The 57,164-nt window shown below is 61.5% G+C and carries 52 protein-coding genes and 1 pseudogene (2 of these 53 only partly in view); 25 read left to right on the plus strand and 28 right to left on the minus strand.

Annotated features, from left to right (window positions below; genetic code table 11):
- The 3 genes from KBB96_RS07700 to KBB96_RS07710 all read left to right on the plus strand — a co-directional run.
- Nucleotides 1-3,241, plus strand: partial view of an FN3 associated domain-containing protein gene (locus KBB96_RS07700; RefSeq protein ID WP_211634060.1) — the 3' portion only. 1,082 nt of this gene lie to the left of the window's left edge; 3,241 of the gene's 4,323 nt are visible here — the last part of the coding sequence; the start codon falls outside the window, past its left edge; it ends in the stop codon at nt 3,239-3,241.
- A 48-nt stretch (nt 3,242-3,289) separates the two neighbouring features.
- Entirely contained in the window at nt 3,290-4,291 is a 1,002-nt protein-coding gene (locus tag KBB96_RS07705; protein WP_211634062.1) for an Lnb N-terminal periplasmic domain-containing protein, read from the plus strand.
- Between the two features lie 135 nt (nt 4,292-4,426).
- Nucleotides 4,427-4,924, plus strand: a complete 498-nt coding sequence (locus tag KBB96_RS07710; protein WP_211634064.1) for a transposase — start codon at nt 4,427-4,429, stop codon at nt 4,922-4,924.
- Nucleotides 4,925-4,972: 48 nt separating this feature from the next.
- Here the strand turns inward: KBB96_RS07710 and KBB96_RS07715 are convergent, their stop codons facing one another.
- Nucleotides 4,973-5,677, minus strand: coding sequence for an MBL fold metallo-hydrolase (locus KBB96_RS07715; RefSeq protein ID WP_211634065.1), 705 nt, complete (start codon nt 5,675-5,677; stop codon nt 4,973-4,975).
- Nucleotides 5,678-6,233: 556 nt separating this feature from the next.
- Between KBB96_RS07715 and KBB96_RS07720 the strand changes: the two are divergent.
- Nucleotides 6,234-6,518, plus strand: a pseudogene (locus KBB96_RS07720) (transposase); the annotation flags it as partial.
- A gap of 61 nt (nt 6,519-6,579) precedes the next feature.
- Here KBB96_RS07720 and KBB96_RS07725 read toward each other — a convergent pair.
- The 4 genes from KBB96_RS07725 to KBB96_RS07740 form a co-directional block, all read right to left on the minus strand.
- Complete coding sequence (locus KBB96_RS07725; protein WP_211634067.1) at nt 6,580-8,298, minus strand: DUF885 family protein; 1,719 nt, start codon at nt 8,296-8,298, stop codon at nt 6,580-6,582.
- Nucleotides 8,299-8,358: 60 nt separating this feature from the next.
- The gene (locus tag KBB96_RS20970) at nt 8,359-10,968 is read right to left on the minus strand and encodes a c-type cytochrome (protein ID WP_226373671.1); all 2,610 of its coding nucleotides are present in this window, start codon (nt 10,966-10,968) and stop codon (nt 8,359-8,361) included.
- A 104-nt stretch (nt 10,969-11,072) separates the two neighbouring features.
- The gene (locus KBB96_RS07735) at nt 11,073-12,869 is read right to left on the minus strand and encodes a sulfurtransferase (protein WP_211634068.1); all 1,797 of its coding nucleotides are present in this window, start codon (nt 12,867-12,869) and stop codon (nt 11,073-11,075) included.
- Nucleotides 12,870-12,914: 45 nt separating this feature from the next.
- Nucleotides 12,915-13,340: a DUF5069 domain-containing protein gene (locus KBB96_RS07740; protein ID WP_211634069.1), complete on the minus strand. Its 426-nt coding sequence runs from the start codon at nt 13,338-13,340 to the stop codon at nt 12,915-12,917.
- Between the two features lie 140 nt (nt 13,341-13,480).
- Between KBB96_RS07740 and KBB96_RS07745 the strand changes: the two genes are divergently transcribed.
- The 8 genes from KBB96_RS07745 (at nt 13,481) to KBB96_RS07780 (ending at nt 26,314) form a co-directional block, all read left to right on the plus strand.
- Nucleotides 13,481-16,372, plus strand: coding sequence for a PQQ-dependent sugar dehydrogenase (locus KBB96_RS07745; RefSeq protein ID WP_211634071.1), 2,892 nt, complete (start codon nt 13,481-13,483; stop codon nt 16,370-16,372).
- Between the two features lie 54 nt (nt 16,373-16,426).
- Nucleotides 16,427-19,348 carry a PQQ-dependent sugar dehydrogenase gene (locus tag KBB96_RS07750; protein ID WP_211634073.1) on the plus strand — a complete coding sequence of 974 codons (2,922 nt, stop codon included), beginning with the start codon at nt 16,427-16,429 and terminating at the stop codon, nt 19,346-19,348.
- 408 nt (nt 19,349-19,756) lie between these two features.
- Nucleotides 19,757-20,599 (plus strand): hypothetical protein, encoded by an 843-nt coding sequence (locus KBB96_RS07755; protein ID WP_211634074.1) that lies wholly within the window; start codon nt 19,757-19,759, stop codon nt 20,597-20,599.
- The gene (locus KBB96_RS07760; RefSeq protein ID WP_211634075.1) at nt 20,596-22,173 is read left to right on the plus strand and encodes a sensor histidine kinase; all 1,578 of its coding nucleotides are present in this window, start codon (nt 20,596-20,598) and stop codon (nt 22,171-22,173) included. Before KBB96_RS07755 ends, KBB96_RS07760 begins: the two co-directional genes overlap by 4 nt.
- Entirely contained in the window at nt 22,170-22,856 is a 687-nt protein-coding gene (locus KBB96_RS07765; RefSeq protein ID WP_211634076.1) for a response regulator transcription factor, read from the plus strand. Before KBB96_RS07760 ends, KBB96_RS07765 begins: the two co-directional genes overlap by 4 nt.
- 59 nt (nt 22,857-22,915) lie before the next feature.
- Entirely contained in the window at nt 22,916-23,869 is a 954-nt protein-coding gene (locus KBB96_RS07770; protein ID WP_211634077.1) for a D-2-hydroxyacid dehydrogenase, read from the plus strand.
- A 113-nt stretch (nt 23,870-23,982) separates the two neighbouring features.
- Nucleotides 23,983-25,146: an aldose epimerase family protein gene (locus KBB96_RS07775; protein WP_226373672.1), complete on the plus strand. Its 1,164-nt coding sequence runs from the start codon at nt 23,983-23,985 to the stop codon at nt 25,144-25,146.
- Between the two features lie 40 nt (nt 25,147-25,186).
- Nucleotides 25,187-26,314 carry a glycoside hydrolase 5 family protein gene (locus tag KBB96_RS07780; RefSeq protein WP_211634078.1) on the plus strand — a complete coding sequence of 376 codons (1,128 nt, stop codon included), beginning with the start codon at nt 25,187-25,189 and terminating at the stop codon, nt 26,312-26,314.
- Between the two features lie 118 nt (nt 26,315-26,432).
- Here the strand turns inward: KBB96_RS07780 and KBB96_RS07785 are convergent, their stop codons facing one another.
- The 6 genes from KBB96_RS07785 to KBB96_RS07810 form a co-directional block, all read right to left on the minus strand.
- Complete coding sequence (locus tag KBB96_RS07785; RefSeq protein WP_211634079.1) at nt 26,433-27,413, minus strand: hypothetical protein; 981 nt, start codon at nt 27,411-27,413, stop codon at nt 26,433-26,435.
- Nucleotides 27,410-27,940, minus strand: a complete 531-nt coding sequence (locus KBB96_RS07790) for an RNA polymerase sigma factor (protein ID WP_211634080.1) — start codon at nt 27,938-27,940, stop codon at nt 27,410-27,412. Before KBB96_RS07790 ends, KBB96_RS07785 begins: the two co-directional genes overlap by 4 nt.
- Nucleotides 27,937-28,461 carry a hypothetical protein gene (locus KBB96_RS07795; RefSeq protein WP_211634081.1) on the minus strand — a complete coding sequence of 175 codons (525 nt, stop codon included), beginning with the start codon at nt 28,459-28,461 and terminating at the stop codon, nt 27,937-27,939. Before KBB96_RS07795 ends, KBB96_RS07790 begins: the two co-directional genes overlap by 4 nt.
- Before the next feature lie 69 nt (nt 28,462-28,530).
- Complete coding sequence (locus KBB96_RS07800; protein ID WP_211634082.1) at nt 28,531-29,205, minus strand: hypothetical protein; 675 nt, start codon at nt 29,203-29,205, stop codon at nt 28,531-28,533.
- A 153-nt stretch (nt 29,206-29,358) separates the two neighbouring features.
- Entirely contained in the window at nt 29,359-31,827 is a 2,469-nt protein-coding gene (locus KBB96_RS07805; protein WP_211634083.1) for a DNA translocase FtsK, read from the minus strand.
- Nucleotides 31,828-31,935: 108 nt separating this feature from the next.
- The gene (locus KBB96_RS07810) at nt 31,936-32,313 is read right to left on the minus strand and encodes a hypothetical protein (RefSeq protein ID WP_211634085.1); all 378 of its coding nucleotides are present in this window, start codon (nt 32,311-32,313) and stop codon (nt 31,936-31,938) included.
- 96 nt (nt 32,314-32,409) lie between these two features.
- On the opposite strand from KBB96_RS07810, the gene KBB96_RS07815 reads away from it, so the two are divergent.
- The gene (locus KBB96_RS07815) at nt 32,410-33,348 is read left to right on the plus strand and encodes a type I phosphomannose isomerase catalytic subunit (protein WP_211634087.1); all 939 of its coding nucleotides are present in this window, start codon (nt 32,410-32,412) and stop codon (nt 33,346-33,348) included.
- Between the two features lie 95 nt (nt 33,349-33,443).
- Here the strand turns inward: KBB96_RS07815 and KBB96_RS07820 are convergent, their stop codons facing one another.
- From KBB96_RS07820 to KBB96_RS07830, 3 genes are all read right to left on the minus strand, one after another.
- Nucleotides 33,444-34,904, minus strand: a complete 1,461-nt coding sequence (locus tag KBB96_RS07820; protein ID WP_211634089.1) for a M81 family metallopeptidase — start codon at nt 34,902-34,904, stop codon at nt 33,444-33,446.
- 18 nt (nt 34,905-34,922) lie between these two features.
- Complete coding sequence (locus tag KBB96_RS07825) at nt 34,923-35,657, minus strand: copper homeostasis protein CutC (RefSeq protein ID WP_211634091.1); 735 nt, start codon at nt 35,655-35,657, stop codon at nt 34,923-34,925.
- Between the two features lie 284 nt (nt 35,658-35,941).
- Nucleotides 35,942-36,751 carry an MBL fold metallo-hydrolase gene (locus KBB96_RS07830; protein ID WP_211634093.1) on the minus strand — a complete coding sequence of 270 codons (810 nt, stop codon included), beginning with the start codon at nt 36,749-36,751 and terminating at the stop codon, nt 35,942-35,944.
- 100 nt (nt 36,752-36,851) lie between these two features.
- Between KBB96_RS07830 and KBB96_RS07835 the strand changes: the two genes are divergently transcribed.
- On the plus strand, nt 36,852-39,338 hold the full coding sequence (locus tag KBB96_RS07835; protein ID WP_211634095.1) for an AsmA-like C-terminal region-containing protein: 2,487 nt from the start codon (nt 36,852-36,854) through the stop codon (nt 39,336-39,338).
- 128 nt (nt 39,339-39,466) lie between these two features.
- On the opposite strand, the gene KBB96_RS07840 is transcribed toward KBB96_RS07835, so the two are convergent.
- From KBB96_RS07840 to KBB96_RS07860, 5 genes are all read right to left on the minus strand, one after another.
- Nucleotides 39,467-40,177: a hypothetical protein gene (locus KBB96_RS07840; protein WP_211634098.1), complete on the minus strand. Its 711-nt coding sequence runs from the start codon at nt 40,175-40,177 to the stop codon at nt 39,467-39,469.
- A gap of 183 nt (nt 40,178-40,360) precedes the next feature.
- Nucleotides 40,361-40,918, minus strand: coding sequence for a HEAT repeat domain-containing protein (locus KBB96_RS07845; protein ID WP_211634100.1), 558 nt, complete (start codon nt 40,916-40,918; stop codon nt 40,361-40,363).
- Between the two features lie 3 nt (nt 40,919-40,921).
- Nucleotides 40,922-42,004 (minus strand): hypothetical protein, encoded by a 1,083-nt coding sequence (locus KBB96_RS07850; RefSeq protein WP_211634102.1) that lies wholly within the window; start codon nt 42,002-42,004, stop codon nt 40,922-40,924.
- A complete protein-coding gene (locus KBB96_RS07855) occupies nt 41,994-43,055 on the minus strand; it encodes a thrombospondin type 3 repeat-containing protein (protein ID WP_211634104.1) in 1,062 nt (353 codons plus the stop codon). Before KBB96_RS07855 ends, KBB96_RS07850 begins: the two co-directional genes overlap by 11 nt.
- Nucleotides 43,052-43,843 carry a hypothetical protein gene (locus tag KBB96_RS07860; RefSeq protein ID WP_211634106.1) on the minus strand — a complete coding sequence of 264 codons (792 nt, stop codon included), beginning with the start codon at nt 43,841-43,843 and terminating at the stop codon, nt 43,052-43,054. Before KBB96_RS07860 ends, KBB96_RS07855 begins: the two co-directional genes overlap by 4 nt.
- Before the next feature lie 65 nt (nt 43,844-43,908).
- Here KBB96_RS07860 and KBB96_RS07865 point away from each other — a divergent pair, with 65 nt between their 5' ends.
- The 7 genes from KBB96_RS07865 (at nt 43,909) to KBB96_RS07895 (ending at nt 49,826) form a co-directional block, all read left to right on the plus strand.
- A complete protein-coding gene (locus KBB96_RS07865; protein ID WP_211634107.1) occupies nt 43,909-44,253 on the plus strand; it encodes a helix-turn-helix domain-containing protein in 345 nt (114 codons plus the stop codon).
- Nucleotides 44,254-44,474: 221 nt separating this feature from the next.
- Nucleotides 44,475-44,915, plus strand: a complete 441-nt coding sequence (locus tag KBB96_RS07870) for an ElaB/YgaM/YqjD family protein (RefSeq protein WP_211634109.1) — start codon at nt 44,475-44,477, stop codon at nt 44,913-44,915.
- Entirely contained in the window at nt 44,912-45,304 is a 393-nt protein-coding gene (locus KBB96_RS07875) for a phage holin family protein (protein WP_211634111.1), read from the plus strand. The genes KBB96_RS07870 and KBB96_RS07875 overlap by 4 nt, the downstream gene beginning before the upstream one ends.
- On the plus strand, nt 45,286-45,663 hold the full coding sequence (locus KBB96_RS07880) for a hypothetical protein (protein WP_211634113.1): 378 nt from the start codon (nt 45,286-45,288) through the stop codon (nt 45,661-45,663). The genes KBB96_RS07875 and KBB96_RS07880 overlap by 19 nt, the downstream gene beginning before the upstream one ends.
- Before the next feature lie 200 nt (nt 45,664-45,863).
- Nucleotides 45,864-46,946, plus strand: coding sequence for a type IV pilus twitching motility protein PilT (locus KBB96_RS07885; protein ID WP_211634115.1), 1,083 nt, complete (start codon nt 45,864-45,866; stop codon nt 46,944-46,946).
- A 48-nt stretch (nt 46,947-46,994) separates the two neighbouring features.
- Nucleotides 46,995-48,104, plus strand: a complete 1,110-nt coding sequence (locus KBB96_RS07890; protein WP_211634116.1) for a type IV pilus twitching motility protein PilT — start codon at nt 46,995-46,997, stop codon at nt 48,102-48,104.
- A gap of 354 nt (nt 48,105-48,458) precedes the next feature.
- The gene (locus KBB96_RS07895; RefSeq protein ID WP_211634117.1) at nt 48,459-49,826 is read left to right on the plus strand and encodes a hypothetical protein; all 1,368 of its coding nucleotides are present in this window, start codon (nt 48,459-48,461) and stop codon (nt 49,824-49,826) included.
- On the opposite strand, the gene KBB96_RS07900 is transcribed toward KBB96_RS07895, so the two are convergent.
- From KBB96_RS07900 to KBB96_RS07920, 5 genes are read right to left on the minus strand one after another with little or no spacing between them, the layout of a single operon-like run.
- Nucleotides 49,810-50,268, minus strand: a complete 459-nt coding sequence (locus KBB96_RS07900) for a rhodanese-like domain-containing protein (RefSeq protein WP_211634118.1) — start codon at nt 50,266-50,268, stop codon at nt 49,810-49,812. The two genes, KBB96_RS07895 and KBB96_RS07900, sit on opposite strands and share 17 nt — an antisense overlap.
- Nucleotides 50,265-50,963, minus strand: a complete 699-nt coding sequence (locus tag KBB96_RS07905) for a DUF1573 domain-containing protein (RefSeq protein WP_211634119.1) — start codon at nt 50,961-50,963, stop codon at nt 50,265-50,267. The genes KBB96_RS07900 and KBB96_RS07905 overlap by 4 nt, the downstream gene beginning before the upstream one ends.
- A 7-nt stretch (nt 50,964-50,970) precedes the next feature.
- Nucleotides 50,971-51,471: a hypothetical protein gene (locus KBB96_RS07910; RefSeq protein ID WP_211634120.1), complete on the minus strand. Its 501-nt coding sequence runs from the start codon at nt 51,469-51,471 to the stop codon at nt 50,971-50,973.
- A complete protein-coding gene (locus KBB96_RS07915; protein WP_211634121.1) occupies nt 51,468-52,055 on the minus strand; it encodes an anti-sigma factor family protein in 588 nt (195 codons plus the stop codon). Before KBB96_RS07915 ends, KBB96_RS07910 begins: the two co-directional genes overlap by 4 nt.
- Nucleotides 52,036-52,695 carry an RNA polymerase sigma factor gene (locus KBB96_RS07920; RefSeq protein ID WP_211634122.1) on the minus strand — a complete coding sequence of 220 codons (660 nt, stop codon included), beginning with the start codon at nt 52,693-52,695 and terminating at the stop codon, nt 52,036-52,038. Before KBB96_RS07920 ends, KBB96_RS07915 begins: the two co-directional genes overlap by 20 nt.
- 91 nt (nt 52,696-52,786) lie before the next feature.
- On the opposite strand from KBB96_RS07920, the gene KBB96_RS07925 reads away from it, so the two are divergent.
- The 4 genes from KBB96_RS07925 (at nt 52,787) to KBB96_RS07940 (ending at nt 55,289) form a co-directional block, all read left to right on the plus strand.
- Nucleotides 52,787-53,623, plus strand: coding sequence for a hypothetical protein (locus KBB96_RS07925; RefSeq protein ID WP_211634123.1), 837 nt, complete (start codon nt 52,787-52,789; stop codon nt 53,621-53,623).
- A 75-nt stretch (nt 53,624-53,698) separates the two neighbouring features.
- Complete coding sequence (locus KBB96_RS07930) at nt 53,699-54,055, plus strand: hypothetical protein (protein ID WP_211634125.1); 357 nt, start codon at nt 53,699-53,701, stop codon at nt 54,053-54,055.
- A 75-nt stretch (nt 54,056-54,130) separates the two neighbouring features.
- Nucleotides 54,131-54,808 (plus strand): hypothetical protein, encoded by a 678-nt coding sequence (locus tag KBB96_RS07935; RefSeq protein ID WP_211634127.1) that lies wholly within the window; start codon nt 54,131-54,133, stop codon nt 54,806-54,808.
- Between the two features lie 10 nt (nt 54,809-54,818).
- Complete coding sequence (locus tag KBB96_RS07940; protein ID WP_211634129.1) at nt 54,819-55,289, plus strand: hypothetical protein; 471 nt, start codon at nt 54,819-54,821, stop codon at nt 55,287-55,289.
- Between the two features lie 78 nt (nt 55,290-55,367).
- Here KBB96_RS07940 and KBB96_RS07945 read toward each other — a convergent pair whose 3' ends face one another.
- The 4 genes in view from KBB96_RS07945 to KBB96_RS07960 are tightly spaced (at most 15 nt apart) and all read right to left on the minus strand, a layout consistent with a single transcriptional unit that may run on beyond the window.
- On the minus strand, nt 55,368-56,492 hold the full coding sequence (locus tag KBB96_RS07945; RefSeq protein WP_211634131.1) for a class II aldolase/adducin family protein: 1,125 nt from the start codon (nt 56,490-56,492) through the stop codon (nt 55,368-55,370).
- Nucleotides 56,493-56,497: 5 nt separating this feature from the next.
- Nucleotides 56,498-56,797 (minus strand): EutN/CcmL family microcompartment protein, encoded by a 300-nt coding sequence (locus tag KBB96_RS07950; RefSeq protein ID WP_211634133.1) that lies wholly within the window; start codon nt 56,795-56,797, stop codon nt 56,498-56,500.
- Between the two features lie 15 nt (nt 56,798-56,812).
- A complete protein-coding gene (locus KBB96_RS07955; RefSeq protein WP_211634135.1) occupies nt 56,813-57,067 on the minus strand; it encodes a EutN/CcmL family microcompartment protein in 255 nt (84 codons plus the stop codon).
- An 8-nt stretch (nt 57,068-57,075) separates the two neighbouring features.
- On the minus strand, nt 57,076-57,164 hold the 3' portion of the coding sequence (locus KBB96_RS07960; protein WP_211634137.1) for an aldehyde dehydrogenase family protein. It continues 1,393 nt past the right edge of the window; only the last 89 of its 1,482 coding nucleotides appear in the window; its start codon lies off the right edge, out of view; it ends in the stop codon at nt 57,076-57,078.

A 57,164-nucleotide genomic window follows, 5' to 3' on the forward strand; every position in this document is an offset into this window, starting at 1 on the left:
TCCGAATCCCTATGCCATCGATCTGAACGGCTACCAGTTGAAGGACAGCAACAGTACCTGGATCTTCCCCGCGGGATCGATCATCGAGGCCACCGGCTACCGGCTGGTGTTCCCGTCCTCGAAGAATCGCAACAATCCCGCCGGAAACCTACACACGAATTTCGGCCTGAGTGCGAATGGCGAGATCCTCACGCTGCTCACGCCCGGTGGCGCCACCGCCACCGCGTTCACACCCGGTTTCCCGGCCCAGCGTGCGAACGTCTCCATGGGTCTGGAGTCCGGCGTGCAGGTCTTCTATGCGAACCCCACGCCGCTCGCGCCGAACGACGCGCCTTCCTCCGGTCTGGTCGCGGACATCGCCTTCAGCAGCGCCCGCGGGTTCTACACCGCCTCGTTTCCTCTGACGCTGACCTGCGCCACACCTGGTGCAACGATCCGCTACACCACGGACTCGACCACACCGACGCTCGCCAATGGCACCACCTACAGCGGCCCGATCACCATCTCCGCCACCACCACCCTGCGCGCCGCCGCCTTCCTCACCGGCTGGCTGCCCACTCCGGCGGTGACACAGACCTACCTGTTCCTTGATGACGTGCTGGCAAACCAGGTCTATGCCACCGGCACCGCGCCCTCGGGTTGGCCGACCACGACGGTCAATGGCCAGACCTTCCGCTACGGCTGGAACACGGTACTAAAGGCACAGTACACGAATCAACAGCTTCTCGACGGCCTCAAGCAGATCCCCAGTATCTCCATCGTCACCGACCAGGCGAACCTGACCAATGCCAGCACCGGCATCTATGTAAACGCGGACCTGAAGGGCGATGACTGGGAACGACAGGCCACGGCGGAATATCTGCCCGCCGATGGCTCCACGAAGTTCTACGTCAATGCGGGCCTGCGCATCCGCGGTGGAGCGAGCCGTGGAGACAGCTACGTGAAGCATTCGCTGCGCCTGCATTTCCGCGGCGAATACGGCGACTCCAGCCTGGTGTTCCCGTTGCACGGAACCACGGGCACCGACGAATTCGAGACGCTCGATCTGCGCACCGAACAGAACTACCACTGGTCGCTCGGCAGTGAATCCGGCCGCACCGAGAACACCGCCGTCCGCGAGGTATTCTGCCGCGATCTGCAAACCGCCCTCGGCCAGCCGACCACACGCTCACGCTACCTCCATCTCTACCTGAACGGCCAATACTGGGGCATCTACCAGACCGAGGAACGGGCTCAGGAAGACTACGGCGCAAGCTACTTCGGCGGTGACAAGGATGACTACGATGTCATCCAGACCTCGAACCACCCCAACTTCACCTACGAGCTGAGCAGCGGCACCATCACCGCCTGGCAGACGCTCTGGAACATGGCCCGCGCCCATCAGGCGAATCCCACGGCGGCGAACTACTTCGCCATCCTCGGCCGCAATCCCGATGGCACCCGCAATCCGGCGCTGCCCGTCTATCTGGATGCGGACAACCTCATCTCCTACATGCTGCTGCACTACTACACCGGCGATGGCGACGGGCCGTTGTCGAATTTCCTCGGCATGAACCGGGCGAACAACTGGCGCGGCATGCGCAACCGCAACACCGCCGATGGTTTCCGCTTCTTCGTCCACGATGCCGAGCACACCCTCAACGCGCCTTCATGGGTGGCGAACCGTGCGAACACCAGCGCGCCCAATGGCAGCAACCGCGGAAACTTCACCTATAGCAATCCCGAGTGGATCCACGAGGACCTGAGCGCGAACCCGGAATACCGCATCCGCATGGCAGACCTCGCGCAAAAGTTCCTTTTCAACGGCGGTCCGATGACCCAGGCCACGGCGCAGGCCTTGTTCGATGCGCGCGCGGCGCAGATCAACCAAGCCATCATCCCCGACGCGGCGCGCTGGGGCACCAATGCCACCAACCACACCTTGGCCCAGTGGCAGAACCGGCTGGCCGCGATCCGCACCAGCTTCTTCGCCAGCCGCGAAACCACGCTCATCAGCCAGCTCCGCACGCGTGGTTTCTTCCCGTCCGTGAATGCGCCGACCTTTGCCCAGCGCGGTGGCCAGGTGGCTCCGAACTACCAGCTCGTGCTCAGCCAAGGCGTACAGACCGGCGCGATCTACTACACCACCGATGGCAGTGATCCGCGTGCGATTGGCGGCGCGATCGCGGGCACGCTCTATGCGTCCCCGGGCATCACGCTCAACGGGCTGGTGACGGTGCGGGCTCGTTTCCTCAGCGACACCGGCGTGTGGTCGGCGCTCGATGAAGCGACCTTCAGCGCGCTGGCTGTCGCCGCACCAGGCAATCTCGTCGTGACGAAGATCCACTATCGCCCGACCGCCGCGAATGCAGCGGAAACCACCGCAGGCTACACCGGTTCCTCCGACTTCGAATACGTCGAGCTGATGAACATTTCCGCCGCATCCATCGATGTGCGCGGCGTACAGGTGCAGAACGGCATCACCTTCAACTTCGCCAGTTCAACCATCTCCACCCTGCAAGCGGGAGCACGGATGCTGGTGGTGGGCAATACCACTGCCTTCCCCTTCCGCTACGGCAGCGGCCTGCCGGTGGCCGGACAATACGGCGGATCACTGAGCAATTCCGGTGAAACCGTGCGCGTGGCCAATGCGGCGGACGACACCATCGCCTCGATCAACTACGGCATCGCATCGCCCTGGCCTGCCGCCGCAAACGGCACCGGTGCCGCGATGGTACTGAAAAATCCATTCGCCAATCCCAACCAGGGACTCGGCGTGAACTGGCGTGCCAGCTACAACCCCGGCGGCAATCCGGGACTGCCCGACCTGCAAAGCTACACCGCCTGGAGGACCGCGACCTTCGCTCCCGCCGATCTGTCCGATCCAGCGAAGGAAACCATCGTGTGGGGTGACCACGCCGATCCGGATGGCGACGGACTTTCCAATCTGGCCGAGTTCGCCACCGGTGGCAGCCCGCTCGGCGGGAACTCCCGGTACGCCCCGGCGCAGAGCGTGTGGACCGATCCCAACACCTCGCAGCGCTACCTGACCCTCACCTGCCGCCTCAATGGCGACAGCACCGGAATCGCGGTGGCCGCCGTCGCCGGTTCGGATCTTACCGCTTGGCCGGTGAGCGTATCGCCCATTGGCAGCCCTGTTCTGCAACCGGACGGCGGCTATCTCCAGACCTGGCGCGATCCGCTGCCCTACGGCACCGCCGCAGGTGGCAAACGCTTCATGCGGTTGGTGTTCTCGCGCTGAGGCCGGCGGATTCTTCTTTTGCGGAAGGCGGATTCGTGGGCTATCTGCATGCCGCGCTCACCCGTGCCCGCTCTCCGCACCATCCTCCGGGGCCTGTTGCAAGGTCTGGTCTGGCTCGCCCTGGCCATCGGCGTGGCATGGACCTTCGGCGCGCTGTGGTTCGATTCCATATGGCGTGGTTTCGCCGTGCTGTTCCTGCTGGCGGCGGTGGCGGCGTTGTTCCGCTTCCGGCCGCTGTGGAAACCGCAAGCCGGCGTCGCAGGAACAATCGTACTGGTTATCGGCTGGTGGCTGACGGTTCCGCCGAAGCAGGACCGCGATTGGAAACCCGAGGTCGCGCGGCTGGCCTCGGCACGCATCGATGCCGATGAGGTCGTGATCCAGAACGTGCGGAACTTCGACTACCGCACGGAAACCGATTTCACGCCGCGCTATGAAACGCGGACCTACCATCTCAGCCAGCTCCGCGGCATCGACCTGTTCGTGAACTACTGGGGTTCCAAGTGGATGGCGCATCCCATCGTCTCGTTCGATTTCGGCGGTGAAGGCCGGGTTTGTTTCAGCATTGAGACACGGCCCGAGAAGGGCGAGGGCTTCTCGGCGCTGGGCGGGCTCTACAGGCAGTTCGAGTTGATCTGCGTGGTTGCTGACGAACGCGATGTGATCCGCGTCCGCACGAACTACCGCCACGGTGAGGACGTATATCTTTATCACTTCAACGCCACGCCCGAACAGGCGCGGAAGAGCTTTGGCGAGTATCTGGCCACGCTCAACCATCTCGCCACCCATCCACGATGGTACAATGCCGTCACGGACAACTGCACCTCCGCCATCCGTCACCAGCGTGTGGCCAGCGAACGCTCGCCGTGGGATTGGCGGATGCTGGTGAACGGCTTTGGTGATGAGATGCTCTATGAACGCGGCGCGCTGGATCGTTCAATTCCTTTCCCCGAGTTGAAAAGCCGCGGGCACATCAACGACCGCGCCAAAGCCGCCGATCAGAGCCCGGATTTCTCCAAGCTCATCCGCGAGGGCGTGCCTGGGTGTTAATGCCAAATCAATCGCCGCACCCGATCTACAAGGACCAAAGGCCCGTCCCATACCAGCCTAGGTCGCCAGGCCTAGAAGCTATCTCAAAAGGGGCTGGTACAGGTTTTGAAGGTGTGGCAGGTTCGGCTCATGGATATGAACGAGCCGCAATGGACTGTCCTTGAGCCTCTTCTGCCAGACGACAATACCGGTCCGATCGGACGCCCGCGCGTGGGCCGACGCGCGATCCTCAATGGCATCCTGTGGATCCTACGCACCGGAGCCCAATGGGCGGATCTTCCTACCCGTTATGGTTCCTACCAGACGGTTCACCGGCAGTTCCAAGAATGGGAGCAGCAAGGTGTCATGCGAACCCTGCTGCGTGCTCTGGCCGATGATCCGCGTGACCGCGGCAAACTTGATGTCAGTGAATGCTTCGTCGATGCGACCTTCGCCTCGGCGAAAAAGGGGCGATGGAATTGGCAAAACCCGCAAGGGCAAAGGGGATCAAGATCATGGCAATGGTCGACCGCCATGGTCTTCCTGTCGCCGTTTGCACGGAAAGCGAGCCGCTGGGAACGCAAAGCCCGGAACTACCAGGCTTTGGTCGCACTCGCCTGTGTCATCATTTTGCTCAATGCCCTTTTGAGATAGCTTCTAAGGTTGGATGCAGGGCTTTATTCGGCTCCTTTTCTTTTTGATTCATTCAACAGAAATTGCTGCTTCGGACGGAAACTCAGTGAAGTCATGATATCCGAATATCTCTATCTCCGGAGCATGCTTTTGAGCCAAGCGGCGAAGCTCAGATAGACTCGCGCGGCGAAGATCGTCATCATCGGCTCGCTGGGTTGCAAGTGTCGACACCGGATGGTTGTCGGTCGATAGCTCTACCCGTAAGTAGTAGGCATCTCCGGCATGTAGCAACCACCGGTCTCCGTCCTGAATAGCCACACCACAATGTCCAAGAGTATGACCAAACAGAGGGATTAAATGGATGCTAATTCCGTTGAATAGGTCTAATGAGCGGGCTTCCAGCCCAAACCACCGCTCGGATGACGTTGGGTGCGTGATCCATCGTGGTCGGTGCGCAAACTGGGCCGATGAGTATCGCCGGTGATCGATTCCTAACTGAAAATGCTCTTCTTCCGAGATATGCACATTTGCATTTGGGAAATCGGCTAACCCTCCGACATGATCGTGGTCACCATGAGTAAGGATGATGTCGGTCACGTCAGCGGCTCGGAACCCAAGGCGTTCAATCTGTCGGATGGCTGTCAGCGGCTCATGGAATTGAAAGCCGGCAGCATTTATGGCGGACGAACCAATCCGCTCTACCGGGTGAGCAATGTCCTCTAATCCGATACCTGTATCCACGAGCACGAGTCCGCTATCGTGTTCAAGCAGCACACAATGGCAAGATGCTTGCGGACTCGGAGGTGCGTGAAGAACGCCGCAGTTCAAGTGTTGGATTTGCATACGAAGTGTGTCCTTTTTGTCGATCCGTGGCGACAGATTCCTGACGGCTCATTGTCGGTGATTTTGACACTCAACCAAGAACAGACTTCTGTCGTTTTCTTCACAAGAGTCCTCCGCGTTGGACTAATTCTACTTGGTTAGATCGCGAGATTGCCGGTTGGCTCGCTTCTTTCTCCGCGCGATATCTTCCTGACGCTTGCGGTGGCGCTGGCCCATCTGGAGGAGTTGGTCGCGGATCTGCTAGCAAATAGAAGTCCAGCAGCTCTGTCAGATCCCGGAGACTCAAAGGCGGGACGCTCTCCGATGTCCGGATCCGCTCGCGTGTGCTCCAGCTTCAACGGCTCCCGGGCAGGAGCCGGGGTTGCCATTCGGCAATCGCCGCGCACACGGCAGCGAGCTTGTTGTCGTCATGGCTGATCCGCAGTTCCAGCAGACAGCCTAGAAGCTATCTCAAAAGATCTTCGACTTCATGTTCATCGAGGTGATGCCGGAGCGCCTCATTGGCGACCGGGCCTACGACAGCGACAAGCTCGATGAGGAACTGCGGCAGCGTGGAGTGGAAATGATCGCACCAAACCGCTGCAACTGCTGGCAATCCCAGGATCGCCGCCCATTGCGTCGCTACAGACGACGTTGGAAGATCGAGCGGTTCTTCGGGTGGCTGCACAACTACCGCAGGCTGGTGAGCCGCTGGGAACGCAAAGCCCGGAACTACCAGGCTTTGGTTGAACTCGCCTGTGCCATCATGCTGCTCAATGCCCTTTTGAGATAGCTTCTAGGCTGGTATGGAGCGCGCCGTTGGCGCTTCAGATCATATTGCCTCGCACGCGCCCTCAGCTCTCCGCAAACCTCCACGCTGGCTTCCACGCCTTCGGCAGCTTCTCGCCCTCGAGTGCGGCGCGGATCATTTCAATCGGTACCGCTCCCTCGTGGAGGATGCGGTCATGGAAATCCCGTGGCGTCATCTTCCCGCCCGTCACCAGTTCCTTGTAGAGCGCGCGCAATTGCAAACCACCGGTCATGTAGGCGGCCTGATAGAGCGGACCGTAATCATCCCCGATGTAACGCCGCACCTCCGCCGTCGCTCCGGCACGTTCATGTCCCACCCGATCGACGAGGAAATCCACCATCTCATCCGGCGTCATTTCACCGAGGTGGAACTTGAGGCTCACGATCACCCGCGCGCAACGGTGCATGCGCCAGAATAACGCCCCCACCTTCTCCTGCGGTGTGGCCACGTAGCCGAGATCCCACAGCAACATCTCCCAATGCAACGCCCAACCTTCCACCAGGAACGGCGTGGAAAACATCTGCCGCTCCGTCGCATAACGCCGTGCCATGAATCCCTGCAGATGGTGCCCCGGGATCAGCTCATGCGGCGTGACGATGTGAAGGAAGGACGCGTTGTTTCCCCGCATCGCCATCAACTTGTCCTCGTGCGACATCGACTCATGCGCATAAGCCACGGCAATGTTCGGACGCGAATACGCCGCATACGGCAGGCTCTTCTGCGTGTCCGTGCCTAGCATCGAAACTCCCCAGCATTCCTCCGCCAGCGGCGGGATCGTCACGAGCTGCTTGTCCTTGAGAAAGCGGATCGACTTCTCCGCCTCCTGCTGTGCGAGCGCCGCCTGACCACCGGGTGGGACGTGCGCCGTCTTGATCTTTTCCAGAGCCTCCTTGCCATCCTTGCAATCCATCGCGGCGGCGGCCTTTTTCATCTCTGCCTCGCACCACGCGAATTCCTTCTCAGCCACCGCGAGCAGCTCCGCCGGCGAATACGCCACCATCTCTCCCGCCAGCATGTCCGAGAGAGCGTCCGGCCCCACCGGGTCACCGATCAACGGATCGTCCGGCTCACCCTTGAGCCCGGCGATCTCCTTGCGGAAGAACCCCGCCGTGCTCTCCAACTCCTTTGACAAGGCCCCCTTCGGCTGCCGCGCCCACCAGCCGAACTCCGGCTGGAAGCCGTCATAAAACTGGAACCACCGGTCGAGCCTGCCGCGCAACGCATCGAGGGTTGCCGCAATCCTGACTGCGAGCACCGGTGTCGGCTTGAGGTTGCCGGAATTGAAATGCCCTTGGTCGAGCTTCTTGCGCAGTTCCTTCAACTGCTCCGCCGCCTCGGCCAGCATGCCGGAGGCTTTCTCCGGATCAAGCCCGACACGCGCGGAACGATCGGATACCAGTTCCTGCACCGGCCCGAGGAACCCAAGCATCGGCTCCATCTCCTTGAGACGGGTGCGTTGCAATTCGGACTGCTGCTGCTCTGAAATCAGGCGGCGGTGCAGCAACTGCCAGTCGATGCGATCCGATGCCGAAAGCGAATCGTAGCCGAGGCCATCAAGCCGCTTCAGCCAATCCGCCGCCAGTCCCTGCTGGCGCTCCAGCGACCTCGCCGACACCAGGCCGCCGAGCACGGCGGAAAGGTCCGCATCATCCGCACGGTAGCCGGTGATGAGCGGCTCCAGCGTCTGCGCCTGCACGGCACCGCCGAGGGTAACAACCGCCCAAATCCCAAGGGCCTTCGGAAACACGGATCGAATCATCATGGAACACACAACCCGGAATCCTACGGCCCAACAAGAAGCAATCTTCCCGCAATCGGGAGATCACTTCAGGGACTTGATGTAGAGGATCAGGCTGTCGATCTCGCCATCGCTGAGGACTCCCGCGTAGCTGCCCATGCCGAGCTCGTAGCCCTTCACGATCTTCTTGGCGGGATCGAGGATCGATTCGCGGAGGTAGGCGTCATCGGCGGTCGCGCTGGTGCCATCCTTGAAGGTGCGCTTGGAACCGGGCAGCCCCTTCCACGTCGGGCCGCTGTGGCCGACCGTCGCGCCATCCACCGAGTGGCAGGCGATGCAGCCGTAGCGGGTGGCGAGCTCCTTGCCCGCATCCGCACTGGCAGGACCTGATGCGGCCCTTTCATGCACCGCGGCGACGGTGGCATCCAGCTTCGGTGGCGCGAATCCCAGCGCATTCCAATCCGCGGCGTGCGGGGCGCTCACGGTGAGATAAACGGTGCCGGACACAGGCCTCGCTCCCTTGAGTCCGAAACCCGTGACCAGCTCCATCTGCATCGTCGGCTTCAGTCCGGGGATGTGGATGAAGACGCCCTTGCCATCCTTGGAGAGGAACACACCGCCGGTCGCCACCGGATCCGAGCCGGTCTTGCCATCACGGTTCAGGCGCGGCGATCCGTAGCTGGCACTGCGCTTGTACTGCCACTCCTTCGCCTGCACGTTGGCCGGGGTGACGGTGGCTGGATCGACTTCGCCGGAGTAACGCAGCACCACGCCGTCCTTCACCAGCTTCGCATCCACGGCGGTGGCCAGTGGTACATTGGTGCGGCGCAAGCGGCCGATGCCTTCCGTGTCCTGCACCTTGGAATCGTAAATGCGGAAACCCGCCATCCACAGGCTGCCATCGCCCGGATGCACGCGCATGTGAAGCAGCGGCAGGCCTGTCTCGATCTGAAGCGGCATCACCGCGCCCTCCTTCACCGGCCATCCCTCGGCGGGTCTCACCAGGAACAAACGACCGGTGCCGTAGGAAAGGTCCATCACCGCGCCTTCCCATTCGGTGAAGGACGATTTCCGGATCCACAGCGGCGAGGACGATGACGTGTCATCCTCATGCGGAATCCATGCGACCGGCGGCGTGAGGCCGTCGTCCTTCTTGTCACCATATCCATAGTAGGAGCCGGGCATGACCGGAAAGATGCCGGAGGCGGGAATGTAGTTGCCCTGCTGGTCGGACATCGCGATGCGGCCCGTGGCCGGATCGACATCGAAGAAGGGCTCGCGCGCGTGCTTGCCGAGGATCTCCAGTTTTTTGCCGTCGACGGAGATCTTCGTCACCGCGCCGCTGTGGGGCACGGTGGAAGCCTCGTTGTTGATCGACTTCTCGCTGGTGACAATGCCGCCGATGGCAAAGAAAGTTTCCCCGGCCGCGTTCACCTTCATGTCGAGCGGATAGCCGCGCGCGCTGGAGGTCTGCACCATCAGGCTGCAGAAGTTCTCATAGGAATCGATTTCGCCGTCGCCATTGTCATCGCGCAGCCGGATCACGCCGTTGCGGGTGAAGACCTGGAGCACGCCGTTCACCTGGGCGATCGACATCGGCTCGCACAGGCCTGCGGCGATGCGACGCCATTTGCAGGACTTGCCGGAGATGTCGACCATCCACACATCGCCCTCGAAGGTGACCACTGCCGCACGATCGTTGCCGAGAAACGCGATGTCCGCCGGACGCACCCGGCGTTCCCAGGGATTCTTGGAGGGCAGCGCCACACGGTCGATCGCCCAACCGGGGCCGCTCTGGTCAGCATTGCCGATGATGGTTTCCGTGGTGCGGTTCCACTTCGCGGCCTTCACCACCGGCGTCGCAGGAGTCGGCTTCACCGCCCCACCCGCGGTGGTGTAGCAAAGGCTCACACGGCGCTCGTTCTTGGAGGCCTCCAAACGTGCGACCAACAGGTTGCCGGATTGCTCCAGCTTGAGGCCGGGATGATTGGAGAGAATGGTGAGATTGTCGGAGCCGCCCTTGGCCTCCTGCGTGCCTTTGAGCGTGTAGGCGCCACCGGCCACGAGGAAGTAACGGACCTCACCCGGAACCACCACCAGATGGCGGAACAAACGCGCGCCACCGCTGCTACGGTCTGCCTCATACCATTCCTGGACCTTCACGCCGTGGTCGTCGCTGCTTAGAACGCCGGAGTCCTCCGCCACGCGGTAGCCGGAGAAGGTGCGACCGCTTTCCTGCAATCCACCGCGCCCGAGATCCGGCGGATAGGTAGGACGCGGATCGGTGGTGAGCAGGGAAGCCTCGCCACCGATCCCCGGCAAGGCCGGAGCAAGTACGACGCCTGTCGCAGCAGGCAACGGATACTTCACGCCGCCTTTCTTGGTCGGCTCATACCAGGAGGCCTGCGCCATCGTTTCGAGCGTCAGCGGGTCCTTGCCGTCTTCCGAAGCGAACCAATATGCCGGACGCAGCAACTCCGGATCGTAGATCACCCACTCCCCTTTTCCCGCTTTCAAGAGCAGGCTGCGGGCTAGCACCTGTCCATCCGCCAGCTTCACCGGCGAGCCATAGACCGGCATCGACGGATCGAAAAACGGCGCCTGCTTGGCGGAAGCTCCGGCCAGCAGGAGCGTCCCGAGAGAGATGGTTCGGAGCGTGAATTTCAGGATGCAGAAAGGTGCGATGGCTTGCATTTGTTGCAGGCAATTATTAATAGCGGATTTGTGGAAAAATGACAGTCCAAACCAGTGCGATCTTGGGGGGATTTCTTCGTATGCAGTTCCTCCTTCGGAAGGAACTACGAACGAGGATGAGCCCACGCGGGGGCCTCGGCGGTGAACTCCATCCGGCGGCCGTCGTAAGGATGGTCGAAAGCCAGCTTCCACGCGTGCAGGCACAGAGGCGGATCTGCAACATCGAGCGTTTGCTTGTCGCCGTGGCTGCCGTCCGCGAGATACGCCGGATCGCCCTGCACCGGATGGCCGAGCTGCCACAGATGCACTCGGATCTGGTTGGTGCGTCCCGTGAACGGACGCGCCTCCAGCAACGCCGTCCCATCGGCATCGCGGGAAAGTACTATGAATCCCGTACGTGCCTCATGCCCATCCTCCTCATCCACGGTCCGCGCGCCAAGGCGCGATGACTCCCGGCTGATCGGTGCTTCGCAGGTGAACGCGTCCCACTCCGGATGCCCCTGCACCCGGACGAGATAGACCTTCTCCACCGCGCCCTTCTTGAAACCTTCCTGCATCTTTCCCGCATGACGGCGGGTACGACCAAATACCACCACCCCGGTCGTGTTCGCATCCAGGCGATGCACCGCGCGCGGGCGCTCCGGTTCCCACGCGGCATTCACCAGCCATTGCAACGTATGACGATGGTAGCGGCCGCTCGGATGCATCGGCAGCGGGGCGGGCTTGTGGACGACCACGATCGACTCATCCTCGTGCAGCACGCGGATAGTCGTGGCAACGTCCGGCTCCACCGTGCCGGGCAGCAGGCGCAGGTAGCTTTCGCCGGAGCGAACGCGGATGTCCGGTGACACCGGCTCGCCCTCGCGGGTGAGCAGTTTCCCTTGTTCGAAAAGACCTTCCCAGAATGACCGTTCGACATGCGCGAAGAGATGGCACAGCGCATCGAGCAGGGTCATGCCATCGCACTCGGTGGAGATCCGCACCGGGCAATGGTTGTCATATGGCACGCTGCCGGGCAGCGGCGAGCAGACCTGATCGAGCGCGATCTGGCGCAGCTTGATCTGCTCCATCTGGCGATCCTCATCCGGCTTGTAGCAATGCGGACAGGAAACCCCGGCGACATAACGCGGGTCTTCCTGCTCGGAAATTTCCAGCGGCGTCTGGCAGGCGAAGCACACATCGGAAGGCGTTTCACGTAGCGCCGGATCGACGCCCACGCGCTGGTCGAACACGAAGCATTCGCCATCGTAATGATCGCCGCCGACTTCCTCGAAGTACTTCAGGATGCCGCCCTCGAGCTGATAGACGTTCTTGAAGCCCTCGCGTTCCATGAACGGCGCGGCCTTCTCGCAGCGGATGCCGCCGGTGCAAAACGTGACCACCGGCGCGTCCTTCATCTCCGGCGGCAGCTTCGCGACTGCGGCGGGGAAGTCGCGGAAGTGATCGATGCCCGCGGGGATCGCCCCCTTGAAGGTGCCGAGCTTCACCTCGTAGTCGTTGCGGGTGTCGTAAAGCAGCACCGGCTTCCCTTCATCGAGCCACTGCTTCAACGTCCGGGCATCGAGTCGCGGTGAGGTGTATTTCGCGGGTTCAATTCCCTCCACACCGAAGGCAATGATCTCCTTCTTCAAGCGCACCAGCATCCGCGAGAACGGCTGGTGATCGCTATGGCTTACCTTCGGTTCCAGTGCCTCCAGGCCGGAAATGGACCGCAGTTCCACCAGCAACTCGCCAATCTCCCCCTCCCCACCCGCGACGAACAGGTTGATGCCCTCGGGTGCGAGCAGGATCGTCCCCTTCAGATGGCGGGTCTTGCAAAACGCCAGCAGGCGCTCCCGGAGCGGTTTCAGTTCCGAGAGCGAGGCGAATAGATAAGCGGCGATATTGGTGACGATGGCCACGGCGGCGGAAACGTGCGGACCCGCACCCCGCCTGCCAAGCGCGAATCACGCCTTGCGCCCCTCGTCCACGTCGTAGAAATCGTAGAAGGTCACGATGTCCTCGCGCTCGCCGAGCCCAGATGCCGCCTTCATCTCCTGGAGCTTTTCGCTGCCGCCATCGGTGTCCTGCCAGCCGCGCTTGCGGGCGAAGCCGTTCCACACGATCACGTCGATCTCGGCCAGACGGCGGCCGTTTTCCTGGCACCATTCCAGAGTCTCCTCATCGCTGGCACCGGACAGGACCTTTTCCCGCACGGCGGCATAATCCACCTTCAGGTAGCCGCAAATCCGACCATCGAATCCGGCACCGAGAAAGGGATGATAGTCCTCCGGCAGCTTCCCGGCGTGATGCAGGCGGATCTTGTCACACATCCGGGCGAAATACACGAGTCCGCCGGTCAAATCGAAGGCGCTGCGCGGGGTCTTGGGCATGGGTCCACGGCTAACGGCGGGACCCGGCCGATGCAAACGGGATCTTTGCAACAAACGAACGATTGACCCGCCTTGTAGCCGGAAATTTGACCAAACGCACGATTGCGCGGCGTGCGGAGCTGAACCATCCTTCGGGATTCATGAAAGTCACCGTCGCCGCCCTTTTGCTCTTGGCCGCGCAGCCCGTCCACGCGCTGGCCGTGGCGGATGCCGTGACGATGTGGACCAGCCGCAAGGCCCGGATCTCCGTGCTGGCGAACGATTCCGGCTACAAGACCCCGCCGGTGGTGGCGATCACCAAGGCCCCGACCAAGGGCACCGCGACGGTCGATTCCTCCGGAAAGGTGCTCTACACCAGCACCAATTCCACCGCGACCAGCGACAGCTTCGAGTATTCGATGAGGCGCACGAACAACCTGCTGTCAAAGGCGACGGTGAACGTGAGCTTCACCAGTGCCACGCGGGCCGCAGGATCGTTCAACGTTCCCTCCTCGCCTCCGCCGCTGTCGGTTGCCGTCACTCCGGCGTTCGGTTCGCTGGCCTTTTCCGAGCCGGTGTGCCTGGCCTCGCCACCCGGGGAAACCAAGCGCCTCTTCGTCTGTCAGAAAGGCGGCCTGCTGCGGTTGATCCCGGATGTGACCTCCGCCTCGCCGGTGGCGAATACCTTCCTCAACCTGCCCGCGCTGCTGACCTCGCGCGGCGAAAGCATCGCCACCGGCAGCGAGATGGGTTTGCTGGGGCTCGCGTTCCATCCGAACTACGCCACGAATCGTACTTTCTTCCTGTTCTACTCCGTGAACAAGGGCGGCTTGCAATACGAGCGCGTGTCACGCTTCACCACCCAGGCGGGCAATCCGGATGCCGCGGACACCGCTTCGGAAGCGATCCTCATCGAGCAACGCGACGAAGCCTCCAATCACAACGGCGGCTGCATCCAGTTCGGCCCGGACGGGTATCTCTACATCTCCGTCGGCGATGAGGGGAACCAGAACGACTCGTTCCAGAACGGCCAGAAGATCGACAAGGACTTCTTCTCCGCCGTGATGCGCATCGATGTGGACAAGAAGCCCGGCAACCTCGCCCCGCACGCCCACGCCTCCATCCCCGCGGGCACGCCGAACTACTCGATCCCGGTGGACAATCCCTTCGTCCACACCACCGAAGGCGGCACGTGGAACGGCACCTTCAATGGCGCGGCGATCCCGGATCTGAGCAAGGTCCGCAGCGAATTCTGGGCGGTGGGTTTCCGCAATCCATGGCGGTTCTCATTCGATTCCGTCACCGGCGAACTGTGGCTGGGCGATGTCGGCCAGGATGCGTGGGAGGAAATCGACATCATCACGAAGGGCGGCAACTACGGCTGGTCCTCGCGCGAAGGCAAACACGCCGGCCCGCGCCCGGTGACGGGAGCCACCCCCATCGACCCGATCTGGGAATACGCCCACGGCAGCGGTGCCTCGCAGGGGAACTCGGTGACCGGCGGCGTGGTCTATCGCGGCACCCGCTTCAGCGCCTTCACCGGCGCGTATGTCTTCGCCGACTACCAGTCCGGCAACATCTGGACACTGCGGCGTGATAGTGGCGGCAATCCCACCGTCACGCGCGTGGCAGGCGAAGGCGGCCTCTCCGCCTTCGGCACCGATCCCTCGAATGGCGACATCCTGATGGCGGATCTCAATGGCAGCATCCAGCGCCTTGTGGCCACCGCAGGCGCCGGCACGTTTCCCCAGACGTTGACCGAAACGAACATCTTCTCGGATCTCACCGATCTCTCGCCTTCCACCGGCCTCTACGACTACACGGTGAATGTTCCCTTCTGGAGCGATTACGCGAAGAAGCGCCGCTGGTTCTACGTGCCACCGCCTTCCACGCTCACGTGGTCGCAGGATGATCCGTGGACGTTCCCGGCGGGCACGTTCTGGGTGAAGCACTTCGATGTTGAAATGCAACGCGGCATCCCGGCGAGCGCGAAGCGGATCGAGACGCGCTTGTTCGTTAAAACCGCCGGTGGAGCCTACGGCGTGAGCTACCGTTGGAATGATGCTGGCACGGAGGCCACGCTGGCAGCGGACGAGGGCGTTGAGTTCGATCTCAACATCACCGATGGTGGCACGCCAAAAACGCAACGCTGGCACATTCCCAGCCGCGCTGAATGCATGAGCTGCCACAACGCGCAGGCCGGGTATGCGCTGTCCTTCAACACCCGCCAGCTCAACCTCACCGGCACGATCAATGGCAGCAGCGGCAACCAGCTCTCGCTGCTCCAGAGCAACGGCTTCTTCAGCAACACGGTCCCCTCGCCCAACCTGCTGCCGCGGCACCTGCGGCCGGATGAAGCCACGCAATCGCTGGAGGCCCGCGTGCGTTCCTACCTCGCCGTGAATTGCTCCTATTGCCACCAGCCCGGCAGCGGCACCAGCGCTTCATGGGACGGTCGTCCGCAACTGACGCTGGACGCCACCGGCCTGATCAATGGCACCGCCACCAGCAATGGCGGCGATCCACAGAACAAACTCATCGTTCCCGGCAGCACCGCCCACTCGGTGGTGTACAACCGGGTGGCAGTGACCAATGGCTTCACCCGCATGCCGCCCATCGCCACCAGCGAGCTCGATCAGACATCGATCGCGCTGCTGGCGGATTGGATCTCCAACGATCTCCCCTCCCGCCAGACCTACACCCAGTGGCGGCAGACGAATTTCGGCGGTCTGCCCAGCGGCGATCCCGCAGCCGATCCGGATCAGGACGGCCGGAGCAATCGCGAGGAATATCTGGCGGGCACCTCGCCGACCTCCGGCAGCGGATTCTTCAGCCCCACCGTGCAGCGCTCGGGGAACAACGCCACGGTTTCCTTTTCACTCCCGGCGAACCGTTCCTACCAGATCCTGACCTCTCCGGATCTCACGACCTGGACACCTTGGGACATTCCGGGAAACGCGGGGATCGCCCATCCAGGCGGAATTGTCAGCCTGACCGGCCCGATCACCCCGCCGCAGCGCCATTTCTTCCGCGTGGTGCTGAAGGAGGATTGATTGCAACACGCGGACGTTTGACCGGCGGCGGGGTTGTTGTACGGTCCCGCGCGGATGCCCTCCACGCGCGCCATCGTTTCCCTCCTTCTCGCCGGTGGCGCCTGCCTGTCATGCGTCCGCGCGACGGCGGTGGATGATACCGCCGTGGTCCAATACGGGCAGAAGGTGTTGATCCCGGTGCTGGCGAATGACAGCGGCTATCGGAAGCCCGCCACGGTTTCCATCGTCACGCCCCCGTCTCATGGCAGTGTCACCGTGGACTCCGCAGGTCGCATCCTCTATACCCACACCACGGGAACCCCCGCCACGGATACCTTCCGCTATGCGGTGAAGCGCACCGCCACGCTGACCTATCAGGCGAAAGTCACCGTCACGCTCAGCGGCGCGCTGCGGATCGAGAATCCGGCGCTCACCATGCCCGCCGAGCCTCCACCCACCGACTACTCGCTGGTGAATGCCTTCGGCTCGGTGGTGTTCCGGAATCCGGTGTGCATGGCCTCCCCCCCCACGGACAAGAAGCGGCTCTTCGTTTGCGAGAAAACCGGCGTCATCAAGGTGATCCCGGACGTCACCGCGAAGGCTCCGGCCAGCAAGGTCTTCCTCGATCTCAATGCGGCGCTGCCGGCGGGCGAAAAACTGGAGACCACGAATGAGATGGGCCTGATCGGCCTGGCCTTCCATCCGTCCTACGCGACCAACCGCTACTTCTACATCTTCTACTCGGTGAAGGTGGGCGATGTGTTTTACGAGCGGCTCGCACGCTTCACCGCCAAGGCCACCGATCCGAACGCCGCCGATCCGGCCACCCAATACATTCTCATCAACCAGCTCGACCGCGCCAACGAGCACAACGCCGGCTGCCTGCACTTCGGCCCGGACCGCTATCTCTATTTCTCCGCGGGCGACGAGGGCAATCAGAACGACATCTACAACAACTCTCAGAAGATCACCGGTTCGTATTTCTCCGGCATCTTCCGCATCGATGTGGACAAGAAGCCCGGCAACCTGCCACCAAACCCGCATCCCGCGCTGCCGCTCGACAAAGGTGCGGCGCGTTTCTCCGTGCCGGTGGACAATCCGTGGGTCCATACCAGTCTCGGCGGCTCATGGGACGGTCGTTTCGCGGGAGAGGAAATCCCGAATCTCTCCACCGTGCGCACGGAGTTCTGGGCGATCGGCCTGCGCAATCCGTGGCGCTTTTCCTTCGATCCTCCCACCGGCGATCTGTGGTGCGGCGACGTCGGTGGCGCGGTGATGGAGGAGGTCGATCTCATTACGAAGGGAGCCAACTACGGCTGGGCCTTCCGCGAGGCCACCATCGACGGGCCGAAGATCGGCCAATGGCCGCAGGGCGTGCTGCTGACCGCGCCGGTGTATGCCTATTCGCACAACAATGCCTCCAGCGCGATCGTGGGCGGCGTGGTCTATCGTGGTGCGAAGATTGCTTCGCTGTACGGCAAGTATGTCTTCGGCGACTACGCCACGGGTGGCATCTTCACGCTGGAACGCAATGGCGGCGATCCTCCGATCGTGAAGCGTATCTCGGGCGACTACCTGCTTTCCGCCTTCGGCACCGACCCGTCGAACGGAGACATCCTGCTGGCGAATCTCGCCACCGGCCGCCTCCATCGCCTGACCGCCACCACGGGCACCAGCAACTTCCCGCAGACCTTGTCCGAAACGAAGCTGTTTGCGGACCTCGGCACGATGTCCCCCGCCCCCGGTCTGCTGCCGTATGATGTGAACCTTTCCTTCTGGAGCGACCACGCCATCAAGCGCCGCTGGTTCACGATTCCGAAGGGAACCACCATCGGCTGGTCGCAGGACAATCCGTGGAGCTTCCCGGCTGGAACCTTCTGGGTGAAACACTTCGAGATGGAAATGACGCGCGGCCGGCCGGACACGCGCAAACGGTTGGAGACCCGCGTGCTGGTGCGGAATGGCACCGGCATCTACGGCGTGAGCTACCGCTGGAACGATGCGGGCACGGAGGCCACGCTGGTGCCGGACGAGGGCGTGGACTTCGACCTGAACGTCATCGAAAACAACACGCCGCGCGTCCAGCGCTGGCACATCCCCAGCCGCTCGGAGTGCATGAACTGCCACAGCGTGAACGGTGGCTTCGCACTCGGCTTCGATACCCGCCAGCTCAATCTCGACGGGGCCATCCACGACTTCACCGGCAACCAGCTCGCGCTGCTGCAGAACGGTGGCTACTTCACCGGGACACTGCCTTCCCCGAACATGCTGCCGCGCCACCTGCGGCCGGATGAAACGGCGTTTCCGCTGGAAGGCCGCGTGCGATCCTATCTCGCGGTGAACTGCTCCTACTGCCATCGTAATAACGCCATCCCCACCGCGAACTGGGATGGTCGCGCCGCGCTCCCGCTGGATGAAACCGGCCTCATCAACGGCCAACCGTTCAACGCGGGAACCGATGCATTGAACAAGCTCATCGTTCCCGGAGATACGGGACATTCCGTACTTTTCAAACATCTCACCGCCGGCGATGGATTCAGCCGCATGCCGCCGGTGGCCAGCAACGAGCTGGACCAGGCCTCCATCGCCCTCGTGAGCAACTGGATCACGCAGGATCTGCCCATCCGCCAGAACTACGCGAGTTGGCGGCTGGCCAGCTTTGGCTCGTCCACCTCACCTCGCGGCGAGGCTGGCGCGGACCCGGACAAGGACGGACAGAACAATCGCGAGGAGTATCTCACCGGCACCCCGCCCACGGACCCCAATGCCAAACCCGTGCCCGCATTGAAGATCACCGGGCATCGAGCATCGCTGAGTTTCAATCTTCCTCCCGCACGGTCGTTCCAAGTCGAGACATCCCCCGACCTCAAGACATGGCATCCCTGGAACATCCCGGGCAATGGCGGTCTTCCCGCCAAAGGAGGCACCTCAACGCTCGATGGTCCGATCGCCCCGGGCGACCGCCATTTCTTCCGCGTGATCATCCGGGAGAATTGAGAAGGCAGATTCAATCTCCGATCATTTCAGGTGGCACCATCTCTTTAGCCGACCTCGGAGAGGTCGTAGATCATAGCCGGAGCGTCGCAACGCGACCTCCGGGCAAATGGGCCTTCCACATTTTCTTCGACCCCGAAGCGGGTCGCACACCTGCGGATGGCTCGTCGGCTTGTTGCCCGTTCACGAACATCACATGGCCACTCTACCTGTGGCGCCCCGCTGACGCATGGGCGCGAATTTGTGAGAGACCTACATCCGGAGGTCGCTTCGCGACGCTCCGGCTATTTTCCGTGACCTCTACGAGGTCAAAAGATCTCTCCGTATACGGATTCGAAAAACCATCCGCCACGATCTTTTGACACGGATTTGACCAAAGGCGGCAGGGTGGCGTGGCAGGATGATTCCGTCATGAAGAACCAATTCATCAACACCGGCCTCGCCGCCCTGCTCCTGTGCGCCGCAGCCTACGGTCAAAACCCCCAGAAGGATCCACTCAAGAACGGCGAACAGGGAAGCCCGGCCGAAGCCGCTGGCAATCCCTCCCCCAATCTGGCCATCCGCTACGAAACGTTTTCACTGGGCCTCGCGGACGCCGCAGCCCTGACCCGGGAGAATCCCCGCGACAGCGAGCTGTATGCGAAACTGGTTGCGATGATCGCCAAAAAGGAAGCCAAGCAGGAAGCTCTCGTGCTGCTACGGTCAAAAAGCGGCCAGAAGGCTACCGCGGAAAGCATCTCGGAGCAAACCTACGTCACCGAGTACGAGCCCCCCGAATTGCCGGAGGCGGTGGGCGCCAGCTTCATCACCCGGAAGGGACCGGAGATCAAAAATCCCGATGGCACCACCGCCAGGCAGCCGGCCCAGATGCCGAATGCCGCAGCTCTGGAGGATGCTCCGTCCGTTTCGGAACTCTCCGGTCTGGCCACCCCGGCCAGCCCCAGTTCATTTCAAGCCCGCAATGTAGGCGACACCCTCGAAATCGAACCCATCTTGAGCGAGGACAACCGGTTGATCGATCTGCGACTCGTGCCCGAACGGATCACGCGGACCGGAAACAGCACATGGGGCCAGGGGCTTTCTAAAGTGGAAATGCCGGAATTCGAAAGCCAGAGGGTCAATACCTCCGCCACCCTCGAAATCGGAAAACCCTTCCTCGTCGGCACCGTCAATCGTCCTCCGGTTTCAAAAGAGGATGGTGACTCCGCCAACCGGATCTGGTTTGCTTTTGTGACGGCGAATTTCGCCAAATGATGCGCGGGATTTCCATCACCCTGCTGCCCATGCTTGCCGCCGCCGCTCTGGTGATCTGGGGTGGCGGGCGGCTGGCCCGGCGTGAGGTAATCCACCGCACTCCAGCCGATCGGGTACGGCTGCTGGATTTCTCCGCAGCACTACAGGAAGAACTGAACCGGATCGACCGCCTCTATGCCGGGCATCTGGAGAACGTCGCGGCACGCAGTCTCGTGGATACGCCGGACGTTCTCTCCAAGCGAATCCAGGAAGTGGCGGCCATCCGTCAGTGCCAGATCTTCGATGGCAAAAAACAGCCCGTCCAAGTGGAGGGCAATCTGCTGCGGAAGAACGAAAAACTGCCGGAGGTGCTGATGGAGGGCGGCAAGCGTCCCTTCAATCCGGAGCAGGCCGTCATCCTGCCGAAAGACCTCGGCACCTTGGAAAATGGCGACCGGTGGGGCTGGATCACCGCCCCGGATGGCATCCACCGGATCTACTGGCAGCGTCCCCTGCCGGATCACCTGATCGCCGTGGTGATCGATTTCACCGAAATCCAAGAACGCCTCAACCGCCACCTCACCGAATGGATGGCCGTATCCTTCTCGCCGCTGCGTGACTCCGGCGAATTCGTCTCGGTGACCGGCCCCGATCACCATGATCTCACCGGCCCCGGCAAAACCACCGAGCGGGGACCGGCCGCACTGGTGATTCCTTTTCGCAACCGCCTCGGCGAATGGCAGATCCAGTCCTGGGACAAACAGCATGTCATGCTGACTCACGATGCCACCACCGTGGCCTCCGCCATCGCCATTGCCGGCATCCTCATCGTGCTCGGAATCTTCCTCTGCGTTCAGCAGAACCGCGCGCTCCGCCTCGCAGAGGAACGTGTCTCCTTCGTCAACCGCGTCTCGCACGAGCTCGGCTCGCCGCTGACCAACATCCTGCTCAATCTCGATCTGGCCGCCGATGCCATCCACAAACAGCCGAAGCAGGCGGAAGGCCGCCTCAAGCTCGTCGGCGAGGAAGTCCAGCGCCTCGCCCGCCTCGTCTCAAACGTACTGACATTCTCCCGCAGCGAACGCAAGATGCTCGATCTGAAACCTGGCCCATGCGTCCCGGATACCGTGATCGCCGGCATGCTCGCGCAATTCCAGCCATCGCTCGACCGGCGGAACATCCGTGTCGAATGGCAGCGTGGCGCGGGTGACACCGGCACCCTCGATCCGGACGCACTTGCCCAGATCGTGGGCAACCTCATCTCAAACGTCGAAAAGTACGCGGCCAACGGCGGCTGGCTGGGATTGGACAGCCGCATCGAGGGAGATCAGGTGAAGATCCGTGTCTCCGATCACGGGCCGGGCATTCCCGTCAAACACCGGGCACGCATCTTCGAATCCTTCGAGCGTGTGAAACAGGATGTCAATGAAGGCTCCAGCGGTACCGGCCTCGGGCTGTCCATCGCGCGCGATCTCGCCACCCGCATGGGCGGCGATCTGGTGCTGATCCCTTCGGACGAAGGCGCGGTCTTCGAATGCCGCCTCCCTATTGCCCAACGCTTTTCCATCGTGAACCCCACTACCTCCGCGGCATGACCATTCTGCTGGCAGAAGACGATCCCCTGACCTTGGAAGCCCTCGCCACCTGCTTGCAGGCGGAAGGGTTCGAAACACTCTCCGCAGCCGATGGCAGGCAGGCTCTCGATCTCTGGACCCGCCACAAACCGGACCTGCTGTGCCTGGACATCATGATGCCTGAGGTCGACGGCTTCGAGGTCTGCCGACGCGTCCGCAGCAACGACACCACTGTTCCGATCCTGTTCCTCTCCGCGAAGAATGAAGAGGCGGACATCGTGGTGGGGCTGGGCCTGGGTGCGGACGATTTCATCCGCAAGCCCTTCACCCGTGCCGAGGTCATTGCCCGTGTCCGCGCCGCGCTGCGCCGGGCGCACCCCGCATCTCCACAGGAGCGGACGTTCCGCATGGGGGATCTGACGGTTCATCCGAAGGCGCTTTTCGCCGAACGCGGTGGCGATTCGATCGATCTGACTCCACGCGAGGTTTCCATGCTGGAGCTGCTCCACCGGAACGAGGGCGATCCGGTCAGCCGCGATGCCTTTCTCAATGCGTGCTGGGGCCTCGATTATTTCCCGGACTCGCGTACCCTCGACCAGCATATCCTGGTGCTGCGGAAAAAGATCGAGGTCGAACCGGCGCACCCCGCGATCATTGAGACGGTGCGGAGCGTGGGCTACCGCTACCGGTTGGCCACAAGCTAAGAAGCTGCTGGCAAGAGCGCGGCATCCCGTGTTGAATCGCCGGACTTGCTCCTGCTTCCATGAAATTGGTTTTCCTCGATGCCTCGACAATCGACCGCGCGGATCTCGACTTCGCTCCGCTGCGCACTTTCGGAAACCTGACCCTGCATCAGGTCACGCCGCCGGAGAAGGTGGGCGATCGTATCGCGGACGCGGAGATCGTCATCACCAACAAGGCGGTCGTCGGCCGGGAGGCGCTGGCCAAGGCTCCGAAAGTGCGGTTGATCGTTTCCGCGGCCACCGGCGTGAATCAAATCGACCTGGAGGCCTGCAAGGAACGCGGCATCACCGTGTGCAACGTGGCCGGATATTCCACCGAAGCGGTCGCGCAGCATACCTTCGCGCTGCTGTTGAATCTCGTCACGGCGGTGGACCGCTACTCCGCGCATATCGCGCAGGATTGGCCGTCTTCACCAATCTTCACGCGCCTCGATCATCCGGTGACGGAGCTCGCCGGAAAGACGCTGGGCATCGTCGGCTTCGGCACCATCGGCCAGGCGGTGGCGAGGATCGCCACGGCCTTCGGCATGAAGGTGGTGGCGTTCGCACGCAGCGAGGCCTCGCCGGACGCGCCCGTTCCACGGATCGCCGGAGAAGAGTTTTTCAGCTCCTGTGATGTGATTTCGCTGCACTGTCCGCTCACCGCGCAGACGGAGCGTTTCATCAATCGTATCAGCCTCGCGCTGATGAAGCCGGACTCCCTGCTCATCAATACCGGTCGGGGCGCGCTGGTGGACGAGAACGCGCTGGCGGATGCCCTGCGCCACGGTGAGATCGGCGGAGCGGCTCTCGACGTGCTCACCACCGAACCTCCGCCGAAGAACCATCCGCTGCTGGCCACGGACATCCCGAACCTGCTGATCACCCCGCACACCGCGTGGACCAGCCAGGAAGCTCGGCAGCGCCTGCTGGCCGGAGTGATTGCGGATATCCAGGCTTTCCTCGGCGGGCATCCGATCCATCATATCGTGTGACCCGGACCTGCGGGTGGATGCACGATCATCTATCGGTTCGGCTCGTTTGATGGCAAATCCGCACAGGCGGTTCTAGGGAGGGAGGACGGCTCCGGTCGTCCCATCCTCCTGCCATGATTGCGAAAACCCAATACCCGGCCGCGGCAAACCGCCTGGCCATGCTCGCGGCCGCAACCGCGCTGATCCTACCCGCCTCCGCCGCCGCTCCGAAGGGCGAACCCTTCGGCACCGCCAATGGCAAGCCGGTGGAGGTCTTCACCCTGACCAACCACAAAGGGCTGAAGCTCCGCGCCATGACCTATGGCGCGATCGTGCTCAGCCTCGAAACGCCGGACCGTGACGGCAAGAGCGCGGACGTGGTGCTCGGTTACAAGACGCTCGACGAGTATATCAAGGACACGCCGTACTTCGGCGCGGTCGTCGGCCGCGTGGGCAACCGCATCGCGAAGGGCAAGTTCACTCTCGATGACAAAACCTACACGCTCGCACTGAACAACGATCCCGGCGGCATCAAGTGCTCGCTACACGGCGGCCTGAAGGGCTTCGACAAGGTCGTGTGGCAGGGCGAAGGCGTGGAGAAGGACGGCGTGCAGGGGGTGAAGTTCCACTACCTCAGCAAGGATGGCGAGGAAGGCTATCCGGGCAATCTCGACGTCACCGTGATCTACTGGCTCACCGATGACAATGAGTGGAAGATCGATTACAGCGCCACCACCGACAAGGCCACGCCGGTCAATGTCACGCAACACAGCTATTTCAATCTGAAGGGCGAGGGCAATGGCGACATCCTCGATCACGAGATCACCTTCAAGGCCTCCAGGTTCACCCCGGTGGATGCGGGCCTCATCCCCACCGGCAGGCTCCAGCCGGTGGAAGGCACGCCGTTCGATTTCACCACACCGCACAAGGTCGGCGAGCGCGTGAATGCCGAAGACGAGCAACTCAAGTTCGGCGGCGGCTACGATCACAACTGGGTGCTCGACAACCAGAGCGGCGGGCTCGCGCTGGCCGCCGTGGTGCATGAGCCAACCACCGGGCGCACCATGGAGATCCTCACCACCGAGCCGGGTCTCCAGTTCTACTGTGGCAATTTCCTCGATGGCCAACTCACTGGCAAGAGCGGCAAGCCCTACAACCATCGCAACGCGCTGGTCTTCGAAACGCAGCACTATCCGGACTCACCGAACCAGCCGACGTTCCCCAGCATCATCCTCAAACCGGGCAAGACGATGAAAAGCACGACCGTCTATCGGTTCGGCCTGAAGAGTGGAAAGTAATGAAGGCCCCTCGTATCCAATCCATGCCACTGCATTCATCATGTTGAAAACCTTTGTTCATCTCCTGATCGCCGGTGCCCTCGGTACCGCCACGCTGCACGCTCAGGACGCTCAACCTTGGACTCCGGAAAAGGCGAAAGCCTGGCAGGAAAAATCCGGCTGGCTCAACGGCTGCAACTTCATCCCGAGCAACGCGATCAACCAGCTCGAGATGTGGCAGGCGGACACCTTCGACACCGCCACCATCGACCGCGAGCTGGGCCTCGCCGAGTCGCTCGGCTTCACCAGCGTGCGCGTGTTCCTGCACGACCTGCTGTGGCAGCAGGACAGCAAGGGTTTCTCGAAGCGTATCGATACCTTCCTCGGCCTAGCGGAGAAGCATCACATCGGAGTGCTGTTCGTGCTCTTCGACAGTTGCTGGTATCCGAAGCCGAAGCTCGGCAAGCAGCCCGATCCCCTGCCCCACCGCCACAACTCCGGCTGGGTGCAGAGCCCGGGCATCGATGCGCTGATGGATGAGAACCAGATCCCGCGCCTGCATGAATACGTCACCGGAGTGGTGAAGCAGTTCGCCAACGATCCCCGCATCCATGGCTGGGACGTTTGGAACGAACCAGACAACAACGACGGCGGCAAATCGAAGCGCCCAGACCTGGAACCGGATCAGAAGATCAAATCGCAGCATGTGGAGAAACTGCTGCCACAGGTTTTCGCCTGGGCCCGCGAAGGCAAGCCAACCCAGCCACTGACCTCCGGCGTGTGGCTCGGCGACTGGAGCGATCCCAACAAGATGTATCTCATCCAGCGCATCCAACTGGAGCAGAGCGACGTCATCTCATTCCACTGCTACGGCAAGCCGGATCACCTCACCAAACTCATCGGCCAGCTCCGCCGCTACAACCGCCCGATCCTCTGCACCGAGTACATGGCACGACCGGAAGGCAGCACCTTCGATCCGAACCTGGGTGTGCTGAAGAAGGAAGGCGTGGGCGCCTACTGCTGGGGTTTCGTCTCCGGCAAGTCGCAGACCATCTATCCATGGGACTCATGGGAAAAGGACTACGACGGCGAGCCGCAGCTCTGGTTCCACGACATTTTCCGTACTGATGGAACACCCTACCGCCAACCCGAAGTGGACTACATCCGCTCGCTGACGGGCAAAAAGTGAAATGACTTCATTGCAATAGAGCCGGACATGGCGGCCCCGGAGAGTGGTTACTCCGGGGCCGTCTTTTTCGTTCGTACCAGCAACCACCGGCCCCAACCGGCTTGCAAAAAAAACCGCGTCAACTTCGCAGCGTAGGCCGTCTCCGCCACCACAGCAGCAGGCAGCCGATCATTACCGGAAAGCAGCCTCCCGGTTCCGGCACGGATGCGCCGCTGCCATCCTGGCTGCCCGACCAGTAGTACCAGTTGTTGCCGCGCGAAGTCACCGAATCGGAAACCATCGCATACAATCCGTCATGTCCTCCGCCATCGGAGGATCTCGCACGGCCCGCAAGGGCGAGTACCGGTTCCTCCGCCGCCGTAGGAGTGGTCACCGCCATCTCACCGAAGGATGGAGCTTCACCGCCGAATGCCTCGCGGGCCGCGATCCTCCCGGCGTCCTTCCATTCGTGGATCGGTTCGACACCTTCGGGAAGTTCGGCCGCAGTGGGAATTTCCATTTTCGCCACCGCAGGCACCATGGCCGCGGAAGCCGGATCCGGCTCAACCGCGAATGGAGGCGCAAATGCCGTCACATGCGCCGGTGCTTCGGCACTGGAAGGCACCAGCGAGATCTCCGCCACAGGCACATCGTTTCCTCCGGTCGTGGCGGCCGTTCCGGTGGAACCGGTCTTCTTTGAAGGCAGTATCTGCAATGTCACCATGGCGGCGAGGGAGGCAGCCATCGCGCCGGCGATCAAACCTACGGCACGCATCGTACGTCGCGGAGTCTTCGCGCCGCGCTCCAGTGTGGAGGCGGCCGTCAGGCGCAGTGCCGAACGCAGTTCCCGCAGGAAGCCATGCTGGGCAACCACCGCGGCGCAGAATCCCGGGTGAGTCACCAGGCGGTCCATCAGGGCGACATCCGCCGGACGCTCGCCCATCAGCCAATCAAAGGCCGCCTGCTCGTCATCGTTCACGCACGGGAATGGCACCACGTTCTCCGGCATCACCACCGGTCCCATCGCGGCGGCGAACAAGGCGGCACGCCGTGCCTCGCCAAGCTCGAAGTCCGGAACCTCCAGCGAGGTCTCCAGCAGATCGACGAAGGAATCGCTCACGCGTCCCCCCCTTCCACGCGCCAGCGCTGGCGCAGTTGTTTCACCGCGAGATGGAGGAAGTAGCCGACATTCCCTTGTGAAATGCCGGTGACCTCCTCGATCTCGCGGTAACTCAGACCCACCTGGAACTTCAAACGCACCAGCTCGCGCTCGCGGTCCGGCAGTTCCGCCACCAATTCCGCCAGCTTGCGCTCGCGTTCACCGCGATCGAGCTGCGCGTCCGGCGACATGCCATCATCATCCGGGATGTCGAAGCGGGCCGGATCCAGACCGAAGGTCACGACCTTCTGGCGGCGCAGGTGGTCACTGACCACATTGCGGCAGACGGTGAAAAGCCAGGCGGCGAGGTTTTCCGGCATGCCTTTCTCGCGGTGACGGATCAGACGGAAGAAGGTTTCCTGCACGGCATCGCGCGCCAGCTCACGGTCCGAGCACAGCGTGTAGGCGTGCTTGAGCAATGGCTTCTCATAGCGGACGAGGATTTCCGCCAGCCAGTTCCCGGACTCCATGGGCACCGCTTCGCTCACGGTGGAGGCGGTGTGGGTTCGGGGTTGGCGAGGAGATTGGCGACGGTTTCACGCGCCTCATCGGTCTCCGACCATGAGGGCAGCTCCAGGAAGTCCGCCGCTTCCCGGCAGGCATTCGTTTCAGCGGGATCGCTCATCCGGGTGGCCGCCAAGCGCAGCACGGCGATCCCATCCGGCTCGCCGAGCTGGATCAAGCCCTCGCGTGCGGCGCTACGTAGATCCCGATCCGTGCTGGTGAGATAGGGTGCGATCGCCTTCACCGCGGCGGGTTCATAGCTTTTCACCGCCTCGTCGATCCGGGCCATGACATCCGCGCGCTCTTCGGCGGAGGACCCGGCGGTGGCACGGGAGGAAACCCGCGCCGAGGCGACCTGCTGCCGGGAGGCTGGCAGCTTCGCGTCCTCGGACGGGCGGAGCGTTTCAAACGCACCCGCTACACCCGCTTTCCCACCCCGATGCCGGGTGGCGAAGCCGAGAACGACCGCAAAGCCCAGCAGGATGACAGCGAGATAGCGTTTCATGCGTCAGGAAAAAGGAGCATCCCCCGATCCTACCCAAGAAGGACCGGGAGATGCCCGGATGCATTCTTCTCAGGGCACTGCAGCGCCTGGGAAGAACGGGGTGAGATTGATCGGATTCGCACGCTGCACCTTGTAGGTGCCGGTGTAGATCGCGTTTCCGGTGGCGGCTTTGCCGGAAAGATCGAAGGTTTCCGTGCGGGTGATCACCGTGTTGCTGGAGTCACCGATTTTCAGCGTGGCGGACTTGATGGTCTGCGTGCCGATGCCCGATCCCGCGCCACCCTTGAAGGTGAGCGTGGTGTAGGCGCGGCGGGTCAGACTCGGAAGCTCCGGGCTGTTGGAGGTGTTCTTGGTGAGCGTGCCGCTGTCGGCCTTGCCCTGCACGACCGGCTGGGTGAGCAGCGAGGCCGGAACGGCGACCGCCACCTTGCCTTGCTTCGCAGCGTAGATGTTGCCCACGTCATTGGCATTGGTGAAGCGGGTCAACACCCAGCCGCTGATGGTGCCGTCCAGAAGATTGGCCGCGCGCATGGCATCGAGGATTTCGCGGTTGGTGAAGCGCGCGGAGGTCACCGCGTAGGTCTTCTTGGTGCCGCCGTTGGGAAGCTGTTGGGTGACCGGCGCACCTTCCGTCACGACTGTGGCGGAAAGGGCGATCGGAGCATTGGCTCCCGGCTTGACGGTCTGGCCGTATGCGGAGGCAGCGCCGAGCACGCCGGCGGTAACGAGGATGATGGATTTCATGAGGTAATCGGATGTTTCAAGGCGAGCGCCGCGGACCGCTCGCCATGAACATCGGATGACCGGAGGATTTCTTGGCGATTTCCGAAAAAATCACGTGTGACGGTTCTGTGACCGACCTAACCATGGCGGCGGTTTCCAACCACCGCCAACACCTCACTTCAAATACACCTCGCGCGGTTTCGCGCCGTCTCCAGGGCCTACGACCCCGCGTGCTTCAAGGATGTCCACCATGCGCGCGGCCCGGGTGTAGCCGAGACGCAGGCGGCGCTGGAGCAAAGACGTGCTGCACTTCTGCTCCTGGCGTGCAACTTCGATGCACTTGATGATGAGTTCCTCATCGGCATCGGAGATCTCCTCCTCATCCGAATCCCCGCCGCTGTCGATGGAGGCCTGAATGTCGGTCGCGAAATTCGGCGAAGCCTGGGCGGCGCAGTGATCCACCAGACGCTCGACTTCCTGATCGGAAACGAAGGCACCTTGCGCGCGCTCCAGTTTCGCGGAACCCGGCGGCAGATAGAGCATGTCGCCCTTGCCCACCAGTTTGTCCGCGCCCTTGGTATCGAGGATGACGCGCGAATCGAGCGCGGAGGACACCTGGAAGGCGATGCGCGAGGGAATGTTCGCCTTGATGATACCGGTGACCACGTCCGCGCGCGGCGTCTGTGTGGCGATGATGAGATGGATGCCGGCCGCACGAGCTTTTTGCGCGATGCGGGCGATGCACATCTCGACATCCGCCGGAGCGGTCTGCATCAGGTCCGCAAGCTCGTCGATGAGCACGACGATGTACGGATAGCGGTCCGGCATCTCGTCCTCTTCCGGAATCAATTCGTCCTCGTCCGCTTCCGGGCCGAGTTCACCGGACTCCAGCGCGGATGCGATGGATTCGATGGCGTCCATATCCACCTCTTCCTCCTCCTCGGACTCCGGCTCCGGTTCGGGTGCGGCGGTCTTTTCCGGACGCACACGTTGGTTGTAGGCATCAAAATTGCGCACGCCTACCTTGGCAAAGACGCGATAACGCTTCTCCATCTCATTGACCACCCACTTGAGCGCGGCCACGACCTTCTTCGGATCGGTGACCACCGGCACGACGAGGTGCGGCAGCTTGTTGTACATCTGCATCTCGACCACCTTCGGGTCCACCATGATGAACCGCAGCTCATCCGGGCCGAACTTGAAGAGCATCGAGGCGATGATGGAATTGATGCACACCGACTTGCCGGAACCGGTGGCACCGGCGACGAGCAAATGCGGCATCGCGGCGAGGTCGGCGATGACCGTCTTGCCGTAGACATCCTTGCCAAGCGCGAGCGGGATCTTCTTCTTCGCGGACTTGAACTCCGGATCGTCGATCAACTCACGCAGCGGCACGGCGACCTTCTTGGAATTCGCGATCTCGATACCGACGGTGTCCTTGCCGGGAATGGGAGCGAGGATGTTGATGCGCTCCGCCTTGGTCGCGCGGGCGATGTCCGCCTCAAGCTGCGAGATACGGGACACGCGCAGACCGGTGCTCGGATAGATCTCGTAGCGGGTGATCGTCGGGCCGCGGGTGATGTCGCCCGGAGTCACATCGATGCCGAAGGCTTTGAGCGTCTCGATGATGATCTGCTGGTTCGAAAAAAGCTCGTCTCGGTTCGCGGCTTCCGGAGCATCGTCCACCTCGATCTTGTCAAGCAGGTCGAAGCCCGGCGTTTCGTAGTCCTCGTAGCCGGTGGGCGTGAGCGACTGGTGGCCCGCTTTCTTCCGCTCGAAGGGTTTCGCCCCCGCCGGGACATCCACCAGACGGCGCTGCGAGGCATCAATGATCTTCGGCACCGGCGTTTCGCGCAGGCCGAGTTCCGCCTGACCGTCGTCATCCGCAGCGGCTGCGGCCTGAGCCGAGGATGAGGCGGCTTTCGCGGCCTCGCGTTCGCGGCGGCGCTGCTCGCGCTGGCGTTCGCGCTCCGCGTCCAGTTCCGATTGGCGGGCCGAGGCTAGGCCTTCGGCTTCGCGGCGCTCCAGGAACGCGTGATAACGGAGACGACCCAGGCGATAGCAGGCCCGCACGAACTGGATCGGCGGCTGGCCGGTGAAAAGGATCAGCGCCACCAGATAACCGGTTCCGAACAGCAGCAGCGTGCCGATCCGACCGATCAGCCGCTCGAACACATAGCCGCCCACGCCATAGCCAACCACGCCACCCGGGCTGATGATCCGGCAGCGCGCGGCCCAATCCTTGAAAAAGAAATCCGCGGCGTGCAGCCAGACCGCTCCAGCCACCAGCAGGATCAGGAAACCCAGCACCTTGCGCGGCCACAGGCGGCCGTCGCGCAGCAGCTTCACCACGCCGAACCACACCAACGTCACCGGGATCAGCCATGCGGTGGCTCCGAACAAAAGGATCTGCACGAAGGCGAGGATCGCCCCCACCGGCCCGATCAGGTTGCCCTCGCGGGGTCCGGTCTTGTTGGAAAACGGTTCCAGAAACCCGAACTGCGGCAGTCCGGACGGCGAATAGGAAACCAGTGCCAAAGTCAGCAATACGCCCACCGCGAGCAGGATGATGCCCGTGATCTCGTTCGACCACTTGGACGGTTCCGGCTCCTCACCGCGCTTTTTGTTCTCGTTCCGGGCCATTTTCGGACACGGCAGCATCCCCCGCCCGACCTCAACCGGCAAGATTGTTTTCGCAACCGGAATATTTGGGAATCCGTAGCAATGCCCGGTCGGATGGCTACAGGGGGCTTATTCCCACGCGCGGGCTCCCACTCCGGAGTCCCCCGGCATGTAGCCGACGTATCCTCCTGTGGCACCGGTTTTCATGACCTTGGCGTCCACCGCCTTGCCGCTGGCGATGAGGAAATCCACCTCTTTCTCATCGCCACGGTAGTGCCAGATCTCGCCGCCATCGTGGGAAGGACGCTTGGAATCCGGCTGGCCCCAACGGGCGAGGATTTCCCCGGCGGATGGGTTCCGGCCCGAGGCGTCTTCCGCGATCTGCCCCTTCCTCCCGATCCGGAAGGAGGAGTATTGGTCATCCTTGAAGCGGACGATGCCGCCTCCCACACAACCGGAGAGGGCGACGGCGAACAGAGCGGACAGCAGGAATGAAAGCGGTTTCATGAAACAAGTGGAGCGCTTCGGCTCCCTATCGCTCTCACAGCTCCGGCGAAGATCAATGATCTTTTCAATCGCGCCTGCGGTCTGGCAGCTTCGGGCGTGGCTCCCATTACCTTCACCCCTCTCTACATGGACCGCGTCTGGGGCGGCCGTGAATTGGAACGCGTCTATGGCCGTGCGCTGCCGGATACCACGACGCCGTTTGGTGAGGCCTGGGAAATCGTGGACCGCGATCCGGAGCAATCGGTGGTGAACTTCGGAGCCTACGCTGGCAAGTCCCTGCACGAACTGTGGACGCAACATCGTGAGAAAATCTTTGGCGCGGGACTGCCGGGCTCGGAGCGTTTCCCGATCCTGATCAAGATCCTCGATTCCCGGGATGACCTCTCCATCCAGGTGCATCCGCCGGTTCATCTGGCGGCGGAGCTCGGCGGTGAACCGAAGACGGAGATGTGGGTGATCGCCGCCGCCGATGCAGGTGCGAAGCTGTATGTGGGACTGAGGAATGGAGTCACACGCGGGCATTTCGAAACCGCCATCGCCCATGGCACCGTCGCGGAGGTCGTACATGCCATCGCGCCACAGGTTGGCGAATCGATCTTCATCCCCTCCGGCCGCCTGCATGCGATCGGCGCGGGCCTGCTGATCCATGAGATCCAACAGAACTCGGACACCACCTACCGCGTGTTCGACTGGAACCGCATGGGTCTCGATGGCAAGCCGCGCGCGCTGCACGTGGAGCAATCGCTGGCGAGCATCGACTTCGAGGACTTCGAGCCGGGCATGGATGTGCCGCAGGGTGAGGTGCTGGCGGAGTGTGAATATTTCCGCACTTCGCGCCGCGCGCTGGTGGATGGCGATCTGATCGCAAATCCCGATCCTGAGCGTTTCAGCATCGTCGGCGTGGTGGAAGGTGCGTTGGTCAGCACGGATAACCGGCGCTTCGTGAAGGGGGACTACATTCTCCAACCGAAAGGCGCGCCGCCGCTGGTGGCGGAGGGTGATGCGGTGGTGTTACAGGTGGAGATGCCGAAGTAGCACAAGCATTCCTGCTGTGGGTGTTCGCGGCGGACTGTGGGGACAATCCGCGAGTCTCCCCACGAATCCGCTCCACCCACGCGCAAGTTGAAAACTTACGCTACTACTTGAACCTCGAAATCCCCCGGATCGAATCCATCGTCCAGCGGATAGAACGGCCTGCGCACACGTTTGAAAGGCAGTTTCGGAATGTCCTGATTTACGGCACCCGTCGTAAGTGCGAGGAACGCATGGCTGGCCGCATCGCGGAGTTCCGGCTCCAGATAGCCGATCTTCACCACCGTCAGCTCATGTTCCTTCGGATCAAGACCGAGGCGCGTGAACTCATGGATGACATGGAACGGCTTGCGGCGGCTGGTGAGAATGACATTCACGCCACCGGCACGCAGCACGGCGAGATCGCCACCCACGACATCGTCCGGAGAAAGAAGCACGACTTCACCCTCCACCTCCAGCGGGCGGGCATGCACGGGATCGAGCTTTCCACCGAGCGAAACCTTCACGTATGCACCCACGCCCGCATCGTAGCAAACGCGGACCGCAGCCGGATCCGGCATGCTCGCATAGATCGCCGTAGCCGCACCGGATGCGAAGTCCGGATGCGCGAGCAAGCGCCCGATGAACGTCGGGATGTCCCCCGCCCCGCCTGCGGTCGGGTTGTCACCGGAGTCGCTGATGAAAACGGCCTTCTGTTTGAGCGCGGCGGCCTTCGCGATGCAGGTGTCCGCATCGTGGGCCTCCACGCAGAAATCGAAATCATAACGCGCATCCCAATACACACGCGCGATCCGCACCGTTTCCTCACGACACGCGGTTTCATCGGTGCCGGTCACCACCACCGTCGCCGAGGTGCGCGGTTCATCCGCCCATACGTATCCCACCCACAGCGAGGCATCGAGGATGCCGGGTCGTATGTCGGAGAGCTTGAGCGTCTGATAAACACTACGGCCCGGTTCCACAAAGGTGCTGGTGCGTTCACCCGGCAGGCCCACGGGGATCCGCGCCCACGCGCGCACCGGCCGAGTGCCATCGTCCAGGCATTGCAATAGCAGACGGCACGCTTTCTCCCGAGTATCGAGGTAATCGATGTGCGGAGCCTCGCGATACGCGGTGAAAAGATCCACCTCCTTCACCAGCTCCGGCGTGACATTGCCATGCAGGTCCATGCCGGTGGTGATGAGACATTCCGGCCCCACCACCTCGCGGATCGCTCGGGCGAGATCGGCCTCGGCATCGTCCGTGCCCACCACGTTCATCGCGCCATGGATGTCGAAGTAAAACCCATCCAGCGGCAGCACCGCGCGGATGCCGTCGAGCAGTTCGTTCTTCATCGCCGCGTAATCCGCCGCGCGCACCGAGCCTCCGGGAATCGCCTTCGCCTGGAGAATCGGAAACCACGTGATGTCTTCACGACCGTGGAAATTCCACTCTGGCATGAAGGGATAGCGGACCTGCATTTCCTGCCCGCGGAGAATCAGGAAGTCCTCCACCCCGCTGGTCAGCGGTGAGAACGTACAACTTTCAATGGCGATGCCGCCGATGGCGATGCGATACATGACGATGACAAAAGGAAATCAGGAGTCCTTGGAGAGGATGCCACGGATGGCGGCTTCATCGGCGATCTTGCGGGAGAACTCCGGCGGATAAAGCGCGGCTCCCATCGCCGGGCGGTGATTGCGCCAGTTCATGCCGCTGTCCACGGTCTTGCGGCAGCTCAGGTGGAACTCGGACGCTTCTGTCAGGGCGGCGATCTTCGCGATATTCCGCGGGGTGATGCCGCCACCTGGCAGGATGATGAGGCGTTCACCGGCTTTCTTCACCAGTTCCCGGATCACCTCCGCGCCTTCCAAGACGCTGGCTTCCTGGCCGGACGTGAGGATGCGATGCACACCCATAGATGCGAGGGTTTCCATCGATTCGAACGGATCGCGCGAGACATCGAAGGCGCGATGGAAGGTCACTTGCAATGGTCCCGCCGCCTCGATCAAGGCGCGCGTCTTGTCTTCATCCACGCGGCCATCCGCAAGCAAGGCTCCGATCACAATGCCATCCGCACCGAACTTCCGCGCCACGGCCACATCCTCCAGCATCGTCTCCATCTCCGCATCATCGTAAAGGAAATCCCCGCCGCGCGGACGGATGATCACCATCAGGCCGAGCGACACGCGCTGGCGAACCGCCCGAATCATCCCCGCACTGGGCGTAATGCCACCCTCCATCAATCCGGCGCAAAGTTCCACTCTCACCGCTCCCGCGCGCTCCGCGGCCACGGCGCTTTCCACCGAATCAATGCAGATTTCCAACTTCACGCCGCCGAGTGAACCTCATTGGCCCCGGGATGCCAGCGGGAATCTCACAGACCTGTTCGTGGCATTTTTTTGACCACAGATTTCGCAGATTACACAGATTTGAAGAGGGGGAAAAGGTGCTACTACAAGAATGAAGGGCTGACCGCCGCTCTCTTCAATCAGCGAAATCCGTGTAATCTGTGGTTTCCTTTCCCGGGAGGCCATGGAGGCACCGACGGGTATGTGGAGCCGACGACACTCTTTCCCCAATCCGTTCAATCCGTGGTCAAAACGCCCCGGTGAGCTCAATCGCAGAACTCCAACGAGAATCGCGGCTCCTCCACCAGCGACCACCACGGTGAAACCTCGCCGCACGCGCAATGCAGGCTCACGTGCCTGTGTCCCGCCCGCTCCAGCGAACAGCGAATCGCGGAAATCGCCGTGTCCGGATGATTGCAGTCCTGGCTGAGATGGCCGAGCACCACCCGGCGCAAGCCCGGATGCGCCAGCTCCGCCACCAGTTCAGCGGCCTGTGCATTGGAAAGATGCCCGTGACGCGAGCTGATGCGCTGCTTCGTGGACCACGGACGTTTCGTGTCCGCTTCCAGCAATGCATCATCGTAGTTCGCCTCGACGAAAAGACCATGCACGCCGCGCAACCGGTCCACCATGCTCCGCGTGACAAAGCCCGCATCGCTGAGCAGGCCGAAACGCGATTCCTGATGATGGAACACGAAGCCCACCGGATCGACCGCATCGTGCTGGATCGCGAAGGCCTCGATTTCAAAAGCACCAATGCGAAATCCCTGCCCGGCGGTGAAGACTCGCCACGTCGCTCCCTCAATACCCGTGTCCTTCACCACCCGTGCGGTCGCCGCAGTGGCATAGATCGGCACCGGCATTTGCTTGAGCAGCACCCGCAGCCCGCGGATGTGGTCGCCGTGTTCGTGGGTGAGCAGGATGCCATCGAACGAGCCCGGATCAGCCCCGATCGACTGGAGGCGCGTCACCAACTGCTTCGCGCTCAATCCCGCATCCACCAGCAGGCGCGTGCCTCCCGCTTCGACCACCGTCGAATTCCCCGAACTCCCGCTGCCCAGCACCGCAAACCGCATGGCGGTGGATGCTACGGGACCCGCCCGGCGGCGGCAATCCCGGACGCGGGATGATTGCAATCGCGCTACACCGGCCTAGGATGCGTCATCCCTTCACGGCATGACCCGGCTCCACTTTTTCCGCAACCTCCGCACGGCGATCCTGCTGCTGATGGTCTGCACGGTGGTGGTGGCGGTCGGCGGCCTGTGGTGGGCGAATGCCACCGGCCTGCCGGAGACGTGGCGGCAGATGATGGAGCACGAGTTGGAAAAGCAGGGCCTCCACGTCAGCGTGGCCAGCCTCAGCTACCAGCCCTTCCACGGCGGCCTCGTCGCCACGGAGATCCGCGTGTTTTCGGACGAATCCCGCACCCGCCAGATCTCGCGGATGGAACGCGTGGCGATCGATTTCGACAAGAGCCTGCTGGCCCGCGGCCAGATGAAGCTCACCAAGCTCGCACTCAAGGATGGCCGTCTCGATCTGCCCGTCGACCCCGCCAACCCGCAGGGCGAGATGCTGGAGGCCAGCCATGTGAATGCCACCATCGCCATGCCCGGTGGCCGCGTGCTGGAGATCCGTGATGCCAGCGGCGAGATCGAGGGCATCGAGGTCACTCTCGCCGCCCGCATCCTGGGCTACCGCCCCGCGCTCACCGCCCAAGCCGCGGATGATCCTAACCGCAAGGCCCGGCTGGAGTTGCTCAAACGCTGCCTTGATGAAGCCCGCAACTGGCGGTTCGATGAAAAAGAGCGCCCGAAGCTCAACATCGCCATCGACGGCGATTTCGCGGACCGTTCCACGCTCCATGGCCGCGTGAAATTCAGCGCGAAGGACGTGGAACGCGGCGGCCACCCCCTCCAGCGTGTGGCCGCGGAGGCGGAGTGGACCGGCACCCTGCTCACCGTCACCTCGCTCAAGGCCTCCGACCGCCGCGGCGATCTGGAAGGACGGCTCGACTACGATCTCGCAGGCCGCGAGGGCCGCTTCGGTTTCAGCTCCGGCCTCGATCTGCCTCGCCTGCTGCGTTCGTGGTTCGGCGTGGATTCCATCCACGATGTCACCTTGGCCGGTGAGCAACGGATCGAGAGTTCCGGCGAATTCCGTCTCGTAGATGGCGGGCCGCCGGAGGTGAAGCTGACCGGCTCCGCCAGCCTCAAGGCGCTGATGATCCGCGGCACCGCCTTCGATTCGTTCGAAACCGCATTCTCCTGGAGCAAGGGCAACCTGTTCCTGCGCGACATCAAGGTGCTGCGCCGCGATGGCCAGCTCACCGGCAAGCTGCTGCTCCAGGACGACTACATCCGTGTCGCACTGCGCTCGAATTTTCCGCTCGCGGTCGCCCGCCCGTTCTTCGCCGGCCAACCGTTCGGCCGCGTGCTCAATGACTTCACCGAGAACGAGCACACCAAGGTGGATGCGAATCTCGAATGCGGCTGGGACCTCCATGACGTCCACTCGTGGGTCGTCAGCGGCCATGGCCGGGTGGACAACTGCACCTATCGCGGCACGCCCTTCCTCGTCGCGGAAACCGATCTCGATCTCAGCCACAGCGCCCTCGATTTCCGGAATGGAGCCGTCACCTTCGATTACCGGAACTACGGCCTGCAGCGCGCCTTCGATGGACCGCGGACCGGCTCGCTGAAAGTGAAGCAGGTCCGCTACGACAGCGAGGCGGACACCGTGGCCATCTCCAATGTGGAGGGCACCTTCTGGCCCGCGCCGCTGGTGCGGATGTTCGCCCGCGGCATCGCGGAGGATCTGGAGCAATACCGCTTCCACCAGCCCCCCGTGCTGCAATGCTCCGGCCTGGTCGATACCATCGGCAAGGGTCGCACCGATCTGAAGATCTCCTTCAAAACCAACGCCCCGGCCACCTACGAGTTCATCGACAAGGACCTGCTGCTGGAATCGCCTTCCGCCAATGTCCGCATCCAGAATGAAAAGGTCGTGGTGGACAATCTCGCCTTCCGCGCCTTCGGCGGTCCGGTCAATGGCACCGTCACCCGCAATCCCGGACGGGATGCCGGCTTGAGCGGCGAGTTCAGTTGGACCCGGCTCTCGTTCAATGATGTTGGCGAGCTTTACGGATTCGATCCCAAGGGCGGCGGCCAGCTCACCGGCCGCATCGAGTTCACCTGCGGCACCCACGGTGTGGACAAGCTGAACGGCCGCGGCCTGATGGCTCTGGAAAAAGGCGAGCTCTTCTCCGTACCCATCTTCGGCCCGCTCTCACCGCTCATCGCCGGCATCCTCGCCAACCGCAAGGCGGGCTTCCAGCATGCCAAGGACGCCTTCTGCACCTTCGTCATCCAGGACGGCGTCCTGAAAACCAATGATTTCCGCACCGCCACTTCCTCACTCGCCTTCACCGGAGATGCCCGCGTGGATCTCACCAAGGTCACGCTGGACATGACCATGCGCATGAACACCCGCGGTCTGCTCGGCGTGCTCACCCTGCCACTGCGTCCGTTCTCCGGTCTCTTCCAATTCCACGGCAGCGGCCCGCTCCGCGATCCCGAGTGGCGGAATGTCATGTTCACCTCGCCGCCGAAGGACCAGGAAGACGCCCTGATGAACCCGCCCAAGGCAATCATCGCGGAGCCTTGATATGGTCTAGCGGAATCCGCAATTTGCTGACATTCAGATGACAGACCGTGTTTAAAGCAAAGGGGGGACTCCGTCAATGTCACTCAAACGAGGCCAAATGCTAGTTAGGACCCGCTATTGGGCTCTAGTTAACGCCGTTCTTCGCTTATACGAACATAGCAAAAAGTCAGCAATGCAATAGCCCCAATCGCTAATGATCCGAAAATGAACATTTTCTCCGAGGACGATCGCTCTTCAGAGTTTCGGCTAATTTCGACAAGCCTTTTCGCTTCAGATCTTTTGTTGATTGAACCATCATCTCCGATCGAATCAAGATTCAACGAATGAAATTCGAATTTTATCAGATAGGGCTTGAGGCGCGAAGCTAATTGAGTTCGCGATTTTGGTGTTTCAAAATCTGAAGGATTCACTTCAAAATCCGGCACAAATTTCTTAATCGCCTGGGTACAGCTAGCTATCGTCCTCATTCGTAGCACTGGAATCGCGGAATCACTAGATGGGACGATAGACCCTTTGTCGGCCCATGCGCTCGCGGGCGAGTTCAGCATCATTATCGCGATCTCAAATTTATATCGGGAATATTCCCTTTCGATGAAAAAGGATTTCGCAAAAGTATTTTTCCAAAGCTCGGGAGCCTCAAACCACTCCATAAAAGATTTTGAATCCTTCTGATCCCAGTAATCCTGCAAAATTTTGTGAGATTTTTCCGCAGCTTGCACGTACGCCTCTGGAGGATAAATGCCATTATTTTCACGTCCTCTTGATGCAAGGGGATGAGCTAATATCGTGACCAACAATATCAAGAAAAACAAGCGACTAGTTGCAGCGGGAAACTTCATCTTTTTTCAGCCTGAAAATCAGAGATCCCGCACCAAAACCGTCCACTATCTCGTTTCCCATCCCAAATATCCAAACGGGGGAATTCCTTTATCCACATCTTCCCACAACTATCCATTCAACATCAAAAATCAACCCTGGAAAGATTCCAAATCCAATGATACATTAAAAACAACCAATACATTCTACTTCTGTTTTTCCATCTCTTCTTTTACTCTATCCAAATACGTTGTAATCGCAGTGGAAGAATACTCCACAGGCCCATCATAGGTTACTCCCGATATTTTCTGGATGGTAGCAAGCAGAGCCCATTGGAATTTCCGACTGGTGATTTCGATCTCCGCATTCGAGATCGTACGGCGCAGCCACTTATTCTCATAGTCAAGAGCCTCGCAAATTTTCGCAAGCGATTTCTTGCCAGCAATTTCTTGCAAAGCCTCCGCAGCTTCCTTCTTAATTACCCGATTTGGATATTTCAAGGCCACCAGAAGCATCTCCTCATCTTTCAACTCTTTAAGTTTTTTAATAGCGGAGGATGCCTTTTCCGAATCATCCGAAATCAGCCCGTCGAACGCATTTGAAGCATCCGCATGCTCCAACACAGTCGAATGACGGGCTAAAAAGGCCAGCTTCTCTGCCTGCGCAGCATCTCGAACTCCATCAATGGAATTCGCCGCAACTGGCAGTATTGCCATAGCCCCCATCAACACAATAAAGTATGCACATTCTCTAAATGATTTCATATGTCAGAATCCGTCATTATTTAACGCCTTGTCGGAAGCATTGTTTTTCCAAGATTCCGTGTCACCATTTTTTTCTTTTTTCATTTTAAAATGGACGCGCCATTCCAGCGGGTCTGAAACCCTATACCATTTCTTGGCAATTTCAAGCCTCACAAACTCCTTGAAATGATCGCGCATTTCAAAGACATCCCCAACCGCCCCAGTAGTATTCATCATTAAATGGGTGGGATTATCGCTACTAGCCAGTCTCCCGACGCCATTCTCGTCGTATGGATTATTAAATTCATCATCTGGATTCGAATCATCATTGCCCTCGATGCTAGAACTGTCAGGGAATTGTTCCGGCGTATCTTCTGCTTTCGGCTGATCATCGAATAGAGCTCCATCCACTTCTGGAAGTTGCGCTTTAGAATAACCATTCGGATTTAACACCTTAATGCGGATTTGCCGGGACGCATCCCATTTCTTATTAACCCCACCCGACAAAGGCTGATTGGAAACAATATGCTTTTTAGAATAACCGGGAGGTAATGTGATATTAACTCCAGTCAAATCCGGAATATCCTGATCCGTGATAATGTTTTCAGGATAAACTTTCCAAGTCGTCACCGCGCTCACAGACATCGAAGTAACATCGGCATCTTCGACAGGAATCACATTACCCAACACACAAGCACCGGTCACCCAAACAGTCCAAACGTTTATCTTTACAACTGAGGAGCCGTCATTTTTGATTCTAATCTCACCTATTTGCCTTGAAATCGCGTCTCTTTTGAACTTACGTTTCAATGGTTCCCCGGCGACCTCTTCACCACCATCCCATTCCACAATTTGGCGGGGATCGTTTGCCGTAATTTCATCCGCATTCAGTCCCACGGCTTTTAGAATCACATAGTCATCTGGGATCTCAATCGTTTTTTTCGGAGTCACGAAATGTAGCTCCGGATTCTCCGTCTTCTTACTAAGAATCATGTCACCCACGACGCCACTCATTCCGGTGTCCGGGACGATGGAAACTTGGGACGCAACTGCATAGGTCCACTTCTCTAATCCATCCGTTTGCGCCCCTTCAGGCTCAAGGCTCAAGGGTCAAGGGAGTAGAAATACTCGCGTAAGCTGGAATGGAAAGCGTCACGATGGTAGTCGCTCCCGGAATTTGAGTAGGCGTACCCGTTGTCCCCAATTGCTGGGTAGCGGCAACCGAGGTGGAGCGCTCCCTTTTCAGAAATTTAAATGTCCGATTAGTGGGCATCATGGGAGCGCTAACCCAAAAGCGAGTTTGCAGGAGAGACGCCGCCTTAACTGAATTCGAACCGCTCGTCCATACATTGAATCCCGCATGTGCACCGGCCCTATAATCTCCAGATAGTGGGATATGTGTGGCAGTAGCGATATTTTCGGGGATAGCATCGAAATTGAACTTCGATAATAGCCGAACGGCAACGCTTAGTGGTGTCAACGGTGTATTGTCGTTCGCGGTAAAGGTCTGAAAAGGGTGCCAATAGCGGTAGGCGCTGAATTCCCCCGAAGGGGTCCCTCCACCAAGAACTTCAACATGCGCCATTCCCGACCGGATCTCCGTAACTATGTTAGGCGGAAAATCGGCCGCGGATTGAGGATTGGTGCCTGCCCGTTGTTCCTCCAGATTGGAGATACCGTCCCCATCCGGATCGCCAAAGAGGCCGTTGTTGAATGCGACGGAGCCGTCGTCCTTTGGATCGAGGTCGTTTTGAACCTCATAGCCATCGCTCAATCCATCGTCATCCGTATCCGCTGCAAAGGGTTTGGTGTGGTAGATGGAGATCTCTTCCAGATTGGTCAGTCCATCGCCGTCGAAGTCGGCATTCTCCGGGTCGTCGGTCGGCTCGTCGGTGTATTGGAGTCGGACGAAAAACTTGTCCGCCGTGGAAGAGAAGCCGTAGCTGATGGTTTCATCCGCCCCCAACTCCACCGCCGGAAAGTAGTTCCACGTTCGAAGATCCTCCGAGTATTGGAGGAAGTAGGATCGGGCCGCGAGTCCCTGCCAATCGAGATTTACGGTGTCTCCCGCACCATGGGTCAGGATGGCTTGCGGTTGGCTCGTCATCTGGCCGAAGACGGGCATAGCCGCCGCCAGCAGTAAAAGAAGGGATTTCATGGTGCTCCCTCCTCACTGTTGGTTTGAGTCGCCGGAGCCTGGCGTTTCCAGAATTGAACCGTGGTGTCCTTCGGCTGCTTCGGGTGAGCCTCGTCATAGGCCTTCTGTGCCGCTGCATCCGCCGTGCGCTGGGCGTAGGCGGCCTTCAAAACGGCTTCGTTGTCCCGATAGTGCTGGAGCAGTGCCTGAACCGGGGCGAGCGCGGCGGCATTGGAGGCGTCACCTCGCGTAACAATCAAAGAAGGAAGAGTGGAAGGGAAGGCCGGAACTTGTGGAGCCTGATAGGTCTGCCCACGTGTCTGGTATAGGCTGGCCAGTTTGGCGGTGTCCACATTCGCGGGAACCATGAGAAAGCTGTAGAGTTCCTCACCCACCGGAATATGGGCTACGTTGGCCAAAAGGCTGAAATCCACATTGCTCCATGCGGCGAAACGTTGCTCTCCAACCGCCCATTCCAGGTAAGTCTTCTGGTGGTCGTAGATGATGGCGGTAAGACCGAGGGCCTTGTAAACGCGTTGCTCTCCGCCCGTCTGTTGGAATGATTGCACGGCACCCCGGAGAAGAGCGGGCTGTTCCTCTGGAAGAGCGGGCGGCGCGATCTTCTGCATGATGACCGTGTGGTCGCCTTGATCGTGAACGGCAGTGCGTTTCACCACGACTCCTTCCAACGGCTGCTTTTCAACCAGGATGACGACATGGCCCTCGATGGGGACTGATTCCTGGGCAAAAAGCGGGGCCGCCAGACCGAGCGACCCGGAAAACACGACAGGGAGAATCTTGGGATTCATGGGGAGAGATTGCGAGTGAGACGTGACGGCGTGTTGCTTAACACTCAAGAGGATTCGCGGACTTCATGGCCTTTTCACACAACCAGAATAGAAACATCGTAAATTCAGATTTTATACCAGCTTTTTCGATATTTGGCCGGATTTGTCAGAATTTCATCGTGGCAAAATCCATCTACTCCGCGAACTACGAGCGATTCGTGCAAGTCCTTGGACGCGTGCGGAGCGACGCCGGACTGTCCCAGGAGGCTCTCGCTAAAAAAATGAAAATGAGCCAATCAACCGTCAGCGATCTCTTGCGAGGACAGCGGCGGCTGGATGTGATCGAATGGATCTCGTATTGCAAAGCCTGCGGGATCACACCGGAGAGATTCCTGGAAGAGCTGGCATTTGTGACCCGAAGCAAGGACTGACTCCCAAATCACTCCTGGCACATCTCCAGCTCTCCCTTTGAGTAGACGTCTCCTTGTTCTGTCTTGTCGGACGCTGCGACGGAACCACCGCGTGGAAAAAGACCGCGTTTCCGTAACGCCGATCGCGAAACGGTACCTTGCGCCGCCGCCATCGCGGTGCCACCCTAACGCCAACGCGGTCGCGTCTGGCGGCCGCACTTGAAATTCAACCCCGTCCAATCATGTCAGACGCATTTTCCGCCACCAACGCCCTGGACCCCGAAGCTGGCTTCACCCGTGGACCGTCGGTTGGCCAGGCCGCCAACGACCTGCGCGCCGCCGCAGGCGAAAAGGCCCGCGAACTCGCCAACACCGCCTCCACCCAGGCCCAGGCACTGAAGGACAAAGCCGTGGAAACCGCCCAGCACCTCAAGGAAGTGGCCGCCGACAAGGCCGTCCAGTTCAAGCAGGTCGCCACCGAGAAGGCCGAGGCCTTCAAGTCCGCCGCCACCGAAAAAGCCCAGCAGTTCCGCTCCGCCGCCAGCGACCAGTGGCACGACACCCGTGACAAGGCGAAAGAGATCCACGTCACCGCGGAGGACTACATCCGCCAGCACCCGACCAAGGCCGTGCTCGGTGCCTTGGGCGTTGGCTTCCTGGTTGGCCTCATCGTCCGCCGATGAACGAATCTCCGGAACCGACCACCGGTGACGATCGCGAAGCACCTCCTGCCAACTGGCGGGAGGCGGCCGCGGATCTTGTGTCCGCACGCCTCGCCCTCATCGAATTGGAGGCCCGTGACGCGGCGAAGAACGCCGGTCGCAAGGGCGCACTCGGCGGCATCCTCGCCGGAGCGGCGTTTTTCACCTGGGCGCTGATCCTCGCCGGGGTGATTCCACTGTTGGCCGCGGCCTTCGAAGTTTCCTGGGGCTGGATCGCGCTGGGCCTCGCCCTGCTGCACGCGATCGTGGCGGGCATCTGCTTCGCGCTGATCCGGAAGCCGGTCCCGCCCGCCTTCTCGCTCACCCGTTCCGAATTCCAACGCGACCGCGAATGGTTCAAAAACCTGTGATCAGTCCCGAGATCGAGGCGCTGCTGAAGCGCAGCGAAACCGCCCGCCGCCGCCTGGCGTACGACCTCGCGGTGCTCAAGCACCGGGTGGATGTCCCCGCCCGGGTGAAGGAATCCCTGCAAACCCACCCCACGGGCTGGCTCGGTGGCTCGCTCGTCACCGGCCTCATCGCCAGCCTCGCGCTGCGCCGCCGAAAGCCGAAGAAGACCACCGAGGAAAAAGTCCGCAAGGCCGGGCTTGCCGGTCTGCTGCTGACCGCCGGAGGCGCGCTGGCGCGCCCGGTGGTGAAATCCCTCGTCACCGGCTACCTCCAGCGGACCCTTGCGGGCCGTCTCGGACAGGGCCGCGATCCCCACTGACTGTTGCATTGTGCCATTTCGCGATCCGCTTTGGAAAAAGAGATGGTCCCGGGCCAACTGTGCCCTTGAGGAATTCCGCGGAATATTGATCTTCCACCGGTCACTCGCCTTCTGAAGCCTTTGCCCAACAGGCAAATCCGGCCTCCGGCGGCGTTTTACACCGACCAAACCCGACATCCCACGTTTCCAAAACCCTTGCCATGTCTGCCCATCAGGTGCTCGACCACGTCGACCAATACCTCCAGCTCGGTCGTGAATACGACTGCTCGGATATCCATCTTCCCACCAACTATCCGCCGGCATGGCGCCGCTTCGGCCAGCTTTCCCCGATCTGGGAAGACCATCAGGTGCTGACTGCGGAAGACACGGAACGCCTCGCGCGCTCCTTCCTCGGCGATCGCGAGTGGAACCGCCTCCAGGACAAGGGTGACGTGGACTTCGCCTACTCGAACACCCACGGCCGCTACCGCGCCTCCGTAGTGAAGCAGCGCCTCGGCTACGACATGGTGTTCCGAATCATCAACACCAAGATCCGCGCCATCGAGGAAATCGGCCTGCCGCTCGATCACCTCGTCCCCCTCACCCGCTATCAGAACGGCCTCATCCTTGTGACCGGCTCCGTGGGTTCCGGCAAGTCCACCACGCTCGCCGCGCTGGTCGATTTCATCAACCGCGACCGCGAGGACCACATCCTCACTCTGGAGGACCCGATCGAATACGTCTTCGAATCGAAGGGCTGCCACATCAACCAGCGCGAGGTCCACCTCCACACCGACTCCTTCGCCAAGGCTCTGCGTGGCGCACTCCGTGAAGACCCGGACGTGATCATGGTCGGTGAAATGCGCGACCTTGAAACCATCCAGCTCGCGCTCACCGCTGCGGAAACGGGCCACCTGGTGCTCGGCACCCTGCACACCGGCAATGCCCCCCGAACCCTGGACCGCGTGCTCGACGTGTTCCCCACCGACCAGCGCGACCAGATCCGCATCATGGTCTCGGAATCGCTGCGCGGCATCCTTTCCCAACAGCTCGTCCCGCGTGCCGATGGCACCGGCCGCTGCCTCGCGCTCGAGCTGCTGGTCAACACCCCCGCCGTCTCCAACTGCATCCGCGAGGGCAAGACCTTCATGCTCCCCGGCGTCATGCAGACCGGCAAGAACGTGGGCATGATCACCATGGATGAATCGCTCCGGAAGCTCTACGTCCAGGGCCTCATCACCCGCGAGGAAACCCTCTACCGCAGCGAGGACAAGAACCAGATGAAGGCCTTCTTCCAGTCCTGATCCATCGTTCCGCGAAACCCTTGCCACTTTACGAAAACCCGATTTCCCATGGCTCAGATTGACGCCCTTTTCCGTTACCTCGTCGAGAACCGCGGTTCCGACCTCCATCTTTCCGAAGGCCAGCCGCCGAAGACCCGTGTCCACGGCTCCGTCGTCGCCATCCCGGACCAGCCCGTGCTCGGCCGCGAGGAGTTCAAGAACCTACTCGCCGAGATCTGCGATCCGAAAGCTTTCGAACGCTATCTCGAAACCGGTGACCTCGACTTCGCCTACGCGATGGACGAGCAGTCCCGTTTCCGCTGCAACTATCTCAAGCAGAGCCACGGCCTCGCCGCCGTGTTCCGGCTCATCCCCACCGAGATCGCCTCGCTCGAAGACCTTGGCGTGCCGCAGGTGGTGAAGGAGTTCGGCCACATGCGTTCCGGCCTCGTGCTCGTCACTGGTCCCACCGGTTCCGGCAAGTCCACCACGCTCGCGGCGCTGCTCGACTACATCAATAGTAATTTCAACCGCCACATCATCACCGTTGAGGAGCCGATCGAGTTCGTCCACCGCAACAAGAAGTCCATCATCACCCAGCGCGAGGTGCCGATCCAGACACCATCCTTTGCGGACGGTCTGCGTGCCGCGCTCCGCGAGGATTCGGACATCGTGCTCGTCGGTGAGATGCGCGACCTTGAGACCATCTCGCTGGCCCTCACCGCCGCGGAAACCGGTCTGCTCGTCTTCGGCACCCTGCACACCAACAACGCCCGCAAGACCGTCGACCGTATCATCGACGTGTTCCCCGCCGACCAGCAGTCGCAGGTGCGCACCATGCTCGCGGCTTCGCTGCGCGGCGTGCTCGCCCAGCTTCTGTGCAAGCGCGTGGACAAGCCGGGCCGCACCGCGGTGCACGAAATCCTCTTCGCCACTCCGGCCGTCTCCGCGATCATCCGTGAAGGCCAGACCCAGAAGCTCTACGACGTCATCACCGGCGGCAAGGGCGAGGGCATGCAGTTCATGGACGAGTCCATCTGGAGCAAGCTCCGCGAAGGCATGATCTCTCCGGAAGAGGCCTACATGAAGGCCATCGACAAGACGCGCTTCAAGAAGTTCCTCCCCGCCGAACTCGCCAGCCTCGGCGAAGCTTCCGGCGAGAATCCGATGAGCCACTGAAGCACTCACGATCTTTTTCCCCAGCCGGTGACCGCCATGCGTGGTCACCGGCTTTTTGTATCCGGATCTCCGCCAGCGAAATGCCGGAAATCCCTTTGCCCCTGCCGTGCCAAAAAGGCGGCCCCAATAATCCCTCCTCACGATCGGTATCCCCTCTCCCCGATTCCTTCTTCCAAAAAGCCTTACGGGATGACGTAATTCTAATAGGTTTGATGTCGGTGACAAAAACGGTCATGATGCATACGTCTTCCGTTTGAAGACCCTCCCTTATCCCTCCCCGCGATCTTGTTCAAGATAGTCGATTATTGACTATCCTTAACCAATTTCGTAAACACCCCGAAGCGCGGAAAAGCCATGTCCACGGAAACCCTGACCTTCGCCTGCCCCGTATGCAACAGCCGCCTCACGGTGCCTGTTGCCTTGGCCGGGGTGATCGGCCCCTGTCCGAAGTGCCAGACACGCATCCAGGCTCCTTCTCTTCCCGCAGTCCCGCAGCGCCCCACCGTGGCTGCGGCTCCGCCGTCCGCCGCACCGGTTCAAACCTACATCCCCCAGCCTCCTCCTCAGCCGATCCCGGCCCCCCAGCCTGCCGCCGCATCAGCGCCAGCCCCGGTGCTGGAAATCCCGGTGGTGCAGCCTGCGGAAAAGCCCGCCTACAAGCCGGAACCGCGCGCCCTGCCCAACCGCCGCGAAGGCATGGAGCCGATCGGCAAGCGGATGTCCGACTCGATGAAAACGCCGCAGGACCACTCGGAGCGCCGTACGGGCTCCGGGGCATTGCGCGTGCTCGTTCCCGTGGTGTTCCTCGGCCTCGCCGCGGGAATGGTCTTCGCGATCCTCACCTTTCTCAAGCAACAGGAGCAACCGCCGGTCCAGTTCAAGTCTCTGATCCCGCCGGTGGCGAACAGCAGCACGAGTGCCACCGACAAGACTCCGGTCGGAACCCTGCCGCCCGCCCCCGTCGAGCCGGATGAGTCCGCCCCGGTTGCGCCACCCGTGCCGGAGGTCCTCGTACCACCTGATCCTTCATCCAGCCCGGTCACCAAGCCCGTCTCCTCGACCTCGGCATTCCAGATCCTGGACAAGTTTCTCTCCCTGAACACTCTGGAAGAGCGCATTCCCCTGATGGAGACTTCCACTTCTCCAGCGGATCTGGCTGCGAGCTGCCTCGCATCCTCGCTGCCTCCACGGGTTTCCGTCACACCTTCGATCCAGACGGACAATCCGGTGGAGAATTCCACCGATCACTTCTTCCAAGTCATCTTCACCCGCTCGATCGGCGGCACGGAAACCTACAACATGCTGGTCCGCCGCCGTGGCGACCAAGAGCCCAAGGTGATCATCGATCCATTTCTCGACGTTTACGGCGAGAACAGCCGCCTGCGCCGCTACACTACGGCTGCCGTGGAAAAGCCCGCCGTTTTCCGCGTGTACGTCGAGACCGTCGCGATCTGCAACAACACCAAGATCCCCAACAACGACAAGAAGTTCACGCTGAAACTGCGGGGCGATGACGCCACGGACAACAAGCTTCCTGCCATCGCCATCGCCTATTCCGGCAAGGCCTCCGCCATCGGGGAAATGCTCCAGAATGCGGATTCCGGGCTGCGCTGGGGATCTCCGAAGGCCTGCACGATCGTGCTGAACTGGAATACCAAGGACGATCCCGCGCACCCGTATCTGGAGGCGAACTCGATCAAGTCCCTCAGTTGGAACCCTTGATCATCCCGGCGGCGCGCAGCGCACCCACGCCGCCCTTCAGCGCGAAAACCTGCTCGGTCACGCCCAGTTTGAGTATCCGCTCCGCGATCTGCGAGCTGACCCCGCAGTTGCCCTCGCTGCAATAGACGACCACCGGCGGGTTCTCGACGAGTTTCTCCATCACCGCCGCCTCGAAGGCGTTCGCATCCTCATGTGGATCGAGATTCCACAGCAGCGAGCCGGGCATGCCGTCCAGCTCCCACTCACGGCGCGGCCGGGCATCGATCCACAGCACCTTCCCCTGCCAACGCTCCATCACCGTGGCGAGGCAGATTTCATGCTCCTTGAGGTCCTCCGTCCGACACGGCACATCCCGGCGCGGTGGCCCGATGATGCGGAGGTTCGTCACCGCCGCCACCGTGGAAATGCCCGCGATGATCGCAGCCTGAGTGATGGCATTCACGGCTTGGTAGCAGGCTTGGCTTCGCTCGCGAGCGGGCGGCGCACCACCGCATAGGCCATCACCTCGCGGTATTTCTCCAGCTTGCAGTCGGTATCGATATGGAAGACCGCGAGGTTCGGCTGCTTGGAATCCACCGGCGTGATGACCAGTTCGTATTTCTTGCCGTCGGTGACGGTCTTCAACTCGTGTTTGAAAGCCGTGCTCGAGGTTGTCACCTTGGTCAAGTGGACTGGTTCCGGCCAATCGACGGTGAAACTGATCGTCTGGGATTTGGCCTCTCCTCCCACATCCCATTTCGCGGTCTTCGGCTCGATGACGATGACCTCGGGAATTTTCACCTTCAGGATGAGCTGGGCGGATGGCTTGTCCGCCGGGTCCCCTTCCACCCATACGGCGATCTGCTTTTCCACCACTCCGGTGGAGGCCCCCACATCGAAATCCGCCTCGATCTTGCCGGATTCCCCCGGCGCGTAGTCGACCTTCTTGCCATCCGCACCGGAGGCCAGACAGGAGCAGGAGGACTCGATGCGACGGATCGAAACCTGGCTGCCACTCTTGTTCGTGAATGGAAACGAAGCCTTCACCACGGTATCCGATGGCTTGGCGTCCACGGTCTTGGACGTCTCCGTGAACGTCAGCCTACCCGCGAACGCCATCGGCATCAAGCCGAGCCACAACGATACGAACCAGCGCATGACAGGACTAAGAGCCGCCTTTCGGCTTCGGTGCAAGTGCAACCGAGATCAACAGGCGTCCTCCCCGCCAAGCGGGCCCGAGCACATAGAGCGGCTTGTCCGCGGAGATCTCCGCATCGGTTTTGAGCACCTTCTTGCGGCTGAGCCATAGTTCCAGCCCGAGCCGGGCGGAGCCGCCGGCGGGCTTGCTCTGGGCCTCGAAGCGCACCATCACCTCATCCGAACCGCCAAGCGGCTGCGCCCAATTCTCGTAACTGCGGTAAAGCGGCTTGGTATCGACGCCGAGACCGCTGTAGTGCGCGAATTTCAGGTGCTCTTCCTTGCGGATCTTGTCCACGGCGGCCTGGGCGAGAGGCTTGGCTTTGTCGCCCGCCGCCTTCGGATCACCATCGGTCGCATGAAACACGCGTACCACCACCTGTCCCACCACTTCCTTGCCGGGATCCTCCACCCCGCAGGCTGAGGAGGCGGCGAGCAGCAGGCAGGCGGCCATCAGACGAAAGCTCATTGTGTCACGGCGGCTGGAGTTCCATCGCCATTGGAGGCGGTGGAACTGGTTCCGCCATCGGACGAGATCGAGGCGGTATCGAGGAACTCAAGCGTGTCCGGGATCGCGGAAACCCCGTCCAGCACGATCACCGTGGAGGAACCGTTGTTCCCGGCATAGTACTTCGCCTGCACCTCACTGTCCGGGGTGTAGATCACCGGGCTGGCAGAGGCCACGGCCATCGGCCCCGGGGAGCCGGCGGTGCGGGTACCGCCCCAGAAGGCGAGCGCCATTCCGGCGGCCGCGGTGGCGGGCATGAACCAAGCGGCGCGCCACCATGCGCGCTTCTCGCGCGGCGCGGCAGCCGCCGTCTGGTTTGAAGCGATTGCGGAGCGGATGCGGCTGTTGAAAAAATCGGCGTAGGGAGGCTCCTCCTCACGCGGCAGCAGGCAGGCCGCCTGCTTGCGCCAGTGGCGGGTTTCCTCACGCGCGGCCAGTTGGTCGGGTTGGGTGGAAGCCCACGCCTCGACGCGGGCGAACTCGTCACCATCCAGTTCGTCCTCCAGCCACAGGGCCAGCGTCACGTCATCGGGTTTCGTATTCATCCTTGAGGAGGGTTTGGAGTTTCTGGCGGGCGTAGAAGAGACGGCTCATGACCGTGCCGAGCGTGCAGCCCATTGCGTCGGCGATTTCCTTATACGAAAGTCCTTGGGCATCTTTCAAGATTACGGCCTCCCGATGTTCCGGCGAAAGTTTCGCCAAGGCGGCCTCGATCTTGGCTCGGAGTTCCCCATGCTCGAGGGAGGCATCCGGGGATTCCGCCTCGGAGGGGGCGGTGGAAGCGCTCGGATCGATCCGGTCGCGCTCGAAAATCTCGTCATTCAACTCCCCCGCGCTCTCCGGGCGGCGCTTCCGGGTCCAATCGTAAACGGTATTGTGGGCGATCCGGAACAGCCACGTCGAGAAACGCGCCTTCGCCTCGAACCGGGGCAAGGCGTTCCAAGCCTTGATGAAGACCTCTTGGGCGAGGTCCCAGGCATCGGCTTCGTTGTGAATCATGTTTCGGACCATGGCGTAAATCCTCCCCCGGTGCCGTGTGACGAGTTCGTCGTAGGCCCGCAGATCCCCGGATTGCGCCCGGGAAACGAGCACGGTGTCCTCATCGGAACCCGCCCCGGCCTGCGGTTCGACGGCCTCGATCGGCCCCTTCACGGGATTTGACGCTGGTCCGGGGGATTTATTCATGTGCTTTCCACTCCCCGTCCGGGCCGGAATCCCCCGCCGGCGGGAGGCGCCCGGAACGGGTCGCGGCATCGGGCGGGTGGATCATGAGGGAATGTTGAACGTCACTGCCGCCCTGCGCAATGCAGATTTGGCGGAGGGAGGCAGGATGAATGTATTCATCTCCACCAAATATCTCGCGGCGGATGATCCCATGAGCGAGGCTGGGCGCAACGTGATGCCCGACACCCTTTCCCACACCCTGCCACTCCTGGCCGCCATGTCCGCCCAACAGGCCGGACAGCTCACCGTCATCGTGGTCATGGCCGTGGCGGTTCCCGCGCTTTTCATCCTCTCCCTGGTCCGACTGATCATGACGAAAAAACCGGTATGGATCGCCGGCCTCATCGTGAGCGTGCTGCTGGGGATCGGCGGCCTCGGAGCCGGCGTCACCGCGTTGATCCGCAAGGCCCGCGAAGCTGAAAGCACCCCCACCGTGGTTTCCAGCACGGATCACCATATCCGCGCCCGCATCCCCGGCCACTGGAAAACCATGACCGACCTCAACAAGCAGGCCACCCTGCAGGTGGGCAATACCACCCGCACCGAGTTCTTCGTGGTCATCTCCGAGCCCAAGGCGGAACTCGAACTCACGCTGGACGAGTATGCCGACCTCGCCTCCGAGCATGTGATGGGGGCGCTGCAAAAACCGGAACGCGGCACCAAGACCCGCGTCACCATCGATGGCAACCCCGCCATCCAGTATGAACTCAAGGGCACCATCCAGAAGGTTCCCCTCGTCTATCTCCAGACCACCGTGGAATCCGCGGACGGGTTCCACCAGTTGATCATGTGGACCATCCAGTCCAAGCAGGCCATCGCCTTCCCCATCTTCAAGGACGTGCTGGAAAGCCTGAAGGTGGAGGAGACGGCGAAGACGGAGGAATCCTGAGCCGCATCGAAAGAAGCGCGGCGATTGGAATGGCCGCGGCCGTTCATCCCCTGTCACGCTTCCGGCATGGGATGGATGAGAACCATGCTGCTGGGGGATATCGGCAACCGCCTCGATATCCAGGACGCCGAGAACAACATCAGTGCGCTGCAATCGCACGCCGCATCCGCGGCCAAGGCCGTGGGCAACCAGACAGCCACGATCGCCCGCCTGAAAAACGAGCTGGCGCGCCAGAAACTGGCCGTCACCGCGCTCACGCGTTTCCTGATCGCCAAGGGCCTCGTATCCGAGGCCGAATTGCAGGAATTCATCCACGATGTGGACTCCGAAGACGGCATCGTGGATGGAAAAATGGAGATCGAAACCGTGAACGGCCGCCAGCGCCTGGTGCGTCCCCATATTCCTCCCGGCACCTTTCGCAGGATTCCGTGAAACGAGCGAACCGTTAGACTCCCGCGGGACTTCCGTCCTTGCGAAATTCCGCCACCGGTGCCACTTCTAGCCCCAATGAGCCGCTTCCCCTTGATCCTCGCCCTCGCCGGATTGGCCTCCACCGGTGCCGCTCTCGCCCAAGGCCCCGCCCTGCCGCTGTCGGTGTCCACGCTCACGGTCTCCGGCACCGTCACCCTGCCCTCCGCGATCACCACCTCCGACAACGGCAAGGTGGCGACCATCAAGCAAACTCTGACCAGCTACCGTTTCGGCAACAAGGAGCTGCTCCAGCTCATGGCGGACAATGCGATCATTCCGTCGATCACCGGCTACACGCTCGTCCAGAAATTCAACAACGACGGCACCAGCATCGGCTACTTCGCCTGGAACGCCTCCACCCATGCCGAAGTGAAGGCTCCCGACAGTTTCCTGGGATTCACCCAGCTCGGCGAAGTGAAGGCCTTCAACCAGACCACCACCCAGCCGAAGACCGTAGGGGGTGCCGTCACCGTGACCAGCAGCAGCAACTCGAAGACCTTCGGCACCCTCTCGGTGGATGGCAGCAACTGTTCGCTTTTCAACACGATCGCCGCCAAAACGCCCACCACCGGCAAGATCGGCACGACCACCTATTCCTTCACCGGCATCACCTCCAGCGCCGTGCTCAATGGTGTCATCAACAACGGTGATTCGAATCTCTCCCTCGAAGGCACGCTGAAGGCCGCGAGCCCGAAGCCCTTCCTCGCGCCCTGATCCATCCGCCATGGCGGCAGCGACAGGCACACGTTCCCTCCTCCTCGCGGCGGCGTTGATCGTCGTGGCGGTGGTGTTTTGGAAACTCGGGCAACCGGCCCCAGAACCTCCGGCCGCCATTACCCTCCGGGAGACCGCTTCGACGGATGCTCCGCGTCATCGTCCTGCAACTCCTCCGGCCGAAAAAACGGTTTCTCCGACGGTCGTGGATGAGCTCGTCCGCGAGGATATCGAGAAGGCGGTGGTGACTTACTCACCGGACGCCCTGCCCACCTTCGAACGCTTCCTCGCCAGCAACGAACCGGACGTCCGCGAAGCCGCGCGCGACGGTCTCGCACGCCTCGGCGAAAAAGGAGGCGGCGCCATCCTCCGTCGTGCCACCTCCCGCATGACCGATCCCGAAGAGATCAAGCGGATGCAGGAAACCGCTGACTGGCTGGAACTCCCCTCCGCCACCGACGGACCGATGAAGAAGCGGTAGCCTCAAGGAGCAGGGACATTCCTGTCCCGTTTGGAAGAGGTCGAAGAACGGGACAGGAATGTCCCTGCTCCTTGGATTTCACTTCAGCGCCGCGATGATCTGATCGGTGAGCTGCTGCACTAGCTTCTCCGCCTCCGGATCGAGGCTTCCACCACTTGTGGAAACCTGCGCACCCGGTACCTGGCACACGGCACCCGGCTGGAACGAGGTGTTGTCGCAAAGCTGGCATTCCTTCCAATCCTCGCGGGGGTCCACCATGCCGAGTTGGCGGCGGATCTTGAAAATATCCTGCATTTTCTCGAACGGAATCGAGTGCAGCTTGCCGCCATTGAGCTGGCTCGCCACCCAGATCGTCTGGCAGGCGGTTTCCATGTTCTCCAGCTTCCAATACGCATCCTCCACATCGCTGCCCCAGGTCATCACGCCGTGGTTCTGGAGAAGCACCGCCGGATTATCTTTCGCCACCTCGCCCACGGACGTGGCGTTCTCCGGACTGCCCGGGGTCTGATACGGAATCAGCTTGATCGGACCGGTGAAGATCTCCGCCTCCGAGCAGAGGCAGGTCGGAGGCTCGATGCCTGCTACGGCGAACGCAGTAGAATACGGCGGGTGACCGTGGATGCAGGACTTGGCCAGCGGCTGGCGCTTCATGATCGCGAGGTGGGTGTTCACCTCGGACGTGCGCTTGCGCCATCCGGCCTTTTGCACACCTTCGAGGTCCACCAGCGCGATGTCATCTGTCTGCAGCTCACCCTTCGAGCGCAGCGTCGGTGTGCATAGCACGAGATTGTCACCCACGCGGACGGTGATGTTGCCCCCGTTGCCGTCGACCATGTTGCGACCCCACATCTTGTGGCCCACATGGACCATCTGCTTTTTGATCTCCACGATCGCCGGGCTGTAGAAGAAGCGCTGGATCTCCTCCGGCGTCACCGGATCACCACCCGGCACCCAGGAGTATTCGAACGAAGGCACGACAGGCACCGGCGGCACCTTCGGCACACCCGGCGGCAGCGGCGGGAAGCGGTCGGCCTTGCCTCCGCTTGCCGGCGCGGGCTTGCCGGCCACCACCTTGCCCGGGCCATCGCGCAGCACGTCGCGGGCCGAGGGCGTCAGGACGGCGTCCTTCGGCAGATCGGCGGCGGTCTTGCCGGATTTCAGGAAGGCCTCGATGTCGGCTCCGGTGAAAACTTTCTTTGTCATGGGAATCAAAGCGGATGGTAGGAAATGCTGTCGAAAATGGCGATGTTGAGCGCGTCGATCGGGATCGGATGGTCGAAGGGCGCGGTGGCTTCCGCTCCCTCCACGAAGCCGATGATGTCCCCTTCCCCCGCGCCGAGGTTGTCATAAACCACCACGGTCGGCTGGGCGGAGAGCGCGGGGCGTTTCGCGCAGGCGTCGTTGAATTGGGAGCCATCGAGCGGGTTCACCAGCAGCCAGCGCCCGCCCTTGAAGGAGGCTTGCTGGATGACCATGGTGGCCCTGCCAATGACGTGTCCGATGCGCATTTGATAGGGGGATCTTCAGTCGACGATGCCTTGGATAAAATTGCGTATTGGCGAGGAATCATCGTGCACCAGATGCCGTGCGCCCAATCCATCGGTGGAAACAAAGACCTTCGAATGAAGTCCGGCACCGAAAAGATCGATGGCGATGCACGGCGCACCGACCGGTTTGTCATCCGCATCGACGGCCTGGCAGAGCATCAGCTTGCTACCCTTCAGCGAAGGATGGCAATGCGAGCTAACCGCGTGACCGACGACCCGTGCAACAAACATGGCGGTGATCAGATGATGCGGAGGTTTTCGACCATCACGCAGCGGCGTGTGCGCGTGAAGGTCTTCGGCGTGGTGATGCCCTCACCGGTGGTGGTGG

The organism is Luteolibacter ambystomatis, from assembly GCF_018137965.1.
GTDB classification, from domain to species: domain Bacteria; phylum Verrucomicrobiota; class Verrucomicrobiia; order Verrucomicrobiales; family Akkermansiaceae; genus Luteolibacter; species Luteolibacter ambystomatis.

What these genes read in the sequence shown, in the direction of transcription:
- KBB96_RS07915 (WP_211634121.1), bottom strand. Translation starts at nt 52,055, where the DNA reads ATGAATACGAAACCCGATGACGTGACGCTGGCCCTGTGGCTGGAGGAC.
- KBB96_RS07890 (WP_211634116.1), top strand. Translation starts at nt 46,995, where the DNA reads ATGGCTCAGATTGACGCCCTTTTCCGTTACCTCGTCGAGAACCGCGGT.
- KBB96_RS07835 (WP_211634095.1), top strand. Translation starts at nt 36,852, where the DNA reads ATGACCCGGCTCCACTTTTTCCGCAACCTCCGCACGGCGATCCTGCTG.
- KBB96_RS07930 (WP_211634125.1), top strand. Translation starts at nt 53,699, where the DNA reads ATGAGAACCATGCTGCTGGGGGATATCGGCAACCGCCTCGATATCCAG.
- KBB96_RS07800 (WP_211634082.1), bottom strand. Translation starts at nt 29,205, where the DNA reads ATGAAATCCATCATCCTCGTTACCGCCGGCGTGCTCGGCGCTGCCTCC.
- KBB96_RS07775 (WP_226373672.1), top strand. Translation starts at nt 23,983, where the DNA reads ATGATTGCGAAAACCCAATACCCGGCCGCGGCAAACCGCCTGGCCATG.
- KBB96_RS20970 (WP_226373671.1), bottom strand. Translation starts at nt 10,968, where the DNA reads ATGCAAGCCATCGCACCTTTCTGCATCCTGAAATTCACGCTCCGAACC.
- KBB96_RS07860 (WP_211634106.1), bottom strand. Translation starts at nt 43,843, where the DNA reads ATGAATCCCAAGATTCTCCCTGTCGTGTTTTCCGGGTCGCTCGGTCTG.
- KBB96_RS07705 (WP_211634062.1), top strand. Translation starts at nt 3,290, where the DNA reads ATGCCGCGCTCACCCGTGCCCGCTCTCCGCACCATCCTCCGGGGCCTG.
- KBB96_RS07840 (WP_211634098.1), bottom strand. Translation starts at nt 40,177, where the DNA reads ATGAAGTTTCCCGCTGCAACTAGTCGCTTGTTTTTCTTGATATTGTTG.
- KBB96_RS07820 (WP_211634089.1), bottom strand. Translation starts at nt 34,904, where the DNA reads ATGTATCGCATCGCCATCGGCGGCATCGCCATTGAAAGTTGTACGTTC.
- KBB96_RS07760 (WP_211634075.1), top strand. Translation starts at nt 20,596, where the DNA reads ATGATGCGCGGGATTTCCATCACCCTGCTGCCCATGCTTGCCGCCGCC.
- KBB96_RS07755 (WP_211634074.1), top strand. Translation starts at nt 19,757, where the DNA reads ATGAAGAACCAATTCATCAACACCGGCCTCGCCGCCCTGCTCCTGTGC.
- KBB96_RS07810 (WP_211634085.1), bottom strand. Translation starts at nt 32,313, where the DNA reads ATGAAACCGCTTTCATTCCTGCTGTCCGCTCTGTTCGCCGTCGCCCTC.
- KBB96_RS07940 (WP_211634129.1), top strand. Translation starts at nt 54,819, where the DNA reads ATGGCGGCAGCGACAGGCACACGTTCCCTCCTCCTCGCGGCGGCGTTG.
- KBB96_RS07770 (WP_211634077.1), top strand. Translation starts at nt 22,916, where the DNA reads ATGAAATTGGTTTTCCTCGATGCCTCGACAATCGACCGCGCGGATCTC.
- KBB96_RS07780 (WP_211634078.1), top strand. Translation starts at nt 25,187, where the DNA reads ATGTTGAAAACCTTTGTTCATCTCCTGATCGCCGGTGCCCTCGGTACC.
- KBB96_RS07830 (WP_211634093.1), bottom strand. Translation starts at nt 36,751, where the DNA reads ATGCGGTTTGCGGTGCTGGGCAGCGGGAGTTCGGGGAATTCGACGGTG.
- KBB96_RS07795 (WP_211634081.1), bottom strand. Translation starts at nt 28,461, where the DNA reads ATGAAACGCTATCTCGCTGTCATCCTGCTGGGCTTTGCGGTCGTTCTC.
- KBB96_RS07955 (WP_211634135.1), bottom strand. Translation starts at nt 57,067, where the DNA reads ATGTTTGTTGCACGGGTCGTCGGTCACGCGGTTAGCTCGCATTGCCAT.
- KBB96_RS07920 (WP_211634122.1), bottom strand. Translation starts at nt 52,695, where the DNA reads ATGAATAAATCCCCCGGACCAGCGTCAAATCCCGTGAAGGGGCCGATC.
- KBB96_RS07910 (WP_211634120.1), bottom strand. Translation starts at nt 51,471, where the DNA reads ATGAGCTTTCGTCTGATGGCCGCCTGCCTGCTGCTCGCCGCCTCCTCA.
- KBB96_RS07805 (WP_211634083.1), bottom strand. Translation starts at nt 31,827, where the DNA reads ATGGCCCGGAACGAGAACAAAAAGCGCGGTGAGGAGCCGGAACCGTCC.
- KBB96_RS07885 (WP_211634115.1), top strand. Translation starts at nt 45,864, where the DNA reads ATGTCTGCCCATCAGGTGCTCGACCACGTCGACCAATACCTCCAGCTC.
- KBB96_RS07950 (WP_211634133.1), bottom strand. Translation starts at nt 56,797, where the DNA reads ATGCGCATCGGACACGTCATTGGCAGGGCCACCATGGTCATCCAGCAA.
- KBB96_RS07710 (WP_211634064.1), top strand. Translation starts at nt 4,427, where the DNA reads ATGAACGAGCCGCAATGGACTGTCCTTGAGCCTCTTCTGCCAGACGAC.
- KBB96_RS07895 (WP_211634117.1), top strand. Translation starts at nt 48,459, where the DNA reads ATGTCCACGGAAACCCTGACCTTCGCCTGCCCCGTATGCAACAGCCGC.
- KBB96_RS07905 (WP_211634119.1), bottom strand. Translation starts at nt 50,963, where the DNA reads ATGCGCTGGTTCGTATCGTTGTGGCTCGGCTTGATGCCGATGGCGTTC.
- KBB96_RS07845 (WP_211634100.1), bottom strand. Translation starts at nt 40,918, where the DNA reads ATGAAATCATTTAGAGAATGTGCATACTTTATTGTGTTGATGGGGGCT.
- KBB96_RS07765 (WP_211634076.1), top strand. Translation starts at nt 22,170, where the DNA reads ATGACCATTCTGCTGGCAGAAGACGATCCCCTGACCTTGGAAGCCCTC.
- KBB96_RS07745 (WP_211634071.1), top strand. Translation starts at nt 13,481, where the DNA reads ATGAAAGTCACCGTCGCCGCCCTTTTGCTCTTGGCCGCGCAGCCCGTC.
- KBB96_RS07740 (WP_211634069.1), bottom strand. Translation starts at nt 13,340, where the DNA reads ATGCCCAAGACCCCGCGCAGCGCCTTCGATTTGACCGGCGGACTCGTG.
- KBB96_RS07865 (WP_211634107.1), top strand. Translation starts at nt 43,909, where the DNA reads ATGGCCTTTTCACACAACCAGAATAGAAACATCGTAAATTCAGATTTT.
- KBB96_RS07945 (WP_211634131.1), bottom strand. Translation starts at nt 56,492, where the DNA reads ATGACAAAGAAAGTTTTCACCGGAGCCGACATCGAGGCCTTCCTGAAA.
- KBB96_RS07935 (WP_211634127.1), top strand. Translation starts at nt 54,131, where the DNA reads ATGAGCCGCTTCCCCTTGATCCTCGCCCTCGCCGGATTGGCCTCCACC.
- KBB96_RS07750 (WP_211634073.1), top strand. Translation starts at nt 16,427, where the DNA reads ATGCCCTCCACGCGCGCCATCGTTTCCCTCCTTCTCGCCGGTGGCGCC.
- KBB96_RS07925 (WP_211634123.1), top strand. Translation starts at nt 52,787, where the DNA reads ATGTTGAACGTCACTGCCGCCCTGCGCAATGCAGATTTGGCGGAGGGA.
- KBB96_RS07725 (WP_211634067.1), bottom strand. Translation starts at nt 8,298, where the DNA reads ATGATGATTCGATCCGTGTTTCCGAAGGCCCTTGGGATTTGGGCGGTT.
- KBB96_RS07870 (WP_211634109.1), top strand. Translation starts at nt 44,475, where the DNA reads ATGTCAGACGCATTTTCCGCCACCAACGCCCTGGACCCCGAAGCTGGC.
- KBB96_RS07875 (WP_211634111.1), top strand. Translation starts at nt 44,912, where the DNA reads ATGAACGAATCTCCGGAACCGACCACCGGTGACGATCGCGAAGCACCT.
- KBB96_RS07855 (WP_211634104.1), bottom strand. Translation starts at nt 43,055, where the DNA reads ATGAAATCCCTTCTTTTACTGCTGGCGGCGGCTATGCCCGTCTTCGGC.
- KBB96_RS07880 (WP_211634113.1), top strand. Translation starts at nt 45,286, where the DNA reads ATGGTTCAAAAACCTGTGATCAGTCCCGAGATCGAGGCGCTGCTGAAG.